55 protein-coding genes (1 of these 55 running past the window's edge) are annotated in these 57671 nt (G+C 63.2%); 36 read left to right on the top strand and 19 right to left on the bottom strand.

The features are described from left to right. The 3 genes from MF607_RS14885 to MF607_RS14875 form a co-directional block, all read right to left on the bottom strand. Positions 1–135 carry the beginning of a DUF6927 domain-containing protein gene (locus tag MF607_RS14885; RefSeq protein WP_242120181.1) on the bottom strand. 504 nt of this gene lie to the left of the window's left edge, so only the first 135 of its 639 coding nucleotides appear in the window; the start codon lies at positions 133–135; its stop codon lies beyond the left edge, outside the window. Positions 136–159: 24 nt separating this feature from the next. After that, positions 160–1068: an ArdC family protein gene (locus MF607_RS14880; RefSeq protein ID WP_242120179.1), complete on the bottom strand. Its 909-nt coding sequence runs from the start codon at positions 1066–1068 to the stop codon at positions 160–162. Between the two features lie 88 nt (positions 1069–1156). Further along, a complete protein-coding gene (locus MF607_RS14875; protein ID WP_242120177.1) occupies positions 1157–3418 on the bottom strand; it encodes a ParB/RepB/Spo0J family partition protein in 2262 nt (753 codons plus the stop codon). Positions 3419–3608: 190 nt separating this feature from the next. On the opposite strand from MF607_RS14875, the gene MF607_RS14870 reads away from it, so the two are divergent. Beyond that, complete coding sequence (locus MF607_RS14870) at positions 3609–4106, top strand: Ros/MucR family transcriptional regulator (RefSeq protein ID WP_242120175.1); 498 nt, start codon at positions 3609–3611, stop codon at positions 4104–4106. Positions 4107–4149: 43 nt separating this feature from the next. Here the strand turns inward: MF607_RS14870 and MF607_RS14865 are convergent, their stop codons facing one another. The 3 genes from MF607_RS14865 to MF607_RS14855 are packed head-to-tail and all read right to left on the bottom strand — an operon-like array spanning position 4150 to position 9503. Beyond that, complete coding sequence (locus tag MF607_RS14865; protein WP_242120173.1) at positions 4150–8367, bottom strand: strawberry notch-like NTP hydrolase domain-containing protein; 4218 nt, start codon at positions 8365–8367, stop codon at positions 4150–4152. A 36-nt stretch (positions 8368–8403) separates the two neighbouring features. Then, a complete protein-coding gene (locus MF607_RS14860; protein ID WP_066773332.1) occupies positions 8404–9264 on the bottom strand; it encodes a DUF7146 domain-containing protein in 861 nt (286 codons plus the stop codon). Next, positions 9261–9503: a hypothetical protein gene (locus MF607_RS14855; RefSeq protein ID WP_242120171.1), complete on the bottom strand. Its 243-nt coding sequence runs from the start codon at positions 9501–9503 to the stop codon at positions 9261–9263. Before MF607_RS14855 ends, MF607_RS14860 begins: the two co-directional genes overlap by 4 nt. A 242-nt stretch (positions 9504–9745) precedes the next feature. Between MF607_RS14855 and MF607_RS14850 the strand changes: the two genes are divergently transcribed. Further along, on the top strand, positions 9746–10015 hold the full coding sequence (locus tag MF607_RS14850) for a hypothetical protein (RefSeq protein ID WP_066773327.1): 270 nt from the start codon (positions 9746–9748) through the stop codon (positions 10013–10015). A 143-nt stretch (positions 10016–10158) separates the two neighbouring features. Beyond that, a protein-coding gene (locus MF607_RS14845) for an IS5 family transposase (RefSeq protein ID WP_148291698.1) occupies positions 10159–10916 on the top strand; the annotation gives its coding sequence in 2 pieces (ribosomal slippage) (positions 10159–10492 and positions 10492–10916; 759 coding nt in all). 36 nt (positions 10917–10952) lie between these two features. Here MF607_RS14845 and MF607_RS14840 read toward each other — a convergent pair. Next, positions 10953–12245 (bottom strand): DUF8535 domain-containing protein, encoded by a 1293-nt coding sequence (locus MF607_RS14840; RefSeq protein WP_242120169.1) that lies wholly within the window; start codon positions 12243–12245, stop codon positions 10953–10955. Positions 12246–12272: 27 nt separating this feature from the next. Here MF607_RS14840 and MF607_RS14835 point away from each other — a divergent pair, with 27 nt between their 5' ends. Further along, positions 12273–13247, top strand: coding sequence for a lytic transglycosylase domain-containing protein (locus tag MF607_RS14835; protein ID WP_242120167.1), 975 nt, complete (start codon positions 12273–12275; stop codon positions 13245–13247). 145 nt (positions 13248–13392) lie between these two features. On the opposite strand, the gene MF607_RS14830 is transcribed toward MF607_RS14835, so the two are convergent. The 4 genes from MF607_RS14830 to MF607_RS14815 form a co-directional block, all read right to left on the bottom strand. Next, positions 13393–14121 carry a helix-turn-helix domain-containing protein gene (locus MF607_RS14830; protein ID WP_242120165.1) on the bottom strand — a complete coding sequence of 243 codons (729 nt, stop codon included), beginning with the start codon at positions 14119–14121 and terminating at the stop codon, positions 13393–13395. A 536-nt stretch (positions 14122–14657) separates the two neighbouring features. Then, the gene (locus MF607_RS14825; protein ID WP_242120163.1) at positions 14658–15515 is read right to left on the bottom strand and encodes a replication initiator protein A; all 858 of its coding nucleotides are present in this window, start codon (positions 15513–15515) and stop codon (positions 14658–14660) included. 578 nt (positions 15516–16093) lie between these two features. After that, positions 16094–16525: a hypothetical protein gene (locus MF607_RS14820; RefSeq protein WP_242120162.1), complete on the bottom strand. Its 432-nt coding sequence runs from the start codon at positions 16523–16525 to the stop codon at positions 16094–16096. A gap of 188 nt (positions 16526–16713) precedes the next feature. Beyond that, positions 16714–17175, bottom strand: coding sequence for a hypothetical protein (locus MF607_RS14815; protein ID WP_066773308.1), 462 nt, complete (start codon positions 17173–17175; stop codon positions 16714–16716). Between the two features lie 419 nt (positions 17176–17594). On the opposite strand from MF607_RS14815, the gene MF607_RS14810 reads away from it, so the two are divergent. The 20 genes from MF607_RS14810 (at position 17595) to MF607_RS14715 (ending at position 37160) form a co-directional block, all read left to right on the top strand. Then, entirely contained in the window at positions 17595–17915 is a 321-nt protein-coding gene (locus MF607_RS14810) for a TrbC/VirB2 family protein (protein WP_066708110.1), read from the top strand. Positions 17916–17974: 59 nt separating this feature from the next. Continuing rightward, positions 17975–18265, top strand: a complete 291-nt coding sequence (gene traL / locus MF607_RS14805) for a type IV conjugative transfer system protein TraL (protein WP_198356595.1) — start codon at positions 17975–17977, stop codon at positions 18263–18265. Between the two features lies 1 nt (position 18266). Beyond that, positions 18267–18839, top strand: a complete 573-nt coding sequence (locus tag MF607_RS14800; protein ID WP_242120160.1) for a type IV conjugative transfer system protein TraE — start codon at positions 18267–18269, stop codon at positions 18837–18839. Positions 18840–18898: 59 nt separating this feature from the next. Continuing rightward, a complete protein-coding gene (locus MF607_RS14795) occupies positions 18899–19654 on the top strand; it encodes a type-F conjugative transfer system secretin TraK (protein ID WP_242120410.1) in 756 nt (251 codons plus the stop codon). A 3-nt stretch (positions 19655–19657) separates the two neighbouring features. Continuing rightward, the gene (locus MF607_RS14790; protein ID WP_242120158.1) at positions 19658–21001 is read left to right on the top strand and encodes a TraB/VirB10 family protein; all 1344 of its coding nucleotides are present in this window, start codon (positions 19658–19660) and stop codon (positions 20999–21001) included. Next, positions 20988–21860 carry a DsbC family protein gene (locus MF607_RS14785; RefSeq protein WP_198356636.1) on the top strand — a complete coding sequence of 291 codons (873 nt, stop codon included), beginning with the start codon at positions 20988–20990 and terminating at the stop codon, positions 21858–21860. Before MF607_RS14790 ends, MF607_RS14785 begins: the two co-directional genes overlap by 14 nt. Next, positions 21857–22879, top strand: coding sequence for a conjugal transfer protein TraV (locus MF607_RS14780; protein ID WP_242120156.1), 1023 nt, complete (start codon positions 21857–21859; stop codon positions 22877–22879). Before MF607_RS14785 ends, MF607_RS14780 begins: the two co-directional genes overlap by 4 nt. Next, positions 22876–25455, top strand: coding sequence for a type IV secretion system protein TraC (gene traC, locus MF607_RS14775; protein WP_242120154.1), 2580 nt, complete (start codon positions 22876–22878; stop codon positions 25453–25455). The genes MF607_RS14780 and traC overlap by 4 nt, the downstream gene beginning before the upstream one ends. 5 nt (positions 25456–25460) lie before the next feature. Continuing rightward, positions 25461–25820: a hypothetical protein gene (locus MF607_RS14770; RefSeq protein WP_242120408.1), complete on the top strand. Its 360-nt coding sequence runs from the start codon at positions 25461–25463 to the stop codon at positions 25818–25820. Beyond that, the gene (locus MF607_RS14765) at positions 25817–26518 is read left to right on the top strand and encodes a TrbI F-type domain-containing protein (RefSeq protein WP_242120152.1); all 702 of its coding nucleotides are present in this window, start codon (positions 25817–25819) and stop codon (positions 26516–26518) included. The genes MF607_RS14770 and MF607_RS14765 overlap by 4 nt, the downstream gene beginning before the upstream one ends. After that, entirely contained in the window at positions 26499–27050 is a 552-nt protein-coding gene (locus tag MF607_RS14760; RefSeq protein WP_431311957.1) for a S26 family signal peptidase, read from the top strand. The genes MF607_RS14765 and MF607_RS14760 overlap by 20 nt, the downstream gene beginning before the upstream one ends. Next, on the top strand, positions 27047–27685 hold the full coding sequence (gene traW / locus MF607_RS14755; RefSeq protein ID WP_066773540.1) for a type-F conjugative transfer system protein TraW: 639 nt from the start codon (positions 27047–27049) through the stop codon (positions 27683–27685). Before MF607_RS14760 ends, traW begins: the two co-directional genes overlap by 4 nt. Beyond that, positions 27685–27963 (top strand): hypothetical protein, encoded by a 279-nt coding sequence (locus tag MF607_RS14750; RefSeq protein ID WP_066773532.1) that lies wholly within the window; start codon positions 27685–27687, stop codon positions 27961–27963. The genes traW and MF607_RS14750 overlap by 1 nt, the downstream gene beginning before the upstream one ends. Further along, positions 27960–28976: a conjugal transfer pilus assembly protein TraU gene (gene traU / locus MF607_RS14745; protein WP_310103679.1), complete on the top strand. Its 1017-nt coding sequence runs from the start codon at positions 27960–27962 to the stop codon at positions 28974–28976. Before MF607_RS14750 ends, traU begins: the two co-directional genes overlap by 4 nt. Before the next feature lie 12 nt (positions 28977–28988). Continuing rightward, the gene (trbC, locus tag MF607_RS14740; protein ID WP_242120148.1) at positions 28989–29732 is read left to right on the top strand and encodes a type-F conjugative transfer system pilin assembly protein TrbC; all 744 of its coding nucleotides are present in this window, start codon (positions 28989–28991) and stop codon (positions 29730–29732) included. Further along, on the top strand, positions 29733–31526 hold the full coding sequence (locus MF607_RS14735) for a conjugal transfer protein TraN (protein ID WP_242120146.1): 1794 nt from the start codon (positions 29733–29735) through the stop codon (positions 31524–31526). Between the two features lie 34 nt (positions 31527–31560). Next, positions 31561–31911, top strand: coding sequence for a hypothetical protein (locus MF607_RS14730; RefSeq protein ID WP_066708155.1), 351 nt, complete (start codon positions 31561–31563; stop codon positions 31909–31911). Next, positions 31892–32806 (top strand): conjugal transfer protein TraF, encoded by a 915-nt coding sequence (locus MF607_RS14725; protein ID WP_242120144.1) that lies wholly within the window; start codon positions 31892–31894, stop codon positions 32804–32806. Before MF607_RS14730 ends, MF607_RS14725 begins: the two co-directional genes overlap by 20 nt. Before the next feature lie 92 nt (positions 32807–32898). Beyond that, the gene (locus MF607_RS14720) at positions 32899–34281 is read left to right on the top strand and encodes a conjugal transfer protein TraH (protein WP_242120404.1); all 1383 of its coding nucleotides are present in this window, start codon (positions 32899–32901) and stop codon (positions 34279–34281) included. A gap of 11 nt (positions 34282–34292) precedes the next feature. After that, positions 34293–37160, top strand: coding sequence for a conjugal transfer protein TraG N-terminal domain-containing protein (locus tag MF607_RS14715; RefSeq protein WP_242120141.1), 2868 nt, complete (start codon positions 34293–34295; stop codon positions 37158–37160). A gap of 2 nt (positions 37161–37162) precedes the next feature. On the opposite strand, the gene MF607_RS14710 is transcribed toward MF607_RS14715, so the two are convergent. Further along, the gene (locus MF607_RS14710) at positions 37163–37369 is read right to left on the bottom strand and encodes a hypothetical protein (protein WP_066708168.1); all 207 of its coding nucleotides are present in this window, start codon (positions 37367–37369) and stop codon (positions 37163–37165) included. 41 nt (positions 37370–37410) lie between these two features. On the opposite strand from MF607_RS14710, the gene MF607_RS14705 reads away from it, so the two are divergent. Beyond that, complete coding sequence (locus tag MF607_RS14705) at positions 37411–37728, top strand: hypothetical protein (protein WP_066708181.1); 318 nt, start codon at positions 37411–37413, stop codon at positions 37726–37728. Between the two features lie 491 nt (positions 37729–38219). Next, positions 38220–38417, top strand: a complete 198-nt coding sequence (locus tag MF607_RS14700; protein ID WP_083957065.1) for a helix-turn-helix transcriptional regulator — start codon at positions 38220–38222, stop codon at positions 38415–38417. Here MF607_RS14700 and MF607_RS14695 read toward each other — a convergent pair. Then, on the bottom strand, positions 38414–38677 hold the full coding sequence (locus MF607_RS14695) for a hypothetical protein (RefSeq protein WP_242120139.1): 264 nt from the start codon (positions 38675–38677) through the stop codon (positions 38414–38416). The two genes, MF607_RS14700 and MF607_RS14695, sit on opposite strands and share 4 nt — an antisense overlap. 80 nt (positions 38678–38757) lie before the next feature. Here MF607_RS14695 and MF607_RS14690 point away from each other — a divergent pair, with 80 nt between their 5' ends. Next, positions 38758–38970 carry a ComEA family DNA-binding protein gene (locus MF607_RS14690; protein ID WP_242120137.1) on the top strand — a complete coding sequence of 71 codons (213 nt, stop codon included), beginning with the start codon at positions 38758–38760 and terminating at the stop codon, positions 38968–38970. A 240-nt stretch (positions 38971–39210) separates the two neighbouring features. Here the strand turns inward: MF607_RS14690 and MF607_RS14685 are convergent, their stop codons facing one another. From MF607_RS14685 to MF607_RS14665, 5 genes are all read right to left on the bottom strand, one after another. Next, on the bottom strand, positions 39211–39468 hold the full coding sequence (locus MF607_RS14685) for a hypothetical protein (RefSeq protein WP_242120135.1): 258 nt from the start codon (positions 39466–39468) through the stop codon (positions 39211–39213). Positions 39469–39501: 33 nt separating this feature from the next. Continuing rightward, entirely contained in the window at positions 39502–42768 is a 3267-nt protein-coding gene (locus MF607_RS14680; protein WP_242120133.1) for an error-prone DNA polymerase, read from the bottom strand. Continuing rightward, a complete protein-coding gene (locus MF607_RS14675) occupies positions 42765–44558 on the bottom strand; it encodes a Y-family DNA polymerase (protein WP_347340889.1) in 1794 nt (597 codons plus the stop codon). Before MF607_RS14675 ends, MF607_RS14680 begins: the two co-directional genes overlap by 4 nt. After that, positions 44473–45153: an ImuA family protein gene (locus tag MF607_RS14670; protein WP_242120131.1), complete on the bottom strand. Its 681-nt coding sequence runs from the start codon at positions 45151–45153 to the stop codon at positions 44473–44475. Before MF607_RS14670 ends, MF607_RS14675 begins: the two co-directional genes overlap by 86 nt. Before the next feature lie 752 nt (positions 45154–45905). Next, positions 45906–46082 carry a hypothetical protein gene (locus MF607_RS14665; RefSeq protein ID WP_242120129.1) on the bottom strand — a complete coding sequence of 59 codons (177 nt, stop codon included), beginning with the start codon at positions 46080–46082 and terminating at the stop codon, positions 45906–45908. Positions 46083–46123: 41 nt separating this feature from the next. Between MF607_RS14665 and MF607_RS14660 the strand changes: the two genes are divergently transcribed. The 3 genes from MF607_RS14660 to MF607_RS14650 are packed head-to-tail and all read left to right on the top strand — an operon-like array spanning position 46124 to position 47918. After that, entirely contained in the window at positions 46124–46393 is a 270-nt protein-coding gene (locus MF607_RS14660) for an HU family DNA-binding protein (protein ID WP_242120127.1), read from the top strand. Between the two features lie 46 nt (positions 46394–46439). Further along, a complete protein-coding gene (locus MF607_RS14655) occupies positions 46440–47072 on the top strand; it encodes an SOS response-associated peptidase (protein ID WP_242120125.1) in 633 nt (210 codons plus the stop codon). A gap of 12 nt (positions 47073–47084) precedes the next feature. Beyond that, the gene (locus tag MF607_RS14650; RefSeq protein ID WP_242120123.1) at positions 47085–47918 is read left to right on the top strand and encodes a hypothetical protein; all 834 of its coding nucleotides are present in this window, start codon (positions 47085–47087) and stop codon (positions 47916–47918) included. A gap of 5 nt (positions 47919–47923) precedes the next feature. Here MF607_RS14650 and MF607_RS14645 read toward each other — a convergent pair whose 3' ends face one another. Further along, positions 47924–48331 carry a hypothetical protein gene (locus MF607_RS14645; protein WP_242120121.1) on the bottom strand — a complete coding sequence of 136 codons (408 nt, stop codon included), beginning with the start codon at positions 48329–48331 and terminating at the stop codon, positions 47924–47926. A 285-nt stretch (positions 48332–48616) separates the two neighbouring features. On the opposite strand from MF607_RS14645, the gene MF607_RS14640 reads away from it, so the two are divergent. From MF607_RS14640 to MF607_RS14615, 6 genes are all read left to right on the top strand, one after another. After that, a protein-coding gene (locus MF607_RS14640) for an IS3 family transposase (protein WP_431311956.1) occupies positions 48617–49980 on the top strand; the annotation gives its coding sequence in 2 pieces (ribosomal slippage) (positions 48617–48964 and positions 48967–49980; 1362 coding nt in all). 77 nt (positions 49981–50057) lie between these two features. Continuing rightward, positions 50058–51389 (top strand): AMP-binding protein, encoded by a 1332-nt coding sequence (locus MF607_RS14635; RefSeq protein ID WP_242120117.1) that lies wholly within the window; start codon positions 50058–50060, stop codon positions 51387–51389. 20 nt (positions 51390–51409) lie between these two features. Continuing rightward, complete coding sequence (locus MF607_RS14630; protein ID WP_242120114.1) at positions 51410–52147, top strand: GDSL-type esterase/lipase family protein; 738 nt, start codon at positions 51410–51412, stop codon at positions 52145–52147. Positions 52148–52296: 149 nt separating this feature from the next. Next, positions 52297–54570 (top strand): beta-glucosidase, encoded by a 2274-nt coding sequence (locus tag MF607_RS14625; RefSeq protein WP_242120112.1) that lies wholly within the window; start codon positions 52297–52299, stop codon positions 54568–54570. Positions 54571–54940: 370 nt separating this feature from the next. Beyond that, positions 54941–56242 carry a carboxylesterase family protein gene (locus MF607_RS14620; protein ID WP_242120109.1) on the top strand — a complete coding sequence of 434 codons (1302 nt, stop codon included), beginning with the start codon at positions 54941–54943 and terminating at the stop codon, positions 56240–56242. A 519-nt stretch (positions 56243–56761) separates the two neighbouring features. Continuing rightward, positions 56762–57671 (top strand): carboxylesterase/lipase family protein (locus tag MF607_RS14615; protein ID WP_242120107.1); only part of this gene is annotated, 910 nt, incomplete at its 3' end.

The raw sequence follows: 57671 nt of genomic DNA, 5'->3' as shown, positions 1-57671 counted from the left end.
TGCGCTGTCGATCACGCGCGCACCGCGCGTACCGCCACCATCGGCGTCGTTGGTGTAGGTGAATTGTGCGTCCAGATACGCTTTGGGGGTGCTGTGGCGACCCATTCCGTCGCGCCTCATAGAAAGCCATCCCATGGCGGGTTCTCCTGTGAGAATGGGTCATGCTGCCAGCTTCGCCGGATGTATGGCCTCAGCCGAAAAGGCGCGAAGATATGCAAAGGCTTGCTCGGCCTTTGTGGCGGCGACGAATATCGCGCTCTTGTCCGCCCGAAGCATACGCAGCCAATCACCGATGTAGTTTGCATGGCTATCGTGTATCTCGGATGGAAGACCAAGATCGCTACACACCATTGCTCCTGTTAGTTCGGCGACCAGCTCTTCGAGCGCGTAAGCCTTGTCACCAAATTTCTTACCGAATGTTCGATCCAAGCGAGACTGATGCCCGGTCCAGTGAGCGTGCTCATGCGCAAAGATAGAGGCATGGGCGTCGGCGGACTTGAAGCTGCCGGCGTGCGGCATCTGAATGAAGTCGAAAGTCGGGCTGAAGAAAGCTCGGTCGCCGCCCCGACGCACTCGCGACGGTATAGCCGAGAAGAAGGCGTCAATGCGATCCTGTCGCGCGGACAACAGCGCAGGGGTCGGTGGGACGGGCCGGGCATAGAAGTAGCTGGGGAGGCCTTCGATCTCGTCGGCATTGAAGACGGTGTACGAGCGCAAGAATCGGATCACCTTGTCGGCCGACAGGCCGAGCAGGTTCGGTTGCGCCTTCTTGCGGAAGGTGGAGCTGTAAACAGAGAACGATGGCTGCGCCTCACGGCGGACGAGTCCGCCAAGCTCCTCGGCCTGACGCGCCGTCATCCAGTAGCGGCTTTTGAAGCCGAGGAAGTCGGCCATCGCCCATAGCCAGATCGAGTTAATTCCGAGGTACGGAGTCCCCTCGTGGCGGAGCGGGCGCCCACCTTCTCCGGTCACCGACCACGGACGCTGCCATGGAACGGTGCCGGCCTCGAGCTTGGCGATGATGGTGTCGGTAATTGCGGCCGCGATGTCGCGAGTGCCTGCGGGCATGGCGCGGCTCCTCGAATGGACGTGAAAAGAAGCTGCCGACGCTGCGGTGAGGCAGCGCCGGCAGCGAGGTTGCCCAGCGGGTGTGCTGTTACTCGGCCGCGACCAGATGGTCGGTCGTGTCGTCGTTCTGATGATCCGGGTGCGGGAGCTCCGCCGTGCTGCTACCGTCGCCGACGTCGGCGGTCTGGTCTTCTCCGATGGGTTCACCGTCCCCGCCGGCGATCAGTGCGCCGAGGTCGTCGTCTTCGCCTTCGCCGTCGCCGATCAGCCCGGCAAGCTCGTCCTGGCCATCGTCCTCGGCCAGCTCGTCCGACGGCTTGTCATTAAACCGCATCGCCGAGGGCACCCAGGCGAGCGCCTTGTCCTTGATCTCGGTTTCGACGATCGCGTCACCGGCGAAGAGTTTCTGACACGACGCCGAGATGTCCGGCTTCTTGCTGCTCGCGTGACGGCTCGTCAGCGCAGGACCGCCGACCTCGTCGAGGAGCGACAACAGTGCGCCCTTGGGAACGCGGTCGAAGAAATTCTCCGACGTGGGGCGCCACCAGCTGGCAACGTCGATCTCGAGGATCGTGGCGAGGCGGTTCTGGAGCGGGATCTGCTGGGTTGCGCCGTAGCCTTCCTTGGCCTCGAACGACGTCGCGACGATCCATGCCATCCAGGCCGCCTTCGTCTCGTCGGCCAGCACTCGGAACGCCTCGAAGCGAGCGACCTTGTTGGTTGCCTCGGTCCAGGTCGCATCCAGACTGTCGTGGACCTCAGCGAGATAATCCCGCGCACGCGAGTTAGGCACGTTATTCGCCAATACCGGATCCTGCGGCAGCGCGGCGCGGATCGTCGTGCCGTTGCCGGTGCCGCGATGGCTCCGCGCTTCGATCATGGCGAAGATCATATAGTCCAGCGCGAGACCGGGGTTCGCCTGCAATGCCGCGCCGAGCACGTCGCGACGCTGGATGGCGAGCTGGTCGAGCAGCACCTGGCTCATCTGCTTGCCGCCGGGGGCGGCGCGGTCGGGCTCGACGATCGCGGTGGTGCTGCCCCGGAAGCTCGATCGTCCAGTGCCCTCCTCGATGCGGAAGGTCGGGGTCTGGATACCACGTGGCGTGATCTCGCCGTCGTCATCGCTGGTCGCGTCACCGTGCTCACCATCAGCCTCGCCAGCGACGTCATCAATCGCATCGGGCTCGACCATCGTGACCGTCAGAGGCGTCTCGCTGTAGAAGGTGTCGTCGAGCACCATCTCGCCCGCGTGCGACAGCGTGAGGAACGTGCCGACACGCGACGCGAGTTCGGGGGGCATCATTCCCGGCCGATTTTCAAGGGCATGCAGTTCCGCAGCGAGCGCGTCGTACTGCTCCTCGATCGCGATGTACGCCTCATCGGCCAGCGTGCCGCTTTCGAGCTGCTCCTGCAGCGGCTCCAGCAACGCCTCGATCTCGACGGCGCGGGCGCCCTGCTCCTCGGTCATCGGCTCGGTCGGCAGGGTCACCGGATAGAGGCCGCGGGCCGCATCGTAGGTGCTGTTCGATGCGACGGGTCGGATCCAAGCGAGGCCGCGCTCGTCGCCGATGCGCTTCGCTTCCGCTTCCATCTTCTCGGCCGCGAGCTTCTGGACGATTTCGGGGTTCGACCAGCGATCGTCACCCTCGCTGAAGAGCTCGCGCTCGATGATACCGCCGGCCGCTTCGTAGGCGTCCGCGCCAACAAGCAACGCGACCGGATCGTTGCTGCGCATGTCGTCGTTGGCGATCATGCGACGGATCATGTCGGCGTTGTAGTAGCTGCTGTTGCCGTAGGTATTCCAGACCTTCAGCTGGCGGTCATGGCTGGCAGTCGAGCCGTATGCCTTGGCCATCTCGAGGCTGATCTTCTCGTCGGCGAGCGCATCGAAGATCGGCTCTGCGAGGTCGGCAAGCCGCAGACGCCCTTCCACGAAGCGGCGGGTCACGCCGAACCGACGGGCGATACCATCGATGTCGCCGCCCTGAGACTGGATGATCTGGAAGCCGCGGCACTCGTCGGCCGGGTTCATCGCGTCGCGCTGGAAATTCTCGACCAGCGAGACTTCGGACAGTTCGCTCTCGGGGCCCGTCATCAGCTTGACCGGCACGTCATAGTCGTCGGCGTTGATCTCACCACGTTCGACCAGGAGCATCAGGCCCCGGTAGCGGCTTTCGCCGGCGACGATGCCGAAGTGACCGCGCGGCTTCTTCAGCGGCGTCACGATAAGGTTCTGGAGGATGCCGCGTGCGGAGATGCTCGCGGCGAAGCTCTCGGCCTTGTCGGCACGACGCTTGCGGACATTGACGTCGGAGGGGACGAGCTTCGACAGCTTGACGGACTGGATCATGGGAAATCACCCTTATTGCTGAGCATCCGACATTCTTGCCGGACACCAGCTCCCTCCCCCCTTCTCTCCTTGGCTCCGGCTGCTTTGGAACGTGACATGTTCCTGGCCCGTTCAGTGTTGCCGCGTGGGCGCTCCGGGCTATGAAGGTGACGTCGCGCCCGCGACCTTCCCCTGACTATCGGGATCCAAGATGAGCGAAGATACGAACCCCGTCGAACTGGCGACCGAGCTGACGATCGCGTGGCTATCGAACCCGAATACACGGACCTCGGCCGACGATGTTCCAGCTTTCCTGAAAGCGATGCACGAAGCGGTCGCGACACTAGGCGCCGGCCCGAATGAGGCGAGCGCCGAGCCTGCTGCCGCTGAATATACGCCGGCTGTGTCGGTGCGGAAGTCGCTGGCGAGCAAGGACCACATCGTCAGCATGATCGATGGAAAGCCGTACAAGACGCTGCGCCGTCATCTTGCGGGTCACGGCTTGACCCCGGATGATTATCGTCAGCGCTACGGGCTGAAGGCCGATTATCCGATGGTCGCGGAAGCCTACAGCGAAGCCCGTCGGGATATGGCCAAGAAGATCGGTCTCGGACGCAAGCCTGGTCAGAAGCCGGGTGCTGCAGCGGCCGAGGCTCCGGTCAGCAAGCCGCGCCGGACCAAGAAGGCTGCGGAAACGGCCGAAGCCTGATTGGGTGGCCGGTCCGCCCGTTATGGGTAGGATCGGCCAACCTTCATGCCGCCTTGAGGAGCTTCTCGAGGATCGTGCTGGCCTCGCCGACCGGTACGAATACGCGCGTCCGATAGGCGATGATTTCCGTGAAGCATCCCAGCGCCTTGAGGTAGGCAAGTTGCTGAGCGGGAGCGCGCTCTATCTCGATCCGCTGCGCACCGTTCACGAAAGAACGGCGGATCGTCATCTCGAAAGGCCGGACCACATCGACGCTGCGGCCCGACAGGACCGAATGTGCGATTGCCTCGACAGGCAGGTCCTCGCTCTTCGCAATCCCAAGCTTGGTGTAGAGCTGGACGACGTGCTGGTCGAACACGAGGCGGCCGAGCCACGAGTTGCCTTGTCCGTCGACGATACGGTTCACCGCGAGATGATCGGACGGGAGTGCCGACCAGATCGGCAGAAGCAGGCCCGTCGCGAGGCGGATTGTCTCGACCTCGGTCTGTCCAGCCAGGTCAGCGACCTCTTCGGCCCACTTGGTCTCGAACGTGGCGCGATCGATCACGTCCCAAGCGGACTCGAGCAGGTCGGACTCGCCGATATATTCACGCCGGCACGGGCGCTGCAGTTCGAGCCGAGGGATCGGCTGCCCCTGTTCGTCCATCCACGGGCGAGCGTGTAGCTGCAACGCGACTTTGCCCGACCGCCCGTTCATGACGAAGGCCGCATCGCCGGCCCACTGCGCCGTCGTGAGGATGCGCTCCAAGGAAATCGGCGTCTTTTTGCGCGCGATCTCGATGGTGAGGAGATGGGACGTCGCGCCCGAAAGCGGGTCGGTGCGAAGCAGCGTATCATCGACCACTGTAGCGGTGTCCGCGGTGATAGTTTCAACGCCAACGTCGAGCGTACCCGCTTCCCGGGCTGCAGCGACACGCGTTTCGACGAGAGACAGGAACTCGTCGAAGATCACGTTCTGCAATCCGATCGGCAGGGCCAGAAGGCGATTGAGCCAGCGCTGGATAGGAGGCAGCTCTTCCTTCAGACACCCGTCGCTGTCGTAGAGCTCAAGCCCGGTGCGCGCGCAGAAGTCGTCAAGAGTCGTGCTGGTCAGCTTACCTTTGTCGAGGAGGTGGAACCACGTAACGAGCGCGTCCTTGGCGTATTCGCTCTCGAGGTTGTCAGCCGGGTCGAAAAGGTTCTGCCCGCCGGTCTGGCGCTGCCCGCGTGTCAGCGCGCCGAGGCTATCGAGCCGTCGTGCGATCGTCGAGGTGAAGCGGAGCTCGCCCTTGCAGTCTGTCGTGACCGGTCGAAATAGCGGGGTCGAGGCTTGATGGGTGCGATGCGTGCGGCCGAGCCCCTGGATCGCTCGATCAGCGCGCCAGCCCGGCTCCAGAAGGAAGTGAACGCGCTGCTCTTGGTTCTTGGCGTCGAGGCTGGCGTGATAGGATCGTCCCGTCCCTCCAGCGTCGGAAAAGACCAGCACGCGCTTGGTGCCGGTCATGAAGGCCGCAGCCTCAACCTGGCTCGACCGAGCTGATCGGGTTTCGACCTTCTGGCGCCCCTCGGAGGTGCAAACGAGCCGTTTGGATCGGCCTGTCACTTCGGCGACGTGGTCGGTGCCGAAGTGCTCGATCAAGGCGTCGAGCGCGGACTTGATCGGCGGAAGCCCGCAGATGTGTTCGAGCATGGCTTCACGGGCGGCGATGGCGTCGGGATTGTAGACGGGGTTGCCAGCCTCGTCTGCCATCGGCCGCGATCGCGCGGTGCCGGTATCGTCGGTATAGGTTTCCATCTGGCGCGTCGGGAACGCGCGCTGCAGATAGTCGGCGATATACTCGGTGGGCGACAGGTCGATCGTGGGATCGGCGCGCTCCTCTGCCGACATCTGGTTGAGCCGGCGATCGAGGATCGCTTCGGCGGTGGTCACCAGCTGAAGCACGACCGATTGCCCAGCCTTCAGGTGCTGTTCCACCGCGGCGATGACCGTCGGGAGTTTCATCGCGAGAAGGACCTGACCGAAGAACCGCTGCTTGCAGGATTCGAGGCGCGACCGGGCGGCCGCTTTTGCGCCGCTGTTGAGCGTCCCGCCTTCGAGGCCGTCGACGACGTTGGTAAACTCGAGCGCCGCCTCCATGTTCTGATGGATCACGCTCCAGGCCTGCGCATAGGTGTCGTAGATCTCGATCTGCAGCGGCGTCAGCTCGTGCTTGAGGACGTCGTATTCGACGCCTGCGAAGCTGAGCGCCCTGGCCGTGTAGAGCCCGAGCGCTTTCAGATCGCGGGCGACGAGCTCCATGGCAGCGATGCCACCTTTCCGGATCTCGGCGATGAACGTCTCGCGACCGGCGAACGCCGTCTCCGGCCCCCACAAGCCAAGCCGGACCGCATAGGCGAGATTGTTCACGTCGGATGCGCCCGTCGCGGACGCGTACAGAACGCGGGCGTCCGGGAGATGGTTCTGCAAAAGGACGCCGCAGATACCCTGCTGCGACCCATCCTTCTTGCCGAGCGCACCCTCGCCGCCCGCTACGCCGCCCATCTCGTGGGCCTCGTCAAACGCGATGACACCGTCGAAATCAGGCCCCGCCCAGTCTAGGATCTGCTGCAGGCGGCTGCTCTCGGTCCGCATCGAGCGCAGCGTCGGATAGGTGACGAACAGGACGCCCTCTTCGAGGCGGATCGCCTCGTCGATCTTCCAGTTAGAGACCGGCTGCACATCGCCCGCCATACCGCCCAGGGCGGACCAATCGCGCCGCGCATCCTCAAGGAGCGGCTCGTTCTTGGTCACCCAGATGTGGCGTCTGCGGCCCTGCAGCCAGCTGTCGAGAATGCACGCGGCCACCTGTCGCCCCTTACCCGCGCCGGTTCCATCGCCGAGGAAGAAGCCCTTCCGGTAGCTGCGGCCGTCCTCGTTCAGGGTGAGGCCAACGCCCTCCTTGTCTGGCTTGAACATCCCCGGGAGCATCTGCGACCATGCGTGTCCAGCATAAATCACGGTTTCGAGCTGCGACGAGGACAGCATCCGTTCCGACACGGTGCGCTCGGGAAGGTGCGGGATATGGGCAGGGACCGGTGCCGGGATCGAGCCCATCGCGACCGATTCTACCAGCGCCGTCGGGTGCTCGCCGGCCGCGTCGAAGACGATGCGGCTCGGACGATAGGGAAGATACACTCCGACCTGGTCTGCGAGCGGTGCCGGAGCTGACAGGGTCGTATAGCCGACCGGCAGAACGGCGTTACGAACCGGCTTGTGGTAGGTGCGTGCCACGGCCGGCTTCGCGGTGCGTGCGGCACCGAAGAGACTTACCGCGGCAGCGGGAGCCCTCGCGCTCCGTGTTTCCGACACCAGCTCGGCTCGGGCAGGCACCTCTACCACGTCGAGGAAGTCGAGGACGGAACGACGCTGGATGACGGTGTGCGACGTACCCCCATCCACCTTGTCGATGACGTAGAGCCGCACCGCGATGTCGGTGCCATGCTTGCGGTAGCAGCTTTCGAGCCGCAGCGACGTGCGGACGGTGCAGCCGGTGAGCACCGCTTCATAGGCAGCTTTCAGTTGCGCGCTCGGCGCGAACCAATCGGGCATGATTGCGACAATCCGACCACCCATCGAAACGCGGCGGATTGCCGCCTGCAGATGGCGGAGTGCCGCGAGATTGTCGGCGCCGCGGCCAATGCTGCGCGAGAACGGCGGGTTCATCAGAACGACGGTAGGCCGTTCCAACGAGGCATGGAGGCTCACGAGCGCAGCCCCATCGTGGCCGGTGATGATGGCATTCGGGAAGACGCTGGCGAGGCGTTCTCGACGGCGCGGATCGATCTCGTTCAGTTGCAGGCCGGCATGATGCGGCACCTGAACCGCAAGCAGCCCATTGCCGGCGCTCGGTTCCAGCACGATGTCGTCCGGTCCGATCGCAGCCATGACCGCTGCGAGCGCGCCGATATCGATCGGCGTCGAAAACTGCTGCAGCTCGATCTGCTCCTCGCTGCGCACGGTTTGCGTCGGGAGCCGTTCCATCAACGCTGCGGCATGCGTCACGCCGGCGATGTCAGCCAGTGGATAGGGCTGCTTGGCGACGTGCAGCGCCAAAGCGTGTTCCAGCATCTCGAAGCTGTCGCGCTGGGTCCAACGGCCCTCCGCGTCGGTGCCTCCGAACGCAGCCGTCATGGCGTTGTTGAGCGCGCGCCGCGTGATCGGCTCGCCAGACGCCAGTGCGAGCGCGATCGTGAGCGCGGCCGGTCGGTCGGTGACAGGCGGCAAGTCGAGGAGGTCGGACATGGAAGGCTCCCTTGGTCATGCTGCCATTCCGGCAGCTCACCGCCTCCCTCCCCCTCCCCTCTCTTTCGCCTCGAGCACCTCCGCCCAATCCTTGTAGGGCGCCGGCGGAAAGTCCGGCACGACGGTCAGGGTGTCGGACGCATATTGTTCGATGCTGCGCGCCACAGCGCGTCGCCCAGCGAGATCGCGATCCGCAGCCAGGATCAGCCGGGTGACCGACGATGGAATGGCCAGAAGGTCGAGCCGTCGTGACCCGAACGAAGACCAACAGGGCAGGCCACGCAGTCGCGACCATGCTTGGGCACTCTCGAAACCCTCTGCGAGCCCTATCGTCGAGGCCAGACCACCGCCACGCCACGCGCCATTGCCGAGGGTCCCGAGCGTCTGCTTCTCGGTGTAGGCGCTCGTTGCGGGATCGATGAAAATCCTCTGGAAAGCGACCAGGCGGTCAGCTTCGCGAACGGCGACGAGCAGTGCTGGCTTGAACACGGTGAGCGGCTTCGGCCCGAGTGGGCAGCGCGGGTGAAAGCGAATGTCGGTCGGCAGCGGTAGCAGGAAGCGCGACGCGAGATAGCGCTCCGCGCAGGTTCCTGGCACGCCACGAGCCTCATTCCATAATCGCTCGATATTGGCGGTGCCGCCTGCGCGGGTCACCTTGGGTGGCTCATAGCGCTGGCCTAGCGGTATGCGGTCGAGCTCGCGTAGGATGTCGGCAGGGTCGCAACCCGCAAAGCAGGTCACAAGGATGCCTCGATCGCCTTGTCGGAGTGACAGGCTTGGCGTCTTGTCCGTATGCGCTGGGCAGCGGCACGTCGCGACGTTCCGGTGCCAGGTTCCCCCGAGCGCGCCGACGAGGTCGACCAGCTTCTGTGACGGACGATTGGCGATCAGGGTCATGCCGGATCCCCCTCGCGTCGCATCGTCTTCGTCAGGCGCGCGATCACATACTCAGCGTCCCGCGCGGCGAAATAGCTGTCGATCGCGTCGTCGTCGTGGAGGGGGACGACATCGGCGTTCGGTTCGGACCGGCTCCGTACATAAGCCGCTAGGGCCGTGCGGGCCGATCGTTCGCTGGGATGGACGTGGGTTTGATCGCGACCGTCGTCGTCGCGGATGAAGAGCAGGAAGCGTTCCATGGCGAGCGGACCTCGTACCTGGCCGCCTGTACCGGCGAACCATTACCGAAAGGGAATGTCGGGCCACCCGAGCAGCCCATCCTTTCTCCCCCCCCTCCGCTCTTCCTCTACCCCCGTTAAATCAGGGCTGATTTCGTATCCGTCCCGTTTACCCAGCGCTAAGCCCAGCCAAGTAGGGTGCTCTAGGAACTAGAATCGATCCGTGCTTGTTTGTCGACGCACGGCCTTAAAAAGAGGTGTGGATGTCTCAGTTTTCGCCAGTCGAGATCGCGAACTGGGTCGCCATCTATCTGGCGGCAGGTATCTGCTGCGGAATCGCCATGGTCATGTCAGTGTCGGTGACGCTTCATGAGATGTGGCAGGCCAAGGTCTGGCAAGATGCCCGCACGATCCGCGGCGCGGCGCTGCTACTGCCAAAGACATGGTGGCGCTGGCAGAAGCTCTACCTACTCTCCACGCCCGTTACACTTGGCATAGTCTGTTACTTCGCCGCGACGATGAACTGGGGTTGATCCTGTTCCGGGAAGCGAAAAACCGGAAGCGAGAAGTATAAAGTCGGAAATAGGATTTGATCCTAAGTGCCTGCAATCATTTAGGGTCAGGACCCATTGATGTGAGCGTCGCGATCTGATTCAGGCTCCGCAAGGAGACCGGGATGAGTGACCTGTTTTGGCTGACGGATGAGCAGATCGAGCGGCTGCGGCCGTTCTTTCCCAAGAGCCACGGGAGGCCGAGGGTAGACGATCGGCGGGTGCTGAGTGGCATCGTATTCGTCAATCGCAATGGGCTGCGCTGGCGAGATGCGCCCAGCGCCTATGGGCCACACAAGACGCTGTACAATCGGTGGAAGCGTTGGGGCGAGGCCGGTGTGTTCACGCGAATGATGGAAGGTCTGGCTGCAGCTGGCGCCGAGCCGCAGACGGTCATGATCGACGCAACCTACCTCAAGGCTCACCGCACGGCATCGAGCCTGCGGGTTAAAAAGGGGATCTCGGCCGCCTGATCGGCCGCACCAAAGGCGGCATGAACACCAAGCTTCACGCCATCGCCGATGCGAACGGGCGCCCCTTGAGCTTCTTCATGACCGCGGGCCAGGTCAGCGACTACACCGGTGCGGCAGCGCTGCTCGATGACATGCCGAAGGCGCAGTGGCTGCTTGGTGATCGCGGCTACGACGCCGACTGGTTCAGGGATGCCCTCCAGGCCAAAGGCATCCAGCCCTGTATCCCAGGCCGCAGGTCGCGCAACGAACCGGTCCGGTACGACAAGCGCCGCTACCGGCGTCGCAGCCGCATCGAGATCATGTTCGGCCGCCTCAAGGACTGGCGCCGGGTCGCCACCCGCTACGACCGCTGCCCCACCGCCTTCTTCTCCGCAATCGCTCTCGCTGCCACCGTCATCTTCTGGCTGTGATCAACGAGTCCTGACCCTAGCGATCGAACAGGGCTTTCAGAGCCTCATCGCCTCGGCGATCTGGATGCCCGCGGCATCGTCTTCGATATCGCTTGGACGTAATGTGAGCAGATCCCCCAGGTGGCGCATGCGCGGGTGGGTCACCGCCTTTGCGGCGAGATAATCGTCGTTGTCGAACCCCATCGCTTCCACAACGAGCGTGCGCAGCTCCCCGGTTTCGCGCGATCTCCCCTCGAGGACGAAGTCCGGACGACATGGGCCATCTGGTGTCATGGTATCGAAGAGCGGCTTTCCGATCGCCAGATCAATGGACTGCGAACGTAGAAGCCGTTGAGCTTCCAAGATCCGCTTGAGGGTTTTCCGCTCGAAATCCGACTCCACCGGGACGAACAGTCGGCCATTGTAGATCGGCTGTGCGTACCCCCGCAGCGGCGCATACCCATGGGCCTCCGGGTACTCGCCGGCGACAACCAGCACGAGGAACGGGCCGCTGATCCTGTTGCCCCGCACCGATGGTGACTGAACCCGGTTAGCGATTTCCACGGGGGGACCGTCGGGCACGTAGATTTTGTGCCCTTGGATCGCCGTCGCATAGAGCAGGACGAAGCCTTGCGGCGCGTGCGCCTTTGGCCAGTTTTCCGCGAGGCGTCGCAGCGTTGCATACACGACCTTGGCCTCGAGCGGCCGGGCGTGCGTCCAGATGGCGCGGCCCAACTCGATGCCGGGAGCAATCTCGATCTTTCCCGCCGCGCCGAGGATCGCGGCAAAGGCCTCCTTGATCGACCACTCCGGACCTGCGCCGATCGGCGGGACGCTGTTGGAGCCGGCCGTGTCCATTAGCCGCCATAGAAGGCGAGCAAGACGCGGCGTCGACGCGTTTCGCGTGCGATCGTCGTTGCTGTCTTCTTCCGGTCGTTGTGAGAGCTTCTCCGGGGCGGGCCTGAGCACCTCGAAAAAGCCAGCGGGCGGGTCGGTGGGCGTGTTGTGGGACCGGATCTCAGTGATCCGGTTGGTCACCTGGTCGCGGAAGAACGGGCAGTCTGCGCGATGCTCGGGACGTTTTTCGCTGGTCAGGCGTCGAAGATAGTAGGTTTCCGCCTCGGACAGGAACGCGGGTGTGAGGATCGGAGGGGCCGCCTCCGCTCCAAGGCAATTGCACGCGATCCAGCGGTGACCGATGCGCGCGTTTTGAACGAGCGTGATGCCGGCCTGCTCGTCGTGGAAGGTGCCCTCGCCCACGTACCAGCGTACCAGCGCCTCCCGCAGCGGTTGCGGAAGCTTGATGCGATTTGGGCCTTTTCCGTCAGTGTCTCGATGGATCAACCACATGCTCGAAGAGCCTTTGGGCGACGTTTCTTGACCAGTTTCGCCCTCGGCCCCCGTCTTGACAAGGGCAAATCTCTTGATCTCCACTCTTCTGAACAGGGGATCGAGGAGGTTTTTGTGCGGAAGTTTTACGCCGGTGTGGCGATCGCGAGCGTGGCGCTGGCCACATCTGCTTCGGCCGCGCCTGAAAAGCGCGGCAAGGTTCGGCGCGTTGAGCTGATCTCGATGACCACCGCGTCGGCGCTGCCAATGGCGGAGGGGGATGGCGGATCCGCCGATGACCTCCCAGCACCTGACCTCCCGCCCGAGTTCAAGGTGCACGATCTAAGCCGCCGCTACGTCGAGTTTCGGATGAAGCAAGAGCTCGCGTCGATCGTCCCCGAGGTCAGCGTTTCCGACAGCCTGCCTCCGACTGTAGCGGCGACGTCGTCCATCAGCGTGCCCGATTGGATGAAACCGGGCGTCGGATCGTTTACGGCGCCAGCCTTCGTTCCCGGCTGTGCTCCGCTCGCGTATCGGCCGTCAGGGTTTCTCTCGCGCGAGGCCGAAAGTCGGCGGGCCATTTACTATGGCATGATGAGCTCGATCGCCTGCGAACACGGCATTCCAACTGGGCTCTTCGACGCGATGATAATTCGCGAGAGCCGCTACAATCCAACTGCACTATCGCCGAAAAACGCCTTCGGCTTCGCGCAGCTGATGCCCGGCACTGCGATGGGGCTCGGCGTGAACCGGTTCGATCCCTACCAGAACATGCGTGGTGGTGCCCGATACCTCCGCCAGCAGCTCGATAAGTTCGGCCGCGTGCAGCTCGCGCTCGCTGCCTATAATGCCGGTCCTGGCCGAGTGCGCGGGGGTCTCGTTCCCCGGATCACCGAAACGCAGGCATATGTGACCGACATCATCGCCAATTGGTCGAGATTGACCGCAGCGCCTGGGTCACAAGCACTTCGGTCGACCTTGCCACAACCTGCCTATCGCTCGGTCGCACTCGCGCAATTCTGACCTCTCAGCCTTCGCGCCCTCCCGATGATCGACGCCAGAAAACGCATGCTCCTCTCGGGAGCAATGCGACGGCGTAGCCGGCGCTCCAACAGTGCGTCTTTGGGTCGTGGTCGAGATGCGCGTTGTGGTTCCGTTGCTCTCGCCGTCAGGCGCGAACGCCTTGGCCGGCTAGGCCAAGTCTTTCTGCGCTAATCATATATGAATCTAGGAGCGGTTGCGGGTCAGGTTGGCACTCGCTCTCTTTGGCATCGATCGCAGCGCCGAGACGCGCGAGAACCTTGCCGAGTTGGCCGTCGACCGTCGCCAACGCATATTCCCGACGCGACAGTGAGCTGAGCATCGCGGCCGTCTGCTCGATCCGCTCGGCTTCTTGCTGAACGACGTCCGCGGGCAAAGGAGCCGGGCGCAGCCAGCGCGGAAGGTGAGCCTCGATCCAAGCCGGCATGAGCATGCGGTACGCATTGCTGGTTTGCTTATAGCGTGGTCCAACGCCGTCGATCTCGACGCGTTTGAAGCGACGCTGGGCAAGAACGAAGCCGAGCTCGGTCAGAAGCGCGAGTGCACGGATGACGGTGCGGCGGCCAATACCGACAGTCTCGGCCAGATACTCGAGGGTGGGGTACACACGGCCTGCTTGGACTCGCGCGATCCGGAGCAACGCCTCGAGGACCGCCAGCGTGTTACGGCTGAAGCGCAAGATAGCGGCCTCCCGCGGAGTCGGCTCTCGTTCTTCGTGCGCGATCTTTGCGCGCAGGTTCGCCCGTCCTGCGCTGAGCGCCGCAGCGCGCTTGTAGATCCGGTCGGTCTCACCTTTGCCGGGACGCGAAAAGAAGGCGTCTTCGAACGTACCAGCCTCGATGCTGTCGCGCCGCACGGGCGCTCCAGTGCGGTGGGTTGCGCCAGATCGCGACGGCTTCCGCTTGAAGCGGGCACCGCCGAGCACGGCCAGAGCCGCCTCTGCCATTGTTATTGCAGCCAATTTCCTGCCCTCAGATTGGGCCGGGACCGGGGCATAACTCGTCCGTGGCGCGAAGCGCGCAACCCTTGAACCGAAGCTCAGAAACCAGTATATCTTGAGCGTACAACGGCTCTTTCGATGCTTGCCGGCATCGGACATAGCGGTCTCAGGGTGCCCGGCCTCGTGCCGGGCATTCGTTTATGTGGTCACAGCCATTCCCAATTTTTCTAGGTCGCGGACTGCGACCCAGGCGGCCGCATAGTGGCGCACGACAGCCATTCGCGAAACACGCGTGATTCGTGCTTTCGACAACATTAGGCGACTAATGTTCGTGCTTTTGAAAACACGTAGGCGGCCCCGTCCCGCGCCACGGGACAACAATTCGTGCTTTTGGAAACGCGAGGAGTTGGTGGCGCCGTGTTTGGAGTCGGCTTTCGTCGAATCGGAAACGTCTATGACGAGAGGCGCTTCACCGTGCTCTCTGGAATGATTTTGACGAGGTATTCGCGGACTGTTCGCCCGGCTGCCGTCACCGTTCCGAGACCTTGATCCTCGATCTCAAATCGAAAGCCAGGGATCGGGTCCTCTTTGATGGTTTTCGTAAGTGCGAATTTGAATTGGCGCGAGGATCCCTGGTAGCCCATCTGCAGCCGCAGATCCTCAAGCGAAATCGTAGTCTGGCCGTCAACGCACAGCGATCGCGCAACCTCATAGAGTCGACGTTCGACCGGGCCGAGCTGGAAGTAGGTGGATGCGTATTCGAGGACCTGGCGGTCGACCATGATAGCCCGATACAGCCAGTCACAGAGGCGAATCTTGACCGCCTTCAGGCGCTTCACGCCACCTTCGCCCTTGCTGTATTGGAGCTTGGCCTCTTGTAGCCACGAGAAAAAGCCCTCCTCGCCTTCCCCGCCTGCTTCGATGTTGGTCTTGATCTGTGTGCCTTGAAGTCGCTCAAGAGCCTCAGACAATCTTGTGTAGGACCTAGCCGACTTGTTGACGCCGGTGACGCTGAAAAGGTCGTTCGCACTGAAGCTGAACTCCTGCCCAATGGCCTTCCCTGCCTCTACCTTGGAAACCATTAGGCTGGCGATATAGAGCAGGATTTCCTTGTCGTAGATCGTGGCCACCCCTTTTGGTCCTGGCCCGATTTCGATCGAGATGTCGCCCTTTTTATAGGTAAGCGGTTGCATCCAGGCCTTCTTCGCCAACGCGAAGAACGGCCATGCCATGAGTGACCGCTCTCCGCGGACTGGTCCGTGGAGAGGACTGTCGAGCAGAAAAAGCTCGCCCTGTTCTTGCTCCGCCATTGTCAACTTACCTTCATGTGTCTCGGCATCCGCCGAGGAGAGCGGATCGGGTTCAGCGGGGATCCCCAGTGACCTCGACGCTCTCGTGTTTTTGATAATTCGCTTCCGGCGCTCTCGCGTTTTTGAAAGCACGAAAATCCGGCCGCTGGCGTTTCCGAAAGCACGAAATTCGACCCCAAAACCGGCTTTCTAGGCCCTGTTTCTGCCGATTTTGGACAGGTCCAGGCCGCCCGGCCGCTCTTCTTCGTGCTTTTGAAAACGCGAGAGGCTGTGTCGGTGTAGCGGTCGGTAAGGGGGGTCTGGATTACGGAAGCGTAAGCCATGCCTTGCCGTAGCACCGTGTCGGCTTCGGCTCAAACGGCATCATCCCCGTTTGCTGCTACACACGGTCCTCCAGCCCGCGGTCAACCTCCCCCTCCCCTTCCGATCCCAGGGGGCGTCAGATGCTTTAGGAGCCCTAAGGGACGCGAGATGGCAGGGCGGCGGGAGGTCTGGCCGGGACGGCGTGGCGGTGCCCACAGCGCCAAAAAAAAGGCACCTGAAGCGGTGCCCGATGCATCATTTCAGTCGAGGTGCCGTTAGAGCCCGTCGGCCTCTCTCTTTCGCAGCCGGAGCCCCTTGCGCTCAGCCAGGTCCGCATACCCTCGCTCGAAAGTCTCACATACCAGCTGCTGGATCTGCTGGCCGTGCTCACCCTTCACGTCGCTTAGATCCAAGCCGCCGATCGCGGACACAGCGTTCGCCAATCTCGGCGCCAATCCGCCGAACATCGTCGCGAGGAATGACGTCAGGCCTGCGGCCTCCTCGCGATCGTCACCCGACATGCAGCCGAGCAGCTCGGTCCCGAAGAACGCTTCTGACTGCGTGATGCCGAGCGCGGCGCAGATCGCCTGGGCCTCGTCCACGCGCATCGGCCGGCGCTTGGCCGGGTCCGAATGCAAGATGCAGTGGAGCCTCGTCCGCTTCATCATCGGCGTTGAAGCCTCGAGCACGCGGAACGTGACCCGCAATTCCTTCATCCTCGCGAGGAGGAAGTCGGCAAGTTCTGGCTTGGCGCTGCTACTGCTTTCGCCAGAATTGTAAGGATTAGACGCTCCCACCTCAGGGCACTCCCCACCCGCTAGCTTCGACTCAGGTACGCCCGAAAATGACAGAATGGCAACCCTGCCGTTAACGTTAATTTCATGTTTCCGAGGTGCTACCTGATTGGAATCACGTTCGTTTCGGTTCTTTTTGCCGCAGCACGAAAGGCCTGAGCGTCCTCGACGTCCAGCCCCAGCTTGTTAATCACCTCTGTCGTGTTCTCTTCAACGATGAAGTCGAAGAGGACCAGTGAAACGGCGGACGCAAAACTCACCGATGATCCGATAACCTCTTGAAGGTCTGGGATCGAACCGTCGATCGCCTCAGCGCTGCTTTCGAGGATCGTCAGTGATAGGCCGACATCGCCATCGGTTGGGATGATCCGCAGATGCTCCTTCAGAGAGCCTGGTCGGTAGGTATCCTTGATTTGGGCGGCCGAGGAAGATCGATCGTTGACCACGTCATTGATCGAAAGAAGTCTCTTCTTCTTGTTCGAAAAAAGCCGGATGCTTTCGGTTACGAGCCGAAAGAATGTTTCCGAGATCTTTAGATCGAAGGCGCGTTCACCCGCCGTCATCTTAGAAGAAGTCCTCACCTTGATAGCACACCCTGAAAAATACCGTCTCCGCGGCGTTTTAGCACCATCGAGTCCGCGTTGTGTAACACAATCAAAGAGCGGAGTCGCATCGCGGGATTAAGGCCCTCGCGCCGCTGTCCTCGCACACGGACGCCTGTCCGCCAATACGGACGGCTGTCCGCTATTACGGACAGGCGGTCGTAAACGCGGACAGATGTTCGTGGGGGCGGACAAGTCGTCCCGAAGCGCGGGACAAGAGCCTGTTTGGTGAGCTGGCGAAGCTCATTTCGTCGCAATCGCAGAAAAAACTTACGGCAACCTTACCAGTTCCTAAATCCGCCGATTGCGCGAATTTTTTTCCCGGTCGAGCCTTTGGTTGGGCGCGCTGAAATGCGCTCAATCAAAGGAGACCTTTCGTCATGAAGACCATGCTCAAGATGGGCCGTCGCGTCGAGACGGCCGCACTGGCCACCCTCGGCGTCGCAGCCGCTGCGGCCGTGATGGCCTCGCCCGCCTTCGCGGGTGCCGACGGCACGTTCGATACCGCGCTGAACGCTTTCACCGGCTTCCTCGAGGGTTCGGGCGGCAAGATCATCACCGTGCTGTCGCTGGCCGGCGGTGTCGTCGGTCTGGCCTCGGGCCGCTTCTCGCTCGGCCAGGTCGCGATCCCGGTCGGTGTGGGCGTCGGCGCCGGCACCGGCGTTCCGATCGTCACGTCGACCGTCACCGCCACCATCTAATTCGATCCGACACCGGCGGAGATAGCAGCTCCGCCGGCGTCGTCACTGAAGGTGGCGTGATGTCAGCCGATAAGTACGTGATCCCATCGCACTTGGATGATCCAGAGCTGATTGGTTTTTGGACGTTGGACGAGTTCCTAGCGATGGTCATCCCCTTCACCTGGGGGATTCTGTCCCAACACATCGTCATCGGGATCGGGTTTGCCGTCCTGGGGTGGTGGGCTCTTCGTCGAGCTAAGGCGGGACGGGCGACTTCCTGGCTGATTCACCTGGCGTACTGGCACCTCCCCGGCGGCTTTCCGTCGCTCAGGGCCACGCCACCTTCCTATCTCCGACTGATGGTGGGCTGACATGGATTTTTCCTACCAGCACGCGCAGAGCCAGCGTGTCCTTCGCCAGCGCAATCTCCTCGGCATCGCTGCCCTTGTGCTGGCAGGCGCCGTCGCACTCCTCCTCCTCATGTCCGCGACCCGCAGTCGTGAGATCGTCCTGCAGCCGGTCCTCGGATCGCCAGTGACGGTCTCTAGCAGCGGTGTGTCGCGCGAATATCTCGAGCTCGTCACCCGCGACACCGCGGTGCTGACGCTCAACCGGTCGCCGGGCAGCCTCGACTATTGGATGAAGTCGGTCCTCGCGATCGTCTCCCCGAGAGCGCAGGGCACGATCAAGGCGGACCTGCTGAAGATCGTCAACGAGCAGCGCAATTCGAGCATGAGCCAGTTCTTCACGCTCGAGGGCATGGAGATCGACGCCAAGCATCTGCAGTCGACCGTGACCGGCAAGCTCAGCACGGTGGTCGGTCAGAAGATCGTGTCGAGCGAGCCGCGCACCTTCATCTACGACTGGGAGTATTCGGGCATGAGCCTGAAGCTGGTCGGATTCAGCATGGCGCAGCCGAAGGGCCGCCTGGGAGGGTCGCTGTGACCGCCACAATTTATGCTTTCGGCAGCGCTGCACTCGGCACTGTGCTCGCCTCGCGCACGATGTGCTGGCTCAGCCGCATCGCTGGCGCGGCACTGATCGCGCTCGCCGTCTTCTTCTTTGCCGCTCCCGCGTTCGCGGCGAGCGATCAGACGTTGATGGTAGCGGACGGTGCGCAAGTGTCGTGCACGGCGTCTGCCAAAGATTTGACGCGCATCAGCCTCGTCGGCGACGAGTTTGCCGGTGTCTCGAAGATCAACACGGGCAACCCCTCGGACGACTTCTCGGTCGTGAACGAGCCGGTGCGCGGCGACATCTACCTGTCGGTGCCCGAGGGCTTCAACCGCCAGACTCTGTCCTTCTTCGGTACGTCCAAGCGCGGCTACGTCTACAAGTTCGCCTGCCGGATCGCGGGCGACCAGGCGGTGCAGGTGTTCCTGTCGAACCCCGCGATCGCCAAGGCCGACGCGGCCGAAGCGGCGCCGACCAAGGTCGCCGCTGCGTCGACCCCCGAAGACGCGGCAGTGTCGCTGGTACAGGCGATGTACGCGAACAAGTCGGTCGACGGCTATGAGCTGCGGCAGCGCTCCTTGAAGCCGGTCTACGTCGGCGACCTCAAGGTCCAGATGATCTCGGAATATCGCGGCGAGGCACTGACGGGTCGCGTTCTGCGGATCGAGAACAAGGGCACGCAGGAGAAGGTCCTGACCGAGGCACAGGTCGCGCCCGCGAGCGCCCTCGCCGTGTCGATCGCCGAGCCCAAGCTCGCACCGGGTCGGGTCACGACCGCCTACCTCGTCTCGCGGAACGGAAACTAAGCCATGGCCATCAAGGACATCTTCTCGCGGTCGCGTAAGCCGCTCGACGGCCCCGAGGCCGCCCCGGAGACGGACGGCGTCTCGCCGATCGCCTCCGAGCTCGACGGCAACACCGAGACCAAGAAGAAGCAGCGCATGCTTCTCGCGAGCGTCGGCGCGGTCGGCCTCGTCGCCTCGTCGTTCTGGATCTTCGGGGGGTCCGATAACGCCCGCAAGATCGATCCCGATAAGCCCGAGCAGGTGAAGGTGTCGGTCGGCGACATGGCGAACAGGACGCTCTCCGAGCAGGAGTGGATGGCCCTGTCGGAGAACCGCTTCCAGTCGGCCGAGAACCAGCTGAAGAGCGTCGACGGCACCAACGCCCGTGTGGCGCAGCTTTCGCAGCAAATCGACGCGTTGAAGGCGCAAAACCAGTCGATGTCGTCGGACGGCCAGCGTGTCGTCTCAGCCTATCAGGCCGAAAACGAGCAGCTGCGCAGGCAGGTGAACGAGCGCACGGCCGCCCCACCGCCTGTCCCGGCCGGTCCGCAGGCGATGTACGGCCCGGGCAGTGCCGCGGTGTACGGCCGCGGCGCCGGCGCGCCGCCTGCCGGACCAGACCTATCCGCGCCTCGCCTGAGCGAGGTGAAGATGGTCTCGTTCAACTCGACCGACCGCGGCACCGCGTCCAAGATCGCCAAAGGCAGCACGGTCTATACCGACAGCCCCAACTACCTGCCCGCGAACAGCTTCGCGACCGCCAAGGTCATCGTCGGCGTCGACGCCGCGGCGGGCGTCAATAGCCAGACGGATCCGCTGCCGGTCGTGCTGCGCATCACCGGGCCAGCGCGCTCGGTGCTGCAGAACGGCAAGCTCCTCACCACCAAGATCCAGGGCTGCCTCATCAACGGCGCCGCACGCGGCGAGCTGTCGAGCGAGAAGGTCTATATCAAGCTGCAGAAGATGACCTGCCCGCAGCCGGGCGGCCGCTATGCGGAGTCCGAGGTGAAGGGTTTCATCGCGTTCGGCGGCAAGACCGGCGTGCGCGGGCGCGTCGTCAGCCGCGAAGGATCGCTGGTGAGCCAAGCCTTCATCGCCGGCCTCGTCGGCGGGATCGGGCGCGGCTTCGCGGCCAACACCAACATCGCGCTGCAGCCCGGCAACGTCGTGCTCGCCAACGGCAAGCGCCAGCAGCTCGGGCTCGGCGACATCGCGCAGGGCGGCGTCGGCAACGGCATCGGCGAGGCAGGCGACATGGTCTCCAAGTACCTGATCGAGCGCGCCGAGCAGTACCAGCCCGTCATCGAGATGCCGACGGGTGTCGACGTCGAGATCGTCTTCCTGGAGGGTGTGTATGTCCGCAATTGATTACATCGCCTTCTGGCGTCTTCGTCCTCGCTTCATCGCCACCATCGCGGGTTGCGCGGCTGTCGTCGGCATCGGTGCCGCTGGCGCTGCGGCGGATCTCGGCATCATGTCGCCGTCCAACCAGAAGGTCGCCGCACTCCTCAAGGCGCGGCTGCCGCGGACCGACGTATCCAAGGTCGACTGCGGCGTGGTCGACGGCCTCTGTGAGGTGACGGCCGGCAGCAACCTCTTCTATGTCGATCGTTCGGGCCGCTACCTCATGATCGGCCGCGTCTACGACATGGAGACGCGGCAGGACCTGACCGCCACCCGGCTCCTCGAGATTAATCCCGACACGCTCATCGGTGGGGCGGCCAAGGCCAACAACGCCGCCAGTAGCGACGAAGCGCCGCTAACGCGCGGCGCCGGTTCCCAGCCCGCCGCACCTGCGGCACCGCAGCACCTCTCGCTCACGAGCCTGCCGGCGACCGGCGCGATCGTCTGGGGCAAGCCTTCGGGCAAAACGGTCACCGTGTTCAGCGATTTCCGCTGCGGCTATTGCCGCGCGCTCTCCAACACGCTCCGCACGATGAACGTCCGCGTGATCGAGCGCCCCATCTCGGTCCTGGGCAGCCGCGACCTCGCCAATCAGGTCTATTGCGCCAAGAACCGCGAGGAGGCCCTGCATCAGGCCTACGCCGGTGAGCCGCTGCGCAATGCCGGCACCTGCGACACGTCGGGCCTCGACGCCAACGAGAAGTTCGCGCGCGCCCATGGTCTCTCCGGCACGCCCGTCATCGTCCGCGCCGACGGTGCGATGATCGAGGGCTACCGGCCCAAGGAGGCGCTCGCCGCCTTCATCGCGGGAGGACGGTCGTGAACCCTACCAAAATCGGAGCGCTTGGTCTCATCCTCGCGGGCACTGGCCTTGCCAGCTGCACGACGATGGGTGGCAACATCAAGGGCAACTTCTCGTGCGTCGCCCCGGATGGCATCTGCGCCCCGAGTTCGACGATCGATGATCGCGCATTGGCGATGATCGCCGGCGAGGACGGCGATCGCATGATTACGCCGGCTGGTCCCTACAGCGTGCCCGCAAGCGACGGTCGCGGCCCTCAGAGTATCGCCGCGCGCTCGGTAAGTGGCGGCTTCCAGGCCGCATCAGCCGCGCCGGCGCGTAGCCAAGAGCGGGTGCTGCGCATCGTATTCCCCGCGCAGATCGACGCGGCGGGTCGCCTTCGCGAGCAGACCGCCATTCATGCCGTGGTTGAGCGTGGCGAGTGGCAGCAGGCTCTCGCTGCGAACGCGGTTGCGACCACGCCCTCCGAGGTAGCATCGGCGACGGGCGGCGATACTCTCCTCGCCGCGGTCGATCGGGCCGACCCCCCCGTCACCGCGTCCGCGGATCCCGCCTTTGATCCCGACATGCCGAGCGCGGCTGCGGTTGCCGCTGCGCGCGTGCAGGCCGATCCTGTTGGTGACATTAAGGACCAGGTCGCTCGCCAGCTCGCGCGCAATCCGAGACGCGTGCCGGTGGCCACCCGGCCCACGTTCCGCTCTGCGCCGACAGGGGTAGCCGTCCAGACTGCACCCGTGGCTCCTGCCGCCCCGCCTCAGGCGCGAACGGCGACGACACAGCCTGTCGGCCCCGCCAAAACCCCCGCCCCTTCCCCTTCCGCGTCTGTTCGCCCTGTCGCGACGACGCCAACGGCAACGTCGGCCGTCACCGTCCCGCTTCATGCAACCCAGGCGGGTCGGACCGCGATCGCATCGGTCGCGGCAAACCCGGCAATCCGTGCGGGGCTCGGTCGCGTCGAGCCTGACGCGCGCGAAGCCGCCAAGGCCAACGGCGTCGTACCGGTGCTGCGCGCTCCCTCATTCCCCGGAGTGGATCAATGAGCTTCCTAAGCGGCCTGCTGGCGATGATCCTTGGCGATAATGCCAAGCCCGAGGGCGGACGGCCCGACACCGCGGTGCCGCGCTTCGTTCACTGGCTGCCGTATCGCAGCTTCGACCCAAAGACGAAGATCTTCTACAATAGCGCGACCCGCGGGTTCGTCCTCGAGTGCACGCCGATGCTCGGCGCGACCGAGCAGAGCCATGAGATGCTCGCGCAATTCCTCTCTGAGGGCATTCCGACGCCGGGCGCGCTGCAGGTTCATGGCTGGATGAGCCCGCGCATTAGCGAGTTGCTCTCCAAGTGGTATCTGCCGCGCTATTCGGCGGCCGGCGTCTATGAGCGCATGGCCAAGCACCGTACCGAGTATCTGCTCGGTGGCGTGTGGAACTCGCTGTCGTCCGCAGCGCCCTTCCACATGCGCAATCACCGGCTCGCCATCTCCTATTCGACGCCGGAATCGAGCCGCGTGTCCAACGAGGAGATCGTCTCCGTGATGGAGGGCCTCGCGTCCGCGCTGGAGTCCATCGGCGTCCATTCGCGCGCCATGGATCCCAAGGCGCTCATCACCTGGATCGATGACCTGACCTCACCGACGACGGCACCGGGTGACGACACGATCACCTACAATCCGTTCGATCCCATCGCCGATCAGGCGGTGCGTCACGACCTCGAGATGAAGATCGAACCCGATCGTATTCTGCTGCGGACCGAACGATTCCGCCCGACCGGCAAGACGGTCGATAATGCACCCGAGATCGGCGAGATCTATCCTGACACGTTCGACGTGCGCTCCTTCTCGGTGCGCAACCTGCCGCAGCGCTGGGCGCCGTGGGACATGGCCAAGCTCATCGGCGACATGTTCGCCGACAAGCTGCGCATGCCCTGCCCGGTCTCGACCAACCTGTGTCTCGACTTTCCGGATGCGGAGGCGGAGGGGCAGCGCGCCGGTCGCAAGTTCATGCGGACCACGAGCCTCGCGGACTCCAAGTCGGCGCGCATGCTGCCGCAGCTGAAGGATCAGTCGGCCGAGTGGAAGTTCGTCAAGGACGAGCTGCGCCAGGGCCGCAAGCTCGTGCAGGCCTTCTTCTCGGTCACCTCGTTCAGCCCGAAGGGCAAGGGTGACTCGAACGAGCGGACACTGAAGTCGGTGTACCGCGCCGCAGGCTGGGACCTGCTCGACGATCGCTATCTGCAGATCCAGGGCCTGCTCGCTGCCATGCCGATGACTATGGCGAACGGGCTGTCGTTCGACCTCAAGAACATGAAGCGCATGCGGACGGTGCTGACCACCACCGCAGCAAGCCTCATGCCGCTGCAGGGCGAGTATTTGGGCGGCCTCCAACCGCACCTCATGCTGGTTGGCCGGCGTGGACAGCCGTTCTTCTGGTCGCCGTTCGAGAACACCGCCGGCAATCACAATGTCGCGGTGTGCGGCAAGTCGGGCTCGGGCAAGTCGGTCGCTCTGCAGGAGCTGTGCGCCTCGATGGTTGGTGCCGGCGCGAAGGTCGTCGTGATCGACGACGGTCGCTCGTTCGAGCACTCGGCCAAGCTGCAGGGCGGCGCCTTCGTCGAGTTCACCATGGCGTCCGGCTTCTGCATCAACCCATTCGCGATGATCGATCCGGAGCTTGCCGGGCAGGACGAGGACTATCTCATGGACTGCTTTGCGATGCTGAAAAGCATCGTGAACCAGATGGCGCGGCACATCGACAAGCTCAACGACACCGAGCGTGGCCTGATCGACGGTGCCATCAACAAGGTCTGGGCGGCGAGGGGACGTAGCGGTTGCATCGATGACGTGATCGCTGCCCTGGAGGAGACGGGTAATCCGGTTGCGACCGACCTCGGGATCGCCATGCGCCCGTTCTCGAGCGCGGGCACCTATGGCCGCTTCTTCACCGGCGACGTGTCGTTCCAGCTGAAGGCGAACCTGACCGTCTTCGAGCTGTCGGACCTGTCGTCGCGCGAGGAGCTGCGCTCGGTCGCGCTCACCGCGATCATGTTCATGGCGAGCCAGGCAATGCGCCGCGAGGATCGCTCCGTGCCCAAGGCGCTCCTCCTCGACGAGGCGTGGCAGATGCTGAAGGGCGGCTCCATGGCCGACTTCATCGAGGCCTATGCGCGTACCTGCCGCAAGTACGGTGCCTCGCTCGTCACCGCCACGCAAAGCATCAACGACTATTACAAGTCGGATGGCTCCAAGGCTGCGCTCGAGAACAGCGACTGGTTCGTCGTGCTGCAGCAGAAGGCCGAGACGATCGCTGATTTCAAGAAGCACGACCGCTTCGAGATGGACGATTACACGGATGCGCTGATGCGCTCGCTGAAGCGCAACGGCGTCGAATATTCCGACGTGCTCATCAAGGGGCCGGAGTCGATGGCGGTCGGTCGCCTCGTGCTCGACCCCTATTCCGCGACCGTCTTCTCGTCCTCACCGCGCACCTTCGCGGCGATCCACGATCTGCTCGATCACGGTCTGACGATGGAAGAGGCGATCGAGCGCGTCGCCTATCCCGAAAACCCTGAAAAGTGGAGCGACGCCGGCGACGACGCGCTCCCGATCGCCGCGGAGTGACCGTCATGGCAACGCACGCAAACCCCCTTCTCCCGCTCGCCGCGCCCAAGAGGACCGGACGGGTCGACTATGGCTTCCTGCTCTACTTCGGGCTGCACATGGCGGGCTTTCTCGCCACTACGTTGCTCATGACGTGGGGGCTCTTCGTGCTCTTCTTCCTCGTCCTGGGCGGCCTGTCGCTCGATGGGATGATGCACCACCTCCAGAACATGACCAGTCGCTATCTGGCGGCCGGATCTGATCGCGTCGATCAGTTCAAGATCACGGTGGGTATCGCTCACCTAATCCTCTCGACCGCCCTCATCTTCTTCCGCCGGCACGCCATCCTGCCGCGCGAGCCTGCCGCCCGGGAGCGCCAAGCATGACCGAAGCATCGAGTATTGACCGCAACGACGATGGCCTTGGCCTGTCGCCCGGCCTCGAGACCACGCCGGTTCGTGCATCGGGGCGCGCGGTGACGCGGCGGGCCGTATTCGCCGGCTATACGATGCCGCAGCTCCTCACCGGTGCGGCTCTCCTCCTCGCCCTGATTTGGGCCATGTGGATCAGCAAGGCCGTCATGGCCGAGAAGCCGCAGCACATCGTGAAGGCGGACCTATCGCGCATCGTCGGCGAATACGTGCAGGCGCAGGCCCGCAGTGCCACGCCACCCGAGCAGGTGCAGGCGCAGATGCGGACCTTCATGGCGGCGCTTGATACCGAGCTTCAGCGACGTGGCGCCGCAGGGCAGGTCGTCCTCGTCGGCGAGGCGGTCCTGTCGAAGAGCGTCCCCGACATCACCGGAGAGGTCGCCAAGGCCGTCTATTCGGCCGGCATCCGCGTGCCGCAGCCCGCCTCTCCCGCTCAGATGGGTGCCATGATGCGTGGACAGGCTCCGACTGCTCCCGTTGCTGCCCCCGTCGCCGTTGCGCCTGAAGTCACGCAAATGCCGACTGGTGCTCCCGCCCCATCGCCCTTCGGCGCGGTAGGGATGGACACGGCTCAAGCGGTCCCCGCCCCGGCCCCCGACCTTAGCGCTGCTGGCGCCAGCGTCTCGACCTTTGGTGGTCCCAGTGGCCAGTAACGCGGTCAGCGCACCGGCGCCGACTGAGCGCTTTCGGCCGAGGAAACGGCTTTGGGCGGCGCTCGGCCTTTTCATCGCTGGTGGCGCGTCGCTCAATGCACTCGCGGAATGGCGCGACACGCACGCCCTGCTCATCAACTCGTCAGAGTCGCTGCCGAATTGGGCCTTCGTGATCCACAAAACTGCGGCGCCGGCGCGCGGTGAATACGTCTTCTTCGTGCCTCCTGCCGCGCCGCTCGTCGTTCGGCACTTCGGTGCAAAGAAGCAGATGTTCGGCAAGATCGTCTATGGCATGCCGGGCGACCTGGTTGAGCATCGCGGCGCTGACGTAATCGTCGCCGGTAAGCTCGTCGCGCACATGAAACCGCTGACAAAGTTCGGCGAACGACTTGTGCCCGGCCCGACCGGCATCATTCCGCGTGACTGCTATTTCGTCGGTAGCCCGCACAAGGATGGCTTCGACAGCCGGTATGCGGCGATCGGCTTCGCGTGCGCAAACAAGATCGTCGGCGTCGGAAAGCCGATCCTGTGAAGCGGGCGCTGGAGTCCGTCGCGATCGTCGCCCTCCTCTCTGTTTCGCTGAGCTCGGCGACCCGCGCGAGCGACCATGGCATCGTCGGGCAGACATTCCCGATCGTGGAGCCGGATCTGCTCGCCACGATCGAGGCAAAGCTCCAGCGGCTGCAGGCGAACGGCGACATCGATCGCATGAATGCGGCCTTCGCTCGCAGGGCGGAGGCCCGCGTGCGGCGTCCGAAACCCGTCGCCGGTATCACTCCCGCGACCGAAGCGCGGACCTGGGCCTATGACCCGACGATCACGATCGAGCGCGACGTTCAGGATCAGAAGGGCAACTACATCGCCCGGCGTGGTCAGACCGTGAACCCGCTCGATTTCACGGCCGTCACCCAGGCGCTGGTGTTCGTCGACGGTGACAACAAGGCCGAGATGGCGTGGGCGACTGCCCAATACAGCGACCTCAAGGCCAAGATCATCCTCGTCAGTGGCTCCCCCCTCGAGGAGATGACGGCGCGGCAACGCCGCTTCTACTTCGATCAGGAAGGTCGCCTGACGGGCAAGCTCGGCATCCGGCACACACCCGCCGTCGCCGTGCAGGACGGCCGCGTCATGAAGCTTTCCGAAATCAAGCTGAAGGGAAACAGCTGATGCCTCTGTGGCTCGATCTCCTGAAGACGCCGATGGCAGCGCCGGAAACGGCCGAGCTGCGCGGTATGCGCCGCACCTTTCAGTTCCTGTGCGTGGCATCTGCGGTTGGCGTCCTCGCCATCTCTCCGCTTGTGAAGCTCTTTGGTCGCCCCGCGTCCTTCGTGGTGGCGGCCGTCCTCGCGACGACGGCCCTTCACACGGCGCTTTACGTTTTTCGGAAGAACCGCGCGGACAACGCCTACCTCGACGCCGCCACTTCGCCGGAGGAGGCCGCGTGAAAGGCCTGCGCCTCCTCACCCTCGCGCTCTTCGCGTTCGCCCTGTCGGCGGTGTTGAGCCCGCGCGCGGAGGCGCAGTCGAAGTGCACCGGCAAGTTCGTGAACCCGATCACGGATGTGTGCTGGTCGTGCCTGTTCCCGCTTTCGGTGGGTGGCCTCAAGATCTGGCCGAGCAATCGTCCCGATACAGACAACCCCAGCTTGCCCGTCTGCGCCTGCGGATCACCGGTCCCGCGCATCGGTATTTCGGCCGGCTTCTGGGAGCCGGTGCGTCTCGCCGACGTGTCGACGAAGCCATGGTGTTTCGTGAACCTCGGCGGGACCAAGATCTCGCCCGGCTTCGACATCGGACAGGGCAATTTGTCGGGGCCGTCGCAGAAAGGTGGTAACGGACAGAACACGTCAAAGTGGCATGTCCACTGGTACGTATATCCGCTGCTCTACTGGATGGAGATCCTCGCAGACTTCGCCTGTTTCGAGCAATCGTCCTTCGACATCGCCTATATGACCGAGGTCGATCCGCTCTGGCAGGACGACTCTCTTACCGCGCTCATCAATCCTGAGGCGGTGCTCTTCTCCTCACCGATCGCGCAGGCCGCGTGTGCCGGTGACTGCATCGCAGCGACCGCCAAGCTACCTCTCGATGCGACCTTCTGGTGTGCTGGCTGTCAGGGACCGATGTACCCCGTCAACGGCAACATCGCTGCCTCCATCGGCCACGTTCAGGCATCGCGCCTGGCGCTTGCGCGCTTCGCCTTCAAGATCCACCGCGAGGGCCTCGCGTGGGGCACGATGGGCTCGAAGGGCCTCTGCAACAAGTACCCGATGCCGGTGCTGCGCAAGCAGCAATACCGCGTCCAGATGACCAACCCGATTCCGACCGTCAGCGGCAAGTATGCCTGCTCGCCTCTCGGTGCCTCGACCATGCCCCCGCAGGCTGGCCGGGCCTTCCCCGTAAAGGGCGAGGACATGGGCTACCTCGTCTGGCGCAAGCGCAACTGCTGCGTCCTGTGAGGAACCACTGACATGCGTCGCTTCACCATCGTCCTCGCTCTGGTCGCCACAATCGGCGGGATCCAGGCAATCGCTCAGACCGTCGACGGTCTGGATCTCGACGCCATCAAGCGCCGCTCGGCGGCCATGCAGGGCGATGCAGAGACGTTCGCCGATCACGTTCGCAATCGTGGTGAAGCGTTCCGCGAAGAGGCCGTCGCCGTGCAGACCAAGGCCACCGGAAACCTCGTCGAGCTGGCGAAAGCCGACCTGCCAGTGAACGGCGACGGTGCTTTCGATTTTGATGAAATCATCAAGGGTGCCAGCCAGAACGTCTCGTCGACGGGGCGCGGCGACGCGCCCCAGTTCATCGCGTTCGCCAGCTTGTCGATGCCGGTGCCGGCGCTTCGTCAGCTGATCGCCGACACAGCGAAGGCCGGTGGGGTGGTCGTCTTTCGCGGCTTTCCCGGTAATTCGATGAAGGCGTTCAGCGAGGCCTTGAGCAAGGTTGTGACCGAGAAGGACCAGCTCTCGAACGTCGGCATCGATCCCCGCCTCTTCCGCGCGTTCGACATCCAGGCCGTGCCGACCTACGTGGCCGTGTCATCCGACTTCGACCTGTGCTCCGGCCTTAACTGTCGCACCGCGGTGCCCGCGCACGATCGCATCACGGGTAACGTCTCGGTCCGCTATGTGCTCGATACCTTCGTGTCGGCGCGCGGACCGGGTGCTGGTGTTGCCTCGGTCGCGCTGCGCAACATGGCGAAGGCCAGCTAAATGAAGCGGGTCGCCGCCTCCCTGTTTCTCGCAATCCTCGTGGGTGGCGCCAGCGGCGTCATCGCGCAGACGACGATCGAAGAGGCGCGTCAGCAGGGCAATGCCATGGGCAAGGCGATGCGCGCCGATGATACCCTCGGCCCGAATGAGCTGAAGCTGCAGGAGCTTCCCGGCTATGGCGGCACCGATCTGCCAGAGAAGGGCTATTTCGACGATCCCGACAAGCTGACGATGGATGGGAAGGTCGCCGCGCCGACGAGCGACGCCTATGGCACCGTTACCGACACGGGCGGCACGCGGCCGAGCTTCAGCAATGCCGAAATCATCGCTGCGACCTCGCGGGGCACCGCGATCGAGAAGGATCCCGAGACCTATCTCGGCGGGCAGGACATTGGCGGAAGCCAAGGCACCTGCACCGCGCTTCCCCCATCGGTGGGCTCGAAGGGCTATTACGAAGCGACGTGCAACAAGGGCTCGAAGGTCACGCAGGCCAACGAGATCTGCCGCGGCAATATGGTCCCGCACGTCGTCAACACCGCCCGCTATTTCTACTATGGCGTTCTCGACAAGAACGAGGGCTACGGCTTTGCCCGCAATAGCGTCATGCAGGCTCGGACCGCGGCCGGCGTCTGCCGTACCGAGCCGGTGTCGAAGCACATCTGCGACGCGCAGATCGACCTCGGCGCAGGCGGCACCAACGTCGAGGACTATCGCAAATTCTGTAAGGGCAAGCTGAGCGGCACGGCGCAGCTCTATTCCTGTTCGAGCGAGCTTCCCGCCAGTGACACGGGTAGCCACCAGAATTTTCGCACCGGCACGGTCTACCTGAAGAAGGAAGGCGAAGTCAGCGTGTCCGTCACCCGCAACGAGGGCACCTGCCCGTCGCTTGCCGCAGACACCAGCTGCACGCCGCAGGCGGCCGAGGTGTGCACCGAGGGCCCTGAAACACGCACGATTGAAGGCGTGCCAGTGACGCAGAGCTGCTGGGCCTGGTCGCGCACCTTTACCTGCCAGCGGCTCGAACCGGCGAGCGACTGCGGCTCGCTGGACGACAACAAGCAGTGCAAATTCCTGCGCGACGAATGTCTCGACGATCCCCAGTCGGGGGCCTGCAAGGTATCGCAGCGCGTCTATAGCTGCCCGCTGCCGGATGACCCGGCGTCGACCGACAAGCAGTATGTCTGCGGCAACGACGTCTACTGCCTCAACGGCAACTGCGAGCAGATCGAGCGCGAAGCCTCGACCGAGTTCAAGGACGCGCTCGTCGCGCTTCACTCGATCGGCGACGCCGGCAAGCAGTTCGATCCGAACAACCTGACGGTCTTTTCCGGCGAGCGCGGGACCTGCAACAAGAAGATTTTTGGCGCGTCCAATTGCTGTTCGGGCAAGGGTGTGCCGTTGCTGACGCCCTGGCTGTGCAGCTCGGCCGAGAAGCAACTCGACGAGAAGGACGACAAGGGGCTGTGCCACAAGGTCGGGTCCTATTGTTCGGACAAGGTTCTCGGCATCTGCGTCACGTCGAAGGACGCCTATTGCTGCTTCGGCAGCAAGCTATCCCGCATCCTGCAGGAGCAGGGCCGCCAGCAGATCAACAAGCCGTGGGGCAAGCCCAAGGACGAGACCTGCAAGGGCTTCACCATCGAGGAGTTTCAGCGCCTCGACCTGTCGAAAATGGATTTTTCGGAGGTCTATGCCGAGTTCATGGACGCCGCAAAATTGCCCGACGAGGTCAGTGTCATGACCGACATCCAGCAGAAAATTCAGGGGTATTATGACCTTCACGGGGGCAAATGATGTGGAAGGTCCGGGGGGACCATGCGCCGTCGATATGTCGGTGCTCGACCTCGCCATCTTCCTGCGGATCCACCGCTCCGGGCGCGGCACGTCAGCCGGCGAGGTCGCACAGACGGTCGGGCACTGGTTCGACTGTCAGATCGACCCGCGAGAGATCGAGCGATCGTTTCCTCGGATGGTCGACGCCGGTTGGCTGGTGCGCCGCGACAGCGGGATGCGCGCCACGATCAAGGGCCGCAAGCACGGCCGCAGCCACCTCCGTGGGATCGTCCGCATGCTCGATCAGGGCACCAAGATGCTCGACGTCGCGCGGATGATGCACGTCCTTCAACTCGCAATGATTGAGCTCGACGGGGAGCACGACGATGATGACGATCAGGGATAACCGCCGCGGCCGCGTCGCCGCCACGCTTCTCATGCTCCTCGCAGCTGCCGCGCCGGTCGCGGCGCCGGCGGGGGCGCAGTCGCTCGATCTCCAATCGGCCGCCATGGCCGATGCGGGTGACGATGCAGGCAACGAGGACCAGGCGCAGCCGGAAGTCCTCGAGGCAAGCGTCGATACGCCTGCTCAGGGTGACGATTTCTACTGCGGCCAGCGCCGCCTCGGACAGTGGTTCTACTGCGAGCGTCCGAAGACCCCGCCCAAGGCCCCGCAAGCTGCCCAGCAGGCTCAAGCCTCGGCGACGGACCGGATGAAGGCGATCTCCAAACAGCTCAACGAGCTGAAGAACCGCGCCATCCTCGAGCCGACCGAGGCCAACGTTATCGCCTATGTGCGCTATCAGCGCGAGCAGCTGGATCGGGCCTCCACCTTCTCCGACACCTGGCAGCGCGCGCTTTGGCAGAACCCCGACATCGACTACACGCTGCAGCGACCGGTCTCGACCGTCGGCAAGCGCGCCTGGACCGATAATCGCAGCGCAACGCGCGATCAGGCGCTGTCTCGTATCGGCCAGCGGTACGGCATGTTCTACTTCTTCGCGCAGAGCTGCGCCGCGTGCGAGGTCTTCTCTCCGATCCTCCGCTCGGTCGCCGACAGTCATCGCATGACCGTGATGGCCGTCTCCACCGATGGCGGTCCGAGCCGGACCTTCCCCAATTACGTGGTCGACAGCGGCCAGCGCGAGCGCATGGGCGTGCCGCTGGCCACGCCGGCTCTCGTCCTCTTCGACACCGTGACCCGCAAGACCGTGCCCATCGGGTTCGGCGTCATGTCGGCCGACGAGATCATGGAGCGGATCTTCATGCTCACCAACACCAAGCCGGGTCAGGATTTCTGATGAACACGCCCGCCCCCAACCGTCGCCCCTCTTCCTTCCGCGTCTTCCTGCGGCGTTCCGCCGCGGTCGTCGCGTGCCTTGGGGCGGCGAGCATGATCCCGGTCGACATCGCGCGCGCCGACGTCGCTGGGCAGATGAACAGCTTCTTCCAGGACGCGGGGGGCGCGGCCAACGTCACCGGACCGAGCGCCTATCAGGGCCAGAGTGCTGGATATTATTCGATGGGCAATGTCTGGACCCGCTTCCCGCAAAAGAGCGTGCAGCCGCTAAACCTGCAGATGCCGAGCGTTCGCGCGGGGTGTGGCGGCATCGATATCTTCACGGGCTCCTTCTCGTTTATCAACGGCGCCGAGATGGTCGCCATGCTGAAGGCGACCGCCAACAATGCGCTCGGTTTCGCCTTCCAGCTCGCGATCGACAGCGTCTCGCCGGAAATCGGCAAGGTCATGGATGGCATGGCCAACAAGGCACAGCAGATGAACCAGATGAACATCTCGTCGTGCGAGGCGGCGCAGGGCCTGGTGGGTGGCTTGTGGCCGAAGATGGCCGGGGCGCGGTCGAATGTCTGCGCGGCAATCGGCAACAGTCAGGGCATCTTCTCCGACTGGGCGCGATCCCGTCAGGAGTGCGGACCGGGGAATAAGCAGGAGTCGACGATCGACGCCAACACCGATCCCAAGGTGGCGGAGAATGCGGCCGGCACGCCGCGCAACTACACCTGGGACGCGATCCAGAAATCGAACAAGTTCGGCACCTTCGATCAGGCGTTCTCGGAATACCTGATGACCCTCGTCGGCACGATCATCGTCAATCCGAAGGGTGGCGATGACGGCGGCCCGGCCGTGGTCTTTCATGGGCCTGCCGAGGAGGCGGTCGTCACCGCCCTTCTCGATGGTACGGGCACGGGCGGGCAACCAGTCAAGTTTCTGAAGTGCGACGAGCAGCTGAAGTGCCTCAAGGTCTCCGAACAGCCGCTTCAGATCGCGACCGGGCTTCGCACGAAGATCAAGGGCATGATCGACTCGATCAACTCAAAGATCCGCACCGACAGCGCGCTTGACGTCGGGGAGCAGCAGCTCCTCAACATGACGACGATTCCGCTCTACAAAATGCTCGCGGTCCAAGCGATGGCACACCAGAGCTTCAATCCCGGTGAGACCAACGCTCTTGCCGAGATCGTCGCTGTGAACATGCTCTCGGCGATGATCGACAACATGCTCGATCGGATCAGCCAGTCATCGGTCCAGGTCCAGTCGGGTGACGTCGACGTCAGCAAGGCATGGCGCGAGCAGCTGGCGTCGGCACGTGACCGCTACTCGCAGCGCGACTTCAAGCTGAACGACAAGCTTAATCAGACGATCTTCCTCATCAACAAATCCGTGATGCTGGAATCGACCCTGCAGAACAGCATGTCGCCGGCGATGGCCGCTTCGCTCAATTTCTCGCGCGGGCTGAGCGCGCAGGGCCTCAACTAAGGACGAACGGCATGGTCGAGGTCTTCACGATCGGCGGTGGCGAATACATCGTCAACACGTTCAACGCCGTCGCAGCGTGGACAGGAGGGGGCGGCTACCGCTCGCTCCTTCGCGTCGTCATGGTCCTCGGCCTGATCTATTCGCTTCTGTGCGTCGCCTTCACGATGAACGTCCGCGTCTGGATGAACTGGTTCATCGGCTCGACGCTCATCTACATGTGCCTGATGGTCCCCACCGTGTCGGTGAAGGTGACCGACCGCATCAACCCGTCGCTGGCCCCTGCTACCGTTGCCAACGTGCCCCTCGGGCTGGGCGTGATCGCGAGCTTCACAAGTCAGGTCGGTGACTGGCTCACCCAGACGGCCGAGACGGTCTTCACGATGCCAAGCCAGCTGAACTACTCGACCAACGGCATGGTCTATGGCGCGCGCCTTTTCGACGCGACGCGCAATTTTGAGATCCGCGACGCCGAGTTTGCGACCAACCTGTCGGCGCATTTCAAAAACTGCGTGTTCGGCGACATCATGCTCGGCCAGAAGTCGATGACCGACCTAGCCAACGCGAAGGATCTATGGACTGCGATGGGGCCGGGTTCTGTGGCTCGGTCGCAGCCTTGGGTCAGCCGCAGCGGTGCGTCGGTGACGAGTGACATCATCACCTGCAACAACGCCTACAACCTGCTTTCGGAGCAGTGGACGCCGATGATCGCGGCGCACACGCCGATCTGGTCGAAGCAGGCCTTCCCCAAGCTCTCAACCGCCGTCGCATCGGCAAAGCTCCGCGCCGACGTTCCGATCGTCAATCAGGCCTTCACCGCCTCGAGCGCCAACTACGAGGCCGTGATGCGGCAGAACACGGCGATCAACGCCTTCATGCAAGCGCGGGATGGCATGGCCGGCGGTCCGGGCGCGGCGTCGATCGACACCTTCGCGACGACGCGGGCGGACATTCAGGCGCGCAACACGTACAACTCGATCGCCCAACAGGCGATGAGCTGGGTTCCGATCCTCAATATCGTGCTCACGGTCGTGTTCTACGCGATGTTCCCGGTGATCTTCCCGCTCTTCCTGATGCCTCAAACGGGGGTCGGGGCTCTCAAGGGCTATCTGACCGGGTTCTTCTACCTCGCGTCTTGGGGGCCGCTTTACGTCATCCTCCACATGATCTGCATGACGCGCGCCACCAGTGCCGCTCAGGGCGCAGCGGAAGGAGGTATGTCGCTAGGCACGTTTGCGGGCATCGGTGCCGTCAATGCCGAGACGGCCACGATCGCTGGGTTCATGCTGATGAGCGTCCCCTTCCTGGCGGCGGGTCTCGCCAAGGGCGCGATGAGCATTTCGGGTCAGGCGACGTCGGTCCTCAACCCGGCTCAGAACGCAGCGGAAGCGGCTGCGGCCGAACAGACGACCGGCAACTATTCCTATGGTAATACCAGTTTTGCCAATTCGACGTCGAACATGCGGCAGGCCAACCAGTGGTCTGACGCCATGTCGTACACCAGCGGTGCCGGCGCTTACTCATACCGGCACGATAACGGTGCGACGTCGACGAGCCATGGCAACGGCTTCGTCGTTACCGACACAACCGGTGCGATGTCCCGGCTATCGGTCACGCCGACACTTTCGACTGGGTATGTCTCAGAAATGCGACAGGCTGCGAGTATGCTGGAGCGTGAGGCCCAGAGCGAGGAGGCCGCAGCCGCTCGGATCCTCAGCACCACCCATACCGATCGAAGCGCACAAGGCACCTCGACTGACGTCACGAAGGCCACAGAGAACGGATCGGGTGTCCAGACGAATGTAGGTAGCGATCGCTTCGTTCGGACTGGCGGTTCGACCTTCGATACGTTGGAGAACCGCGGGGCGATCAACAACTCCTCCCGTGTCACGAACACCAACGGCCGCGGAGCTGAGGTCATTGATTCTGTCTCAGGTGGTCTGAGCGTCGGGCTTGGCGGCGGTGGGGCAGCGCGTCCCGGTAGGCCGAACCCCGCAGATGCCGTCGGTCCGAACGGGCCGCAGCAATTGCCGGAGAAGCCCAGCCTCGGACAAAAGCTGGCCGGTGCTCTGCCCCAAATCAAGGGGAGCAAAACTTGGACGGGCCAGCAAACCGACTCACTTCGTCAAAACCAAGATCAAACCCGTTCCGTTGAAGATGGCTCGTCGATTGGCGATGGCACTCGCAACGAGCAGTCCTATGGCGAAAACCTGAACCAGAGCACTGGCAATTACACGAGATCCGGCACCTCCGTTCGTGCTGCTACCTCACAGACGTCGAGCGTTAGCACCGAGGACGCACGGTCGCTGGCGTATTCGCATGAGCTGCGCGCCCGCCAGCTTCACGAAAAGGCCCAGCAGCTATCCAATGATGCAAGCTATGCTGAGACGCACGGCATGCAGATGAGCGAGAATATGAGCCAGGAGTTGGCTCAGTGGTACGCGAAAGAACAGGCCGAAAAGCCCGCGTTGAATGCCCCCGGCCTTCACGAGACGGCGGTTAGCGATCAGCAGCGGGTCACTCGCGATCAGATGGTTTCCCGGTTCCTTGAGCAAAAGCGGCAGGACATTTACAATGGCGTGGCTCCGCGCTTGCACGAGCCGGACCTCGTCGACGTTCCGAAGGTCCCCGTCTCAAGCGCTGCTGACGTTGAGGCTCGCTATCATCCGACTGGCCTCCGCGCAGTTCCAACGGTTGGCGGTTCTGGCGATGGGTCTGCGACCGTTGCGCAGATCGATACTCAAACGGCTGCGATCAAGGCAGATCAAGATGCCAAGAGGGTGATCCGAGCAGGCGCCGTTGAGGCCGGCTCAGCCGTGAGGGGTGAGGTCGATGAAGCTATGCGTAAGGGCTTCTTCACCGACCCGGAGCTGAGGAAGTGACCCTACAGGAAATACGCGCAATAGAGCAGCCCGCCGGCGAGCAGGCCGTATGCGAGGAGATACCCGATGGTGCCCCCTTGGGTCCAACGGCCGCTCGCGTCCGCGAACGGCTGCAAAGTCGGCGCGTCGTCGGCATCATCAACCACGACGAGGGGGCCACCCGGCCTATCCCGTGTCGCGTTGTATAGCGACAGATCAAATTCTGGCATGACGCTAACCTCCGCATGGAGGTTGGCATTGGAGCGAGGCAATGGCAAGCATTTCTGCGCACCGCACCGATAACCACGAGCCTCTCGATCTACGCAGCAATCTGCTTTTTGGGTTCTCGTGGTTGCTGGTGATGGCGGTCGGGCTGATGCCCCTTGCGGAGGCCGTTCTACATCGATCGCCTTCGATCACGATGCCGACCACGATTGCCTTCTTCATCGCGGTCGGGAGCGGCGTCATGCTGCGCCGGCGTTATACCTGGGTGGGCGTCGTACTCCACATTTACGGGCAGATCGCCATCTGGCTTTCCCTGTTCGTCATGTCGCTCGCTATCGTACTGGCCCTGCTGGGTCACAAATGATCCCGTTCTGCCTCATCCTCGGTGACAGCACCGCAGTTGGCACCGCCGCAGCGTTGGCGATGTCGGGCATTCAGTGCGAGATGCGCGCTCGTGTTGGCGCATCTTCCAGTGACGCGCTGCGGTCCTCCCCTGAGAAGCTGTCCGCCAGCCTCGTTGTCATAGCGCTCGGTTCGAACGATCCGCGCAGCCCTAAGCTTCTCCAAAATCTGCACGTCATGCGGCGTAGAACCGCTGCGTCCCGCGTCGTTTGGATCGCGCCGTATAACCCGGCTGCCTCAGCGATCGTTAGGACTGTTGCCATGACCTACGGCGATACGGTGGTGCACCTAGACGCCTTTCGCACACAAGACGGCATCCACCCTGTCAGTTATAACTCAGTCGCTCGGATGGTGAGTGCGCCACGACCAACACAACGCTCGCTAGGTGCCCGGTCGACCTCACCAAGCGCTCACCGGCTCGTCCGCCAAGCCGTCGTTGTCACGTTCTAAGCCGTGGCAGGTCTTTACAACAGGCTGAAGGTCCTCCGCAAAGAGCGTGGTTGGAGCCAAGCACAGCTCGCTGAAAGGCTTCAGATCTCACGGCAAGCGGTCAACGCGATCGAAACGGGGAAGCACGATCCATCGTTGTGTAGCGCGTTCCGGATCGCACGCCTTTTCAGTCGACCGATTGCCGAAATCTTCGGCGATTAGGTCAGGGTTTTTGGTGATGGGACGTAGGGATGCGCTTGGCGCACAATCTCGGCGGCTTTCTCGATGGCTTCGATTTCCTTCTTGGTGCCGTTCGGATCAATCCTCCAATTTGACCGGGGATTGAATGCGATGGGCAAAGCCGTCACCTCGCCTATCAGTTTTTCCCAGTGCGCTTCGGACTTGCCAGTGACGCCAGCGAGCAGATGGGCGAGCAGCGCGCGAATATCGCTCGGGCTTTCGGGAGCGTCATGGTTGGCCATTGGTCACCCTTTCTCGCCGTTCCCGCGGCAGTCTGAACCGGGAGGGGCTCCTATCGGTTTGCTACCGGCAAACGAAAAGGATGACCATGAGCGACACATCTCTCGTCAACGTAAACACAGCGACGGCCGAGCAGCTGGATGGCGTTCCCGAACTCAAAGGCCATGGTTTCGAGATTGTGCGCTACCGTGAGGAGCGCGGCAAATTCACCGATCTTCGTCAGCTTGATGAGGTGCCCGGCATGGCCGGAAAGGCGGACGGCGGAAGGTCTACCCTGACGGTTGGCGACGCCTGATGCCTTAGCGGCGCAGGATCGGCACCGACGATACAGAAGCATGGCCACGGCGACCACATCCTCGGCATCGCAACCGAATGACCTTGGATGCGACGTCGCCGTCGCCGTGAAACCGTTCGAGGATTTGGCCTGCCGGCATATTCATGCTCCGACCGCAGACGCATGCAATCCGCATGTCGGCGCGATCGGTCGCCCATTCGCCGAGCGTTTTGTACGGTGCCTCGATCGTCGGCCGTTTGCTCACAGCGGTGATACGTCCTCATACCGTCCCGCCTTGCGAAGCTGGCGAACGATCCCGTTAAACGCGGCCGTCACGCCTTGGGCTCTGCCAATTTCGTTCGTCTGGGATGCTGCATCCCAATAGAGCTCGAGGGGCCAGCGTTCAGGGCAGTGGGGCAGAAGACAGCGTAACGCGAGACGGACTTCCATGCCGTCGATGGTCGTCTCCGAGCACCTGGCCACGCCGGCACGCAGGATGTGCACCGACAGCGCGATCACTACGCGCTGGTGCCGAGGCAACGTCGACACGGATCAGTGGAAGTCGTGCGATTTGAAGCGCACGACGACGTCTTCAGGATCCTTACCGTCCGCATGGGGCGGCCAGTATTGGTTGCGCGGCTCGGGCTGCCATCCCTTCTCCCCGCGATCCGGTGAGCCAGGATGCTGGCCCGCATCGCCGCGCCCGGTGCGGTGCGGGAAGGACATATCTCCGACACGGTGCAGCAGGTCGCCATGGTCCACGATCCGGTCGCAGATGACGTGGATCACCTCGCCTTCCTTCTGCACGCGCCCCTTTAGACCGACCATGGAGGCCGACATTATGGTCCGGCGCTGCGCCTCGAAGCGGTCGGGCCAAAGTATGCCGTTGGCGACGCCGGTTTCGTCCTCGATCGTGATGAACAGCACACCCTTCGCGGAACCGGGCTTCTGACGCACCAGGATGATGCCCGCGACTTCGACATGGCGGCCGTCGCGCACGCTGGCGAGATCCGCGCAGCGTGTCACGCCGCGACGTGTCAGCTCGTCGCGCACGAACGTCAGCGGGTGAGCGCGGAGCGAGAGCTGGAGGTTGCGATAATCCTCGATCACCTCACGGCCATCAGTCAGCGCCCGCAGCTGCACCTCTGGCTCGATGCCTTCCGCGCTCAGCGTCTCCGCCGCGCGGTCCGCCGCGGCAAAGAGCGGCAGCGGAGCCTCGCCGAGCCCCCTCACCTTCCAAAGGCCTTGCCGGCGATCGGCGCCGAAGCTGTGGAAGGCATCGCCGTCCGCCAGCTTCTCGATCGCGGCGCGCTGTGCGCCCGACCGGCGCCAGACGTCCTCGACGCAGTCATATGCCGTGGTGCTGCGCGCGGCGACGATCTTCGCCCCGTCGGCGTTCGATAGGCCACGGATCACCCGCAGACCAAGTCGCACCGCCAGATAGCGCCCGCCTGTTCGCTCGAGCGTACAATCCCAGCGACTGGCGTTGACGCAAGGCGGCCGCACCTCGACCCCGTGCTCGCGCGCGTCGCGGACGATCTGTGCGGGCGCGTAGAAGCCCATGGGTTGCGCGTTCATCAGCGCGGCGCAGAACACGTCCGGATGATGGTGTTTCATCCAGCTGCTTGCATAGGAGATCTTGGCGAAGCTGGCGGCGTGGCTCTCGGGGAAGCCGTAGGAGCCGAAGCCCTCAAGCTGGCGGAAGGTTCGCTCGGCGAAGTCGCGGGGATAGCCGCGTGCGACCATGCCCTCGATCAGCTTCTCGCTGAAATGGCTGACCCCGCCGGTGAATTTGAAGGTGGCCATGGCGCGGCGCAGCTGGTCCGCCTCGGCCGGCGTGAAGCCCGCGCCGACGATGGCGACCTTCATGGCTTGCTCCTGAAACAGGGGAACGCCGAGGGTCTTTTCCAACACAGCGCGCAGCTCGGGGCGCGGGTATTCCGGCCGTTCCAGCCCCTCACGCCGGCGAAGGTACGGGTGGACCATGTCACCCTGGATCGGTCCCGGCCGCACGATCGCGACCTGAATCACGAGGTCATAGAAGCGGCGCGGCTTCATGCGCGGCAGCATGCTCATCTGCGCGCGGCTTTCGATCTGGAAGGTGCCGAGCGTGTCAGCCTTCTGGATCATGGCGTAGACTTCAGGGTCATCATCCTGTAGGTCTGCCAGTCCGACACGAATACCTTTGTCTTGTTTAAGTAGATTGAACGCCCGGTTCATGCACCCAAGCATACCGAGGCCGAGAACGTCGACCTTCATAAATTTCAGACTGTCGATGTCGTCTTTGTCCCATTCGATGATTTGCCGGTCTTCCATTGCAGCAGGTTCAATAGGAACTAGATCATCAAGGCGATCATGGGTCAGCACGAACCCGCCTGGATGCTGCGACATGTGGCGCGGCACGCCGATCAGCTTGCGCGCGAGGTCGAGCGTCAGGCGCAGGCGACGGTCCGCGATGTCGAGGTTGAGCTCGTTGACCTGCTTCTCACCGACGCCCTCGGCCGACCAGCCCCACACGAGGCCGGCGAGCGAGGATGTCAGGTCCTCCGGCAGCCCTAGCGCCTTGCCGACGTCGCGCACGGCGCCGCGCGCGCGGTAGCGGGTTACGACCGCCGTCAGCGCCGCGCGATCACGCCCATAGGTCTCGTAGATCCACTGGATGATCTCCTCGCGGCGCTCATGCTCGAAGTCGACGTCGATGTCGGGAGGCTCGCGGCGCTCACCCGACACGAAGCGCTCGAAGAGCAGCTCATGCTTGATCGGATCGATCGAGGTGACGCCGAGCACGAAGCACACGCAGCTGTTCGCGGCTGAGCCGCGACCCTGGCAGAGAATCCCGCGCCGGCGTGCCTCGCGCACGATGGCGTACACGGTGAGGAAGTACGGCGCGTAGCCAAGCTCCCCGATCAGCCGCATCTCATGTGCGATCTGCGTCGTGTAGGCCTCCGGCACGTTGCCGTCGAACATCCGCTCGACCGCTTCGGTCGCCAGCTTCTGCAAGGCCTCCTGTGCCGTCAGCCCCTCGATCAGGCGCTCATGCGGGTACTGATAGGCCAGCTCGCCAAGGTCGAAGGTGCAGATGCGGGCGATGTCGACGCTCGCCTGCAGCGCATCCGGATAGGCGCGAAAGCGCCGGACCATCTCGTCGGGCGATTTGAGCGCCCGGTCCGCGTTGACCTCGCGGCGGTAGCCGAGCTCGTCCACGGTGCATTTCTCGCGCACCGCAGTCACGACGTCCTGCAGCAGCCGTGCCTCGGGCGCATGGTAGAGCACATCGCCGGTCACAACGGCACGGACCCCTGCCCCGCCTGCCTGCCGCGCCAGCGCATCGATGCGGACGGCGTCCCCCGGCCGACGCCGCTGGAACAGGGCCATATAGCCTCGCCGCCCGTATATAGCCTTCAGGTCCTTCAGTGCGGCGACGTTCTCTTCGTCCGCCTCGTGCGGCAGCAGGATGGCAACGACGCCCTCGGACCACGGCTCGAGGTCGTGCCAGTGGAGCAGGCACCCGCCCTTGCCCGCCCGCTTCTTGCCGACGGTGAGCAGCCGCGTGATCCTCGACCAGGCGGGCCGGTCGGTCGGATAGAGCAGCAGGCGCCGGCCGCAGGACAGATCGACGCGCGTACCCGCGATCGAGCGGACGCCTGTGGCTTTCTGCGCCTCCCATGCCCGCACGACACCCCCAACGGTGCCGATGTCGCTGACGCCGATCGCCGGGTAGCCGAGCAGCGCCGCTGCCGCGAACAGCTCCTTCGGCGACGAAGCGCCGCGCAGGAGCGAGAAATGGGTGAGCACCTGCAGCTCGACATAGTGGGTCATCCGAAGACCCCGTGCATCCACCAGGACAGGTCGCCGGTCTCGTCCTCGAAACCGTCACCCCGCCTGAAGACCCAATACCGCCCCCCGGCCTCATCCTCGACGCGGTAATAGTCGCGGACCGCCCATATCTCGGCATCGCGCCGCCACCATTCGCCATGCACGCGCTCGGGGCCGTCGCCTGCAATGATCTTGTAGGTCTTGCCCCGCCACTCGAACCGACGCGGTGGCTGGTCCGGCATCAGCGCCATCACGCGCGCCAGCGGTTCCGGCCGGGCAAAGAGGCGGATCGGGCGCTTCCATGCCGGCCACGATCCTGGCATCTCCACCGGGTCGGAGCGGGTGACGGCCCGCTCCGGCACATGGCTTTCGACGGGGGCAAGCCGGTAGACGGCATAGCCTCCAATCCTGCCGGCGATGACGTCGACGAGGCGCGCCGGGTCCCGCACCAGCGCCTCGCCGGCGAGGACGGCGCCAAGGTCGACCGCATCCAGCGGTTCGGTATGCGGCGCGACCAGCCAGAATTGCTCGAGGCCCATGCCAGGGTCGATCCGCTCGATCCTGAGCTTCAGGAGCCTGAGAAGGTGCGATACCTCGCGCGTCGGCCGCGACGTGCCGACACCCACGACCTGTTCCGTGCCGTCGACGCGCAAGGCCGTGAGGCGGAGTGCCCGTGCGCCCAAGCCTCGCGCCTGCAGGACCTGCGCAAGGTCGTTCAGCAGGTCACCCATGACTTGTTCGATCGCCTCGGCCGTGCCGATCGGCTCGAGGAGGCGCCGCTCGACGACAGGAACCTCGGCATCTTCGCGCGGGGTGATTGGCTCGGCGACCGCGCCAAGCGCCTGGTCCAGACGCGTGATTGCCGGCAGACCGAGCCGACGCGCCAGTGGCCCACGCGCGACCGGCAGCAGATCCGCTACTGTCTCGAAGCCGAAGCGTTTGGCAGCGCTGATGGCGCTCGGCGCCAAGCGCAAGGCGACGATCGGCAGCGGCGAGATTGCACTGGCGGTTGCGCCCGGCTCGACGCGGGTCAGCTCGCTGCGGCCGAAGCGAGCGAGGGCGTGGGCCGCGCCTGCGGTGTCAGCGACGGCCACGCGTGCGGTGAAGCCGGCACGACGGCAGAAGGCAATCAGCCGCCTGCAGAACCGCTCCTCACCACCATGCAGATGCGCGCAGCCAGCAAGGTCGATCCAGAGCCCATCGGCGGGCGTGACAGCAGCAATCGGAGACCAGCGCCGAACCGCGAACAGCGCCAAGCGGTCGAGGAGTGCAGCATCAGCCTCCGGCTCGGCCGGACGGAAATCAAGATCCGATACGAGCGCGCGCGCATGGGTCGCAGCCATACCGGGATGGATGCCAAGCGCCCGTGCGCCTTCGCAGGCAGCAACCACCTCCTCGCGCCGGCCAGCCTTCCCGATAAGCGCCAAGGGTGGAAAGCCATGGGTTTTAATATCCAACGGCGATGCTTTTGGCGCCGGATGCCCTGCGATCACGGTCTTATAAGGGTGGCTTGCTGCCTCCGATCGCCGGCCGAGCTCGCGCATAGGCGGCTGCGCATGTGTTGGCAGCGCCGCGATCTGCGTCTCGACGTCGGCGCGGGAAGGCAGGCCTTCGCGTGCCCACCGCGCACCTGGCCGCCAACCGCCGCCCCGCGGCACCGAACAGGCGCCGGGGTCGTCATCTACCGGCAGCTCGAGGACAGGCAGTTCAGGCTGCCGCGAAGCGGACCGTTCCAACCGTCTCAGCCGCTCGATGGCCAAGTCCGGCAGGAACAGCGAGACGACCCGTCTCATCGCTGCCCTCCACAATCAGGGAGAACCCCTCTCCCCCACGCTGGCGAGCGCACTCCACTGCCCATCTCGCCCTTCCTACACCCGCGACTTCAAGCCGCTCGGACGGTGCGGTGCCGATCCGCCAGCGCGTCCAGGCCGCAGATGGTTCGGCAAGCGGATCCTCGCCCAGACCGCGTCGACGGCGCAGAAGCAGGACGGGCATGTCAGCCTCGGCCGCGACCAGCTGCAGACGGCGGGTGGCCACCATAGAGACTTTGCTTGCCTCCGCGACGATCGCAGACGGCGTGCCGTCACGCACCGCATCCTCGATCACCGCCAGAAGGGCCGCGTCGTCGCGCGGTTGGGCATGGATCACGGCCGCAGCCGGTAGCCCGATCTGCTCCAGCGCCGGCGCATACAGGTCCGCGCGGCAGCTGGCCCACAACACCGGCCCGCCTGTCGCAGCGGCCTCACGCGCGACGATGCTGGCGAGGAAGAGCGTCGCTGCCGCGTCGTCGACCATCGTGGCACTCTGCGCTGTCGCCTCGTGTAGCGCGCCAGCGCGAAGGCCCCCTGCCCCAAGCCGCCCGTCGATCGCGTCGACGTCGAAAGGCATGATGCGGAAGTCGGTCGCGGGTGTGGCGATCGTCCGAAGATGCGCTATGGTCGGCGCTGATGAATCAAGGGCGGCGGGCATAAGGGTTAGACTCTACTCGTTCCCTTTATGTTCCGTTACCGAGTGGCGTTGGTCAAGCCCATCTCGATCGGTTCAGCGCATTGTACCCGGTCACGCGGGAGGTTCGGGGGATCGTCGCTTGAGTGCTCGGAGCTTCGCCGCTGGGTTCGGGACAGCTGCCGTTATCGGCGTTGCGGCGTCCCTTTGGCTCTTAAAAACGGCTGAGGACCGGCCCGTCCGGTACGCGCCGAAGACCTTTTATGACTACAAGGACGACCGCGCGAGCGACACCGGGTTCATCTCGGCCGAGGGAACGCTCGTGGGTCCAGATATGGACGGCCGGACCTTCCTGCACATCGAGTGCCGGCGAGGCCAGGGCTCCTGCCGCATCGCCGATCTATCGAACCTTGGTGCCGCGCGGTCCGTATTCCTGCACACCGACGAATACCCGATCAAGTCGTGGAATGCGGAGACCGTAGTCGCGGAAAGCGACCCCCTCCTATGGCTGCAACCGTGTGAGGTTGACCATCCAGCGGCAGGCGCAATCGGTCGAGTATCTCCGTATCCCTGTGCCGCAGGCTGACAAATCGCGATGTCAGGCGTTCGATCGGAAGCCGTATCAGTGGACCTTGGGGAACCAGCCTACGTGACGCGAGCCGTCGTCGCAGCTTAGCCACAACGACCTCTGGCACCTACAAATCGATATTCCTGGCCTGCATCGCGTCCGCAGCGAGATCGGCGATCGGCCCTACCCCGCCGACCGTCTCATAGATCACGGTGACGTCGTGGTCCTCGAGCTTATCGAGCATCAGCGCAACCGCCCGGGCGTTCGCCTCATCCAGCACGGTCTTTGTGTCGTCGCTCGTCATGGGTAAGGATCCCGCTCGTTTTCCTAGGGAGCATGAATAGCATGAACATGAGCGAGCTGGCCAAGGGCGTCGCCACGGCGACGGGATCGAGCGAGGCCGACGCCAAGAAGGCGATCACGGCGGTTTTCGATCAGATCGCGGACGCTGCAGCGAAGGGCGATGAAGTCTCGATCCCTGGCTTCGGGAAGTTCGCCGTCAAGGATCGACCGGAGCGTCAGGGCCGCAACCCGGCGACCGGCGAAGCCATGACGATCGCGGCGTCGAAGAAGGTGTCGTTCACTGCGGCCAAGGGCCTGAAGGACAAGCTCTGAGGAACAAGCGCCGGCGATCGGTCGCCGGCGCCGACAGGAGGCGCGGGTGTGTAATCGGTATAGGCTGACGGCAAAGCAGGCCGAGGTAGCTGCGACGTTCGGCATCCGCCCTCCCTACGAGGTCGATGAGACGTTCCCGACGGGTGATATCTTCCCGACCGGGAAGAAGACGCCGTTCTATGGCGCCGTCATCGTGCAAGATGGCGACGATCGACGCATCGAGCGCATGGAGTGGGGGGGGCCGACGCAGGTGCCGAGTAAGCGTGACCCGACGGTGAAGCTGACGAAGTACGTGACCAATGTCCGGAATCTCAGTTCCAGCTTCTGGCGGTCGATGCTGACCACGCCGGCGAGGCGCTGCCTTGTGCCAGTCACATCATTCTCCGAGTACGGGTTAGCTCCTGGCGATGATGGCAAAAAGCCGTTGCATTGGTTCGACGTGCCAAGCCGCCCGATCTTCGCCTTTGCTGGCATCTGGCGGCCGACCGAGCGGGGCAATGCCTATGGATTCCTCACGACCGAGCCTAACTCTGTCGTCGCGCCTATACATCCCAAGGCGATGCCCGTGATTTTGCTTGAGGACGACTTCGATCGATGGCTTTCCGCAGATTGGAACGATGCCTCATCTCTCGTTGCACCATACCCATCGCAGCTTATGGCTCTTGATCGTGTAGTTTGAGGTTTCTCTGTTATGACGCCAGCAGATATGGGGACGTTGGTGTCAGCCGGTGCAGCTGCCATAGCGGCGTATCTATCGTATAATGTTGCTCGCTACACCCGCACTATTAAGGACGCCACACTGGAAATGCGGGACGCGGCTGCAGACCAAGCCCGTGCCGCCCAGGCGACTACGCTTACCCAGCTTGGACCGATAGTTAGAGAGCAAGTTGACGCCCTGTTATCAAGCCATCGCTCAGAATTTGATGAATTTGAGAGGTTTATTGTAGGAAACGCGGGTCTTGTCGAGTCACTGGTCCTTGCCTCTACAAACACTTCAATCGCATTTGGCAATCTATCTGGGATTCGCATTCACTCCATTTCTGTATCGGAGGTGATCCCCAATGCAGCTAATGGTGCTACCTACGGTGAGGTACTGTCTATTGCTCTCTCATTGAAGGTTTCGTCGTTAGAAGGGCAGACCGCGCTCAAACTCCGAGATGGCTACGACCAACATGATCTCACAGTTCCGCGGTGGGGCACCCTCCCGGTCATCTTGATAGCCCCGACGGTCATAGCGGAGGCAAGACGTTTGATGTGGAGCACAGAGTCTGACGCTCATAGCGTCCTAGAGCGCTGTTACTATTATCAAGCGGTCGATCTACTCCGTCATTATTTGTCTTCAGACTGGCGAGCTAGCTTTGCATTTGCCCTAGCCGAGACTGGTTCAAAAAGCCCGCATCAGGACCGCCTATATAAACTACACGGAAAGACCATCGTGCTTGAAAAGGAGGAAGGAACCTATGTAGCCAGTCTCGTTGATAGCCCAGAAACGCTCATCCCCGCTTTTCGTCCCTCGTGGTCTTAGCTGTTCTAGTCCTTGTGCTGCCGTTGTTTCGGACCGAGATTCAGTTTTGAAGAGATATAATTCACTCTGATAGCTTCGACTGCGGTGTCCCACACGGGTTTTAGCGCGTAGGCGCATATAATAGCCCAAAGCGTCGGCCAAAGAAGCACAACAGATAAAAAGCCCGGTTCCCGGCGTTCGGGGCTCATCTGTTTGGCGATTGAGCGTTGCATTTCCTCCGCCACCCCTGTGCCTATTTTCGTCATCGTTGGCACAAGAATGAGAATAAATAAGAGCAGCACTGCCCGAATAATCGCTTTTCTCGGTGCCTCGACGCCGTACTTAGAGGCAGACTCCTTTTCCATGGCTCCCCATATTAGCCCCAGCGCTGCGTAACCTCCAAATAGAAGGACGAAGCCCATCTGCCACTCCATCGCGAACATAAATACGTTCGGGATGGATATCAGCAGAAAATGGGGTAGAGCTCCTGACAGGACCATTCCCCACCGTAACGATGTTAATAACGCCCTGCTTGATCGACGTTCGAGCATTCCCGCCTTCTCACTAGAGCCTGAGTCTGGGTTTCCCAGCGTCCAAGGTCTATCGTACCCGTGGCTTAGCGAACAATATAACTTGTCCGCCGTCAGCACCAATGGCACAGATTTGAGGTTGTGATTTAAGGAGGATCTGGGCTTCGTCGTAGTGACGAAGGAACGAAGATGAAGCCCAGATCCTCCAATGTAAAATCGCCCGCCAAGGCCCCAGCAGAGCGGGTAGTGAAGGACATCCGCCGACAGACCCGGCGTCACTTTTCGGCCGAGGACAAGATCCGCATCGTGCTGGATGGCCTGCGCGGGGAAGACAGCATCGCCGAGCTATGCCGCAAGGAAGGCATTGCCCAGAGCCTGTATTACACCTGGTCGAAGGAGTTCATGGAAGCTGGCAAGCGCCGCCTGGCCGGCGACACCGCCCGTGCCGCGACCACCGGAGAGGTCCAGGACCTGCGCCGCGAAGCCCGGGCCCTGAAGGAATGCGTGGCCGATCTGACACTGGAAAACCGTCTGCTCAAAAAAAGCATGGTCGCGGATGGCGGCAACGACGAATGAGGTATCCCGCATCCGAGAAGCTCGAGATCATCAGAACCGTCGAGCAGTCGCACCTGTCGGCCAAGCGCACGCTGGACCAACTCGGCATCCCTCGTCGGACATTCTACCGCTGGTATGATCGCTACCTCGAAGGCGGGCCGGAGGCGTTGGAAGATCGGCCATCGGCGCCGAGCCGGGTGTGGAACCGCATCCCGGCGGGCATCCACGACCAGATCATCGAGCTGGCGCTGGAACAGTCTGAGCTGAGCCCCCGGGAACTGGCCGTACGCTTCACCGATGGGCAGCGCTACTTCGTGTCGGAATCCACGGTTTACCGCTTGTTGAAGGCCCACGACCTGATCACCAGCCCGGCCTATGTCGTGATCAAGGCTGCCGATCAGTTCCACACGAAAACCACGCGGCCGAACGAGATGTGGCAGACCGACTTCACCTACTTCAAGATCATCGGGTGGGGCTGGATGTATCTGTCGACCGTGCTCGACGACTTCTCACGCTACATCATCGCCTGGAAGCTGTGCACCAACATGCGAGCCGAGGACGTCACCGACACGCTGGACCTCGCCCTGGCGGCTTCTGGTTGCGACAGCGCCACGGTGCTGCACAAACCCCGGCTACTCAGCGATAATGGCCCCAGCTACATCGCGGGTGAGCTGGCGGAATACATCGAGGCCCGGAAGATGAGCCATGTCCGCGGCGCCCCGTGTCATCCCCAAACCCAGGGCAAGATCGAGCGCTGGCACCAGACCCTGAAAAACCGCATCTTGCTGGAAAACTACTTCCTGCCCGGCGACCTCGAAGCCCACATCGAGACCTTCGTCGAGCACTACAATCACCAGCGATACCACGAGAGCCTGGCCAACGTGACGCCTGCCGACGCCTACTTCGGCAGGGCTCCGGCAATCATCAAACTGCGCGAAAGGATCAAGCGACAGACCATCGATCATCGGCGCTTGCAGCACCGCAAGTTCGCCGCCTAACATCAACCCCCTGACGAGGTCCGCACTCCGCTAATCTACGCCGCGAGTTGTGCCGAATGTTCTGACGACGGACAGGCATGGGTGCAGTGGTCCATACGCTGAACCCTCGCCTGTTCGACGAGCAGCTGATCTACACCGTCGACCACGCCAAGGATCGCGTGCTGTTCTACGACGCTACCTTCCAGGATACCGTGGATCGCCTGCGCCCACGGTGGCCGACGATCGAACGCTTCGTCCGTATCGAGAGTACCGGTGCTGGGGCATTCCGGGAACTGTTGGACGCCGAGGACGGGCTATACGATTGGCACGAAGGCGACGAGCGCGAACCGTGCATGCTGTGCTATACGAGCGGCACGACCGGTGTTCCCAAGGGCGTCCTATACACTCATCGATCGACGTTGCTGCAGGCTATGGCGGCGGTTGCCCCCTCAATGTTCGATCTCTCCGCCGCCGCCGTGGTTCTGCCCATCGTACCGCTATTCCACGCTTCAGCCTGGGGGCTTCCGTTCGCGGCCGCCAACGTCGGTGCGAAGCTGGTGCTCTGTCCGACAAACGAACCGGCGTTGCTGGCCCACGCAATGATCGAGGAGGGCGTGACCCACTCCGCCGGAGTTCCGACCGTCTGGCTAGGCCTGCTCGGCCATGCCGAAAGGGACGATGCCTTTCTGAAGAAGCTCCAGCTCGTCAGCATAGGCGGCTCCGCCGCACCTACATCCATGATCGCACGCTTCGAAGAGGCGGGCATCCGGGTCGCGCACATCTGGGGCATGACCGAGACGTCGCCGCTCGGCACGATGGGGCAACGGCCGGCAGGCTGGTCGCAAATGGCTGGAGACGAGCGCCTGGCGCTGGTTTCGCGTCAGGGCAAGCCGCCGTTCGGGGTCGAACTTCGTATCGTCGACGATGCAGGCACTCTCCTGCCCAGCGACGGTCGGACGCCTGGCCGTCTACTCGTCCGCGGACCCTGGGTCATCCATCGATACTACGGTGCGGCATCCGATGCGGTGAACGACGGTGGCTGGTTCGATACGGGCGACGTGGCGATCCTCCACCCGGACGGCACCATGCAGATCACGGACCGCGCGAAGGACATGATCAAATCCGGTGGTGAATGGATCAGCTCCGTCGAACTCGAGAACGCCGCGATCGGTTGCCCCGGCATCGCCGAGGCCGCAGCGATCGGGGCGATCCACCCTAAATGGGGGGAGCGACCCATCCTTCTCGTCGTTCGCCGTCCGGACGCCGCGACGACCGCCGATGAGATCCGCGAACACCTGCTGCGCCGCGTTGCGAAATGGTGGCTACCCGACGCCATAACGTTCGTCGACGAACTGCCGCACACCGCCACCGGCAAGCTGCTGAAGAGCGCTTTGCGCGATCGGTATGCCGACTCGCTCCTTAACGCCTAACCGATTTCCGGAGGAACGCCATGTTCGCAACGATTATCGCCCTTGCCGCAGCAACCGCACAGCCGCAGACTGCCATGACGGACGATGCGTGCGCACGCATCAATGCGCAGGTGGGTCAGAAGGCAAAGGCTGAGCAGGACGGTATCCGCCGTCAGCTCGACTGGCCGAACCTCTGCCGATATGCCGAAGAGAACGCCAAAGTCACTAGCGCTCCCCGGATCGTCTTCATTGGCGACTCGATCACGGAGTTTTGGAAGCGCGATCAGCCCACGTTCTTTTCGTCCGCCGTCCTAGACCGCGGGATCAGTGGACAGACGTCGGAGCAGATCCTGCTGCGCTTCTACCAAGACGTCGTGCTGCTCAAACCCGACGCAGTTCATATCCTGACCGGGGCGAACGACATAGCTGGAAACACGGGGCTGATCACGCCGGAAGCTTGGCAGAACAACATCAGGACGATGGTGGATCTAGCCCGTGCGCGCCGGATCAAGGTCGTGCTCGGGTCGCTTCTACCGGCAGATGCTTTTTGGTGGAATCCATCCATGCGCCCGGCCCAGCAGCTTGCCGCCATGAACGGTTGGCTTCGCGAATATGCGAAGAGCCAGAACGTACCCTTCGTCGACTATTACGCGGCGATGGCGACGCCAACCGGCGGTATGAAGCGGGAACTGACGGACGACGGCGTGCATCCGAACAAGCGGGGATATGACGTCATGAAGTCGGTCGTCGATCCGACGCTGCGTGCTTTGGCGGAGTGACACCGCCCAATCCCGTCATGAACAAGCCCGGCTTAGCTTTGTCCGGAAAGCACCGAAGCTGACCGGATAGCCGGACCGACCACAAATCCCGGCTGCTTCAGGCTGATCTCGTCGGTCAGCCGCACACCCGCAAACTTGGGAATTGTACCATGAAGCGTTCGCAGTCCTTCGTTGCCGTTCTGATCCCTGCCCTAGCAAGCGCCGCAGCAGCTGACGCTTTTGCCCAGAGCCGAACCGATGCAAAGGTCGTGGAGCGCTCGGTTCACGAGGATGCTGCCACGCAGAAGCAGGCGACGGCGCTTGCGGACAAGATGACCCCTGCGGAGAAGCAGGCCTACGTCTTCGGCTACTTCCCCCCGTTCAGCAAGGACCGGCCTGCCGACATGATACCATCCGCCGGTTATGTGCCGGGCGTCCCCCGGCTTGGCATTCCCACCTTGCGTGAAAGCGACGCATCGCTCGGCGTCGCGAACCAGGTGGAACAGCGGAAGGGCGATGTAGCCACCGCGCTGCCGGCCAGCCTTGCGATCGCCGCGAGCTTCGACCCCGATCTCGCTTACCGGGGTGGTGCGATGATCGGCGCCGAGGCACGAGCCAAGACGTTCAACGTGCTCCTCGCCGGAGGCGTTAATTTGACCCGCGACCCGTGGGGAGGCCGAACCTTCGAATACTTTGGAGAGGACCCCCTGCTTTCCGGCGTGATGGCCGGTGAATCCATCCGCGGCGTCCAGTCCAATCACATCGTCTCGACGGTCAAACACTTCGCTCTCAATCCGCAGGAGACGCTCCGCACGACGGTGAACGCGCGCATCGACGAGGCAGCGTTGCGCGAAAGCGATCTGCTCGCCTTCGAGATCGCCATCGAGCGAGGCCGCCCCGGCTCTGTCATGTGCGCCTACAACAAGGTCAACGGCGACTGGGCGTGCGAGAACGACTTTCTGCTGAACCAGGTCCTTAGGCGCGACTGGGGCTATCAGGGCTGGGTGATGAGCGACTGGGGCGCCGTCCATTCGACAGTCAAAGCCATTAACGCTGGCCTCGATCAGCAATCGGGACGGGAACTGGACAAGGCGCTTTTCTTCGGGAAGCCACTCTCCGACGCCCTTGCCGGCGGCACCGTATCCGCCGAACGCCTGACGGAGATGAACCGCAGGATCCTGTGGGGCGCGGCAAGTACAGGACTGCTGGACGATCCGGTCCCGACGAAGGCTCAGCCGATTGACTATGATGTGCACGCGAACGTCGCGCAGGAAGTTGCCGAGAAGGGCAGCGTCCTTCTGCAGAACGACGGGAATCTGCTGCCACTGGCACGGACGGTGAGGACGATCGTCGTGATCGGCTCGCATGCTGATGTGGGAGTACTGTCGGGCGGCGGATCGAGCCAAGTGCGCTCCGTCGGCGGCGCACCCGTCGAGATTCCGCTGAAGGAGGGAGCTGCCGCTTCCTTCGCTCGCGTGACGTGGCACGCTTCATCACCGCTGGCGGCAATCCGCAAACTGGCGTCCGACGCCACCGTGAGCTTCGTCGATGGGACAAATCCCGCCGTCGCAGCAGCAGCCGCGCGGAAGGCAGACATCGCAATCGTATTCGCATCGCAATGGCGCACCGAGGCCCAGGACGTCGAAACGCTCTCGCTTCCTGACGGACAGGACGAAGTGATCGACGCCGTCGCCGGTGCCAACCGACGCACCGTCGTCGTCCTTGAGACCGGCGGTCCCGTCCTGATGCCTTGGCTTCCGCGGGTCCCTACGGTCCTTCAGGCTTGGTATCCGGGTCAGCGCGGCGGCGAGGCGATCGCCAACATCCTGTTCGGCGTGACGAACCCCTCGGGCCGATTGCCAATGACTTTCCCGGCGAACGAGGCCCAAGCGCCCCGAGCTGTCATTCCGGGTCTGGCAGCTATGAAGGAGGCCGATCGTGCGCAGAAGAAGGGCAGCACCTACGGCATGGTAGAGCGATCGCTGATGGTCGACGTGGACTACAAGGAAGGCGCGGATGTGGGCTATCGCTCCTATCTGAAGCGCGACGTCCGGCCGCTGTTCCCCTTCGGTTATGGTCTGTCTTATACCCGCTTCGACTACAGCGAGTTGCGCATCGAACCCGGTGCGAGACCTACAGTCAGTTTTAACGTCACGAACATCGGCAAGGTGGCGGGTGCGGATTCTCCTCAAGTGTATGTCCGAGCCGGGCGACGGAACGGCCCAAGCACCCGCCTCGTCGGCTTCCAGCGCGTTACGCTTGCACCCGGTGAGAAGCGCCGCGTGGCGATACCCGTCGATCCCCGGCTGCTCGCGGACTTCGATACCGCAGCCAACAACTGGCACGTGGCGGCCGGTCGCTACCCGATATTCATCGGTCGCTTCGCAGGGGATGCGATGATCACGGGAGAAGTGACGATGAAGAACGCTCGCATCCGACCATGACACAGTCAGCGACGTCCCGTCCGCTGCACTTGTCTTCGCAGCGGCCGGGGTCCGCTTCGTACGGGCCAAGGGACCGCGGCGGTCATCGAACGGTTAGGATCCCCAGGAAGGTTCGCATGGGTCGATGACTACTGGTATTGGTCTACTGATCAGGCATTCGTTGACGGGCTCCTCCGTAGACAGGCAAGGCCCAGCACAGCTGCACCGCGCGGATTTCCGGTCCGGTTCCATGATTCAAGCCTTACTAAACGTTTTCGACGTCTGCGTTTTTTTCATGGGAGAATTGGGTTGAGCACGGACCAGCTTCCTGTCCTAAGTGCCGAATCCTCATGAAGCGAGCGATGTCCGACACGTTAATTAGGAAGAAGATATGATCGCCGCGCTTGCGCTACTTGCGTCTGCACCGGTTGTGACCATCGACGGTGGCCAGGTGACCGGTGTCTCCAGCAAATCCTTCCGTCGCTTCCTCGGTATCGCCTACGCGGCGGCTCCCATCGGCGATCTGCGCGGTCGTCCCCCACGGAGGTTCACGCCACCCCCGATGCGGCAAGCGACCTCCTTCGCGGCAAGTTGCACGCAAGGCCTTTCGCCGAACGGTTTCGGACCTTGGACGAAGGAGTTCGTCGTAGCAGGTGCGGTCTCCAACGACTGCCTTTTCCTGAACGTGTGGGCACCGGCGCGGGCGAGAAAGGCACCCATCCTGTTCTGGATCCATGGCGGAGGCTTCGTTTCCGGCTCTGGCTCGATACCCATCTACGACGGGAGCGCCTTCGCGCGCCGCGGCGTCGTTGTAGTCACGGTGAACTACCGGCTCGGGGAGGATGGTTTCTCCACGGTGAGCGGAGGGCTGCCGAACCTAGGGGCTCTCGATCTCCTGGCAGCGCTGCAGTGGGTGAATCGGAATGCCTCCGCCTTCGGCGGCGATCCGAAGCGAGTCACAATCGCCGGACAATCGGCGGGTGCGATGTTGGTCCACGGCTTGACCGCGATGCCTAAGGCCAGAGGTCTATTCGCCCAAGCGATCATGCAGAGCGGGCTACCGCCCGAAGCAGGGCCGACAGGAGCGAGAACGCGATTACGCATCTCGCCGGACCTACCGGTTTCCCCTTCGACGGTCTGGCGTCAGGGAACCGGGATCGACGTGCCCATACTCGTAGGAATGACCAGCGACGAAACCACCGCATTCGGTAGCGGCTCAAGCACGGCCGCCTCGCCGGCGAACTGCGGGGGGGCGGCTACTCAACTAAAGGGGAACGGACTTACGCTTCGTTCAGCCGCAACCTGGTGTGGACGTCGCGCCCTTCTAGAGTGGTGGGAAGGCCGTGCGAAGAACCGCCGATCACCGGTGTATGCGTATCTCTTCTCGCACGTGCCGCAAGGTCCCGACGCGCAGCGATGGGGCGCCTTCCATTCTGCCGAACTACCCTACGTCTTCAGCACCCTGGGTGCCCCGTCCTCCCGACCCTATACAGCTACCGATATGCGTCTTTCCCTTCGGATGATCGAGGCGTGGACCCGCTTTGTAAAGGGAAGAGCTCCGTGGGCCTCGTTGAAGGGCCGCGAGCCGCGTCTCCAAGACTTCTCGGTCCAACCGCGCACGCGATCGATCGTACCTGCCCACATCAACCGCTTGTTTGGCAACGGCGATCAACCAAGCCCAACTCTGTTTTGAAATTCTTCCAACTTCTGCTGCGCAAGGTGGTCGGCGTCCTCGACTGCTCTGAACCTGCAAGTGTCGAACGGACCCACAACCGGTCATTCGCGCGATCTTCGTCACTTCCGAACTTCAGACGTTCGTTCATGTACGGTTCGGGATCCGTGCAGCGAGCGTCAACGCGAGCCGAGCGGTAGTCAGCTGTCGCAAAAACGATCCTAATCGGGGCGCTCGACGACCTGCGAACGGCGCGGAAGGCCGTAAGCGTATATCTGGGTCCGTTCTATGTAACATCACCCAACTAGTTGATTCTGGGTCATTGGGCCTATGATATCAGGTCATGATTAAGATGATTGACTAAACTTCTAAATCAACATTGAATGCAAGGCACGCAGGCTTCGTAAACGTGGCATATAAATTGTGATATTCTATTTGCCTTTACAAATCCAATAGCTCGGGTTGGCTGATCAAGCGGTACGAAATTGGAGTAACCGCAACTAGATGAATTAGGCGCCGCCCATAATAAGGAACCTTGGCGTGTCCAATCAATCATTCTTCTTGCCGCTGGTTCTTACCGTGCTTTCCGGATCGCCAGCAATGGCACAAACGATGTCGATTTCGGACGGCATTTTGCGTGGCGAAACCGACGATGGCGTCGCGAGCTTCAAAGGTATTCCCTTCGCGGCTCCGCCCGTAGGGCCGCTCCGCTGGCGCGCTCCGCAACCAGCCAAGGCTTGGTCCGGGGAGCGCGATGCGACTCAATTCGCTGCGGATTGTGCGCAGCCGGGCGGATACCCCAGCGGCGCGGCCGAAAGGCCGAAGTCGGAAGATTGCCTGTATCTCAACGTCTGGCGACCGGCGAATGCAACGAGCGATGCCAAGCTACCAGTCATGGTCTGGATATATGGCGGGGCATTCCTATTCGGGAGCGGTGCGGACCCTACCTATTCGGGTACGCAGTTTGCCAAGCAAGGTGTCATCCTAGTGACGCTCAACTATCGCGTGGGGCGGTTCGGCTTTTTTGCATTCCCTGCCCTCAGCAGGGAAAATCCGGCCGAACCGAAAGGCAATTATGCCTATATGGATCAGATTGCCGCTTTGAAGTGGGTCAAGGGCAACATCGCAGCCTTCGGTGGTAATCCGGGAAATGTAACCATTTTCGGAGAATCCGCTGGTGGCGTTTCCGTACATGCGCTTCTTACTTCGCCTGAAGCGCGCGGGATGTTCCACAAAACGATCATTGAGTCCGGCGGTGGCCGTGATGGGACACTGACCGGGCGACCATTGAACCGCGACAATTTCGACCGGTATTATCCTGTCTCGGCCGAAACCATCGGCATCAATTTTGCGCGTCGACACAAGATTACCGGCGCTGACGACGCTGCGCTTACGAAGCTTCGCTCGCTATCGACCGATCAGGTCGTGGATGGCGGCCAACAGACGGATG

Origin of the sequence: Sphingomonas lacusdianchii (assembly GCF_022664395.1) — a bacterium.
GTDB lineage: Bacteria > Pseudomonadota > Alphaproteobacteria > Sphingomonadales > Sphingomonadaceae > Sphingomonas > Sphingomonas lacusdianchii.
Note: the sequence above shows the minus strand (reverse complement) of the source record. Positions and strands in the feature narration are given on the sequence as shown.

Coding starts and splice junctions, on each gene's coding strand:
- MF607_RS14770 (WP_242120408.1), top strand. CDS start 25,461: ATGGCAACGCACGCAAACCCCCTTCTCCCGCTCGCCGCGCCCAAGAGG.
- MF607_RS14865 (WP_242120173.1), bottom strand. CDS start 8,367: ATGTCCGACCTCCTCGACTTGCCGCCTGTCACCGACCGACCGGCCGCG.
- MF607_RS14850 (WP_066773327.1), top strand. CDS start 9,746: ATGTCTCAGTTTTCGCCAGTCGAGATCGCGAACTGGGTCGCCATCTAT.
- MF607_RS14620 (WP_242120109.1), top strand. CDS start 54,941: ATGATCGCCGCGCTTGCGCTACTTGCGTCTGCACCGGTTGTGACCATC.
- MF607_RS14660 (WP_242120127.1), top strand. CDS start 46,124: ATGAACATGAGCGAGCTGGCCAAGGGCGTCGCCACGGCGACGGGATCG.
- MF607_RS14860 (WP_066773332.1), bottom strand. CDS start 9,264: ATGACCCTGATCGCCAATCGTCCGTCACAGAAGCTGGTCGACCTCGTC.
- MF607_RS14735 (WP_242120146.1), top strand. CDS start 29,733: ATGAAGCGGGTCGCCGCCTCCCTGTTTCTCGCAATCCTCGTGGGTGGC.
- MF607_RS14650 (WP_242120123.1), top strand. CDS start 47,085: ATGACGCCAGCAGATATGGGGACGTTGGTGTCAGCCGGTGCAGCTGCC.
- MF607_RS14795 (WP_242120410.1), top strand. CDS start 18,899: ATGTGCTGGCTCAGCCGCATCGCTGGCGCGGCACTGATCGCGCTCGCC.
- trbC (WP_242120148.1), top strand. CDS start 28,989: ATGCGTCGCTTCACCATCGTCCTCGCTCTGGTCGCCACAATCGGCGGG.
- MF607_RS14625 (WP_242120112.1), top strand. CDS start 52,297: ATGAAGCGTTCGCAGTCCTTCGTTGCCGTTCTGATCCCTGCCCTAGCA.
- MF607_RS14870 (WP_242120175.1), top strand. CDS start 3,609: ATGAGCGAAGATACGAACCCCGTCGAACTGGCGACCGAGCTGACGATC.
- MF607_RS14840 (WP_242120169.1), bottom strand. CDS start 12,245: ATGTGGTTGATCCATCGAGACACTGACGGAAAAGGCCCAAATCGCATC.
- MF607_RS14645 (WP_242120121.1), bottom strand. CDS start 48,331: ATGGAGTGGCAGATGGGCTTCGTCCTTCTATTTGGAGGTTACGCAGCG.
- MF607_RS14750 (WP_066773532.1), top strand. CDS start 27,685: ATGCCTCTGTGGCTCGATCTCCTGAAGACGCCGATGGCAGCGCCGGAA.
- MF607_RS14695 (WP_242120139.1), bottom strand. CDS start 38,677: ATGGCCAACCATGACGCTCCCGAAAGCCCGAGCGATATTCGCGCGCTG.
- MF607_RS14825 (WP_242120163.1), bottom strand. CDS start 15,515: ATGGCGGAGCAAGAACAGGGCGAGCTTTTTCTGCTCGACAGTCCTCTC.
- MF607_RS14670 (WP_242120131.1), bottom strand. CDS start 45,153: ATGCCTTTCGACGTCGACGCGATCGACGGGCGGCTTGGGGCAGGGGGC.
- MF607_RS14705 (WP_066708181.1), top strand. CDS start 37,411: ATGGCAAGCATTTCTGCGCACCGCACCGATAACCACGAGCCTCTCGAT.
- MF607_RS14720 (WP_242120404.1), top strand. CDS start 32,899: ATGATCCCGGTCGACATCGCGCGCGCCGACGTCGCTGGGCAGATGAAC.
- traL (WP_198356595.1), top strand. CDS start 17,975: ATGTCAGCCGATAAGTACGTGATCCCATCGCACTTGGATGATCCAGAG.
- MF607_RS14810 (WP_066708110.1), top strand. CDS start 17,595: ATGAAGACCATGCTCAAGATGGGCCGTCGCGTCGAGACGGCCGCACTG.
- traC (WP_242120154.1), top strand. CDS start 22,876: ATGAGCTTCCTAAGCGGCCTGCTGGCGATGATCCTTGGCGATAATGCC.
- MF607_RS14725 (WP_242120144.1), top strand. CDS start 31,892: ATGATGACGATCAGGGATAACCGCCGCGGCCGCGTCGCCGCCACGCTT.
- MF607_RS14880 (WP_242120179.1), bottom strand. CDS start 1,068: ATGCCCGCAGGCACTCGCGACATCGCGGCCGCAATTACCGACACCATC.
- MF607_RS14680 (WP_242120133.1), bottom strand. CDS start 42,768: ATGACCCACTATGTCGAGCTGCAGGTGCTCACCCATTTCTCGCTCCTG.
- MF607_RS14785 (WP_198356636.1), top strand. CDS start 20,988: ATGTCCGCAATTGATTACATCGCCTTCTGGCGTCTTCGTCCTCGCTTC.
- MF607_RS14765 (WP_242120152.1), top strand. CDS start 25,817: ATGACCGAAGCATCGAGTATTGACCGCAACGACGATGGCCTTGGCCTG.
- MF607_RS14630 (WP_242120114.1), top strand. CDS start 51,410: ATGTTCGCAACGATTATCGCCCTTGCCGCAGCAACCGCACAGCCGCAG.
- MF607_RS14635 (WP_242120117.1), top strand. CDS start 50,058: ATGGGTGCAGTGGTCCATACGCTGAACCCTCGCCTGTTCGACGAGCAG.
- MF607_RS14690 (WP_242120137.1), top strand. CDS start 38,758: ATGACCATGAGCGACACATCTCTCGTCAACGTAAACACAGCGACGGCC.
- MF607_RS14815 (WP_066773308.1), bottom strand. CDS start 17,175: ATGACGGCGGGTGAACGCGCCTTCGATCTAAAGATCTCGGAAACATTC.
- MF607_RS14715 (WP_242120141.1), top strand. CDS start 34,293: ATGGTCGAGGTCTTCACGATCGGCGGTGGCGAATACATCGTCAACACG.
- MF607_RS14800 (WP_242120160.1), top strand. CDS start 18,267: ATGGATTTTTCCTACCAGCACGCGCAGAGCCAGCGTGTCCTTCGCCAG.
- MF607_RS14875 (WP_242120177.1), bottom strand. CDS start 3,418: ATGATCCAGTCCGTCAAGCTGTCGAAGCTCGTCCCCTCCGACGTCAAT.
- MF607_RS14665 (WP_242120129.1), bottom strand. CDS start 46,082: ATGACGAGCGACGACACAAAGACCGTGCTGGATGAGGCGAACGCCCGG.
- MF607_RS14730 (WP_066708155.1), top strand. CDS start 31,561: ATGTCGGTGCTCGACCTCGCCATCTTCCTGCGGATCCACCGCTCCGGG.
- MF607_RS14790 (WP_242120158.1), top strand. CDS start 19,658: ATGGCCATCAAGGACATCTTCTCGCGGTCGCGTAAGCCGCTCGACGGC.
- MF607_RS14855 (WP_242120171.1), bottom strand. CDS start 9,503: ATGGAACGCTTCCTGCTCTTCATCCGCGACGACGACGGTCGCGATCAA.
- MF607_RS14675 (WP_347340889.1), bottom strand. CDS start 44,558: ATGAGACGGGTCGTCTCGCTGTTCCTGCCGGACTTGGCCATCGAGCGG.
- MF607_RS14710 (WP_066708168.1), bottom strand. CDS start 37,369: ATGCCAGAATTTGATCTGTCGCTATACAACGCGACACGGGATAGGCCG.